This is a genomic window from Arthrobacter sp. 05L417 (assembly GCF_056397865.1).
Window position 1 is genome coordinate 1 of sequence record NZ_JBFTOG010000029.1, and the last position, 56,658, is coordinate 56,658.

General features: G+C 63.3%; 52 protein-coding genes and 2 pseudogenes (1 of these 54 only partly in view). 16 read left to right on the forward strand and 38 right to left on the reverse strand.

The genetic code is table 11. The features are described from left to right. The coding region (locus tag AC1DJW_RS18385; protein WP_476902135.1) for an integrase core domain-containing protein at positions 1-119 on the forward strand (119 nt) is incomplete at its 5' end. 26 nt (positions 120-145) lie between these two features. Here AC1DJW_RS18385 and AC1DJW_RS18390 read toward each other — a convergent pair. The 6 genes from AC1DJW_RS18390 to AC1DJW_RS18415 form a co-directional block, all read right to left on the reverse strand. Beyond that, positions 146-1,678 carry an alpha-N-arabinofuranosidase gene (locus tag AC1DJW_RS18390; RefSeq protein ID WP_476902105.1) on the reverse strand — a complete coding sequence of 511 codons (1,533 nt, stop codon included), beginning with the start codon at positions 1,676-1,678 and terminating at the stop codon, positions 146-148. A 113-nt stretch (positions 1,679-1,791) separates the two neighbouring features. Further along, positions 1,792-2,889, reverse strand: a complete 1,098-nt coding sequence (locus AC1DJW_RS18395; RefSeq protein ID WP_476902106.1) for a Gfo/Idh/MocA family protein — start codon at positions 2,887-2,889, stop codon at positions 1,792-1,794. Then, positions 2,874-3,590, reverse strand: coding sequence for a ThuA domain-containing protein (locus AC1DJW_RS18400; RefSeq protein WP_476902107.1), 717 nt, complete (start codon positions 3,588-3,590; stop codon positions 2,874-2,876). The genes AC1DJW_RS18395 and AC1DJW_RS18400 overlap by 16 nt, the downstream gene beginning before the upstream one ends. A gap of 57 nt (positions 3,591-3,647) precedes the next feature. Further along, the gene (locus AC1DJW_RS18405; protein ID WP_476902108.1) at positions 3,648-4,544 is read right to left on the reverse strand and encodes a carbohydrate ABC transporter permease; all 897 of its coding nucleotides are present in this window, start codon (positions 4,542-4,544) and stop codon (positions 3,648-3,650) included. Continuing rightward, positions 4,541-5,515, reverse strand: a complete 975-nt coding sequence (locus AC1DJW_RS18410) for a carbohydrate ABC transporter permease (RefSeq protein WP_332602298.1) — start codon at positions 5,513-5,515, stop codon at positions 4,541-4,543. Before AC1DJW_RS18410 ends, AC1DJW_RS18405 begins: the two co-directional genes overlap by 4 nt. A 3-nt stretch (positions 5,516-5,518) precedes the next feature. Then, positions 5,519-6,829 (reverse strand): ABC transporter substrate-binding protein, encoded by a 1,311-nt coding sequence (locus AC1DJW_RS18415; RefSeq protein ID WP_459341328.1) that lies wholly within the window; start codon positions 6,827-6,829, stop codon positions 5,519-5,521. A gap of 121 nt (positions 6,830-6,950) precedes the next feature. Here AC1DJW_RS18415 and AC1DJW_RS18420 point away from each other — a divergent pair, with 121 nt between their 5' ends. Continuing rightward, positions 6,951-8,018: a LacI family DNA-binding transcriptional regulator gene (locus tag AC1DJW_RS18420; protein ID WP_390280693.1), complete on the forward strand. Its 1,068-nt coding sequence runs from the start codon at positions 6,951-6,953 to the stop codon at positions 8,016-8,018. Positions 8,019-8,028: 10 nt separating this feature from the next. Here AC1DJW_RS18420 and AC1DJW_RS18425 read toward each other — a convergent pair whose 3' ends face one another. Then, entirely contained in the window at positions 8,029-9,219 is a 1,191-nt protein-coding gene (locus tag AC1DJW_RS18425) for a CopD family protein (protein ID WP_476902109.1), read from the reverse strand. 165 nt (positions 9,220-9,384) lie between these two features. Further along, complete coding sequence (locus AC1DJW_RS18430; protein WP_459341330.1) at positions 9,385-9,738, reverse strand: cupin domain-containing protein; 354 nt, start codon at positions 9,736-9,738, stop codon at positions 9,385-9,387. Positions 9,739-9,994: 256 nt separating this feature from the next. Here AC1DJW_RS18430 and AC1DJW_RS18435 point away from each other — a divergent pair, with 256 nt between their 5' ends. Then, complete coding sequence (locus AC1DJW_RS18435; protein ID WP_476902110.1) at positions 9,995-12,172, forward strand: amylo-alpha-1,6-glucosidase; 2,178 nt, start codon at positions 9,995-9,997, stop codon at positions 12,170-12,172. On the opposite strand, the gene AC1DJW_RS18440 is transcribed toward AC1DJW_RS18435, so the two are convergent. From AC1DJW_RS18440 to AC1DJW_RS18475, 8 genes are all read right to left on the reverse strand, one after another. Beyond that, on the reverse strand, positions 12,169-13,410 hold the full coding sequence (locus AC1DJW_RS18440; RefSeq protein ID WP_390280685.1) for an NAD(P)/FAD-dependent oxidoreductase: 1,242 nt from the start codon (positions 13,408-13,410) through the stop codon (positions 12,169-12,171). The two genes, AC1DJW_RS18435 and AC1DJW_RS18440, sit on opposite strands and share 4 nt — an antisense overlap. Positions 13,411-13,436: 26 nt before the next feature. Beyond that, entirely contained in the window at positions 13,437-14,159 is a 723-nt protein-coding gene (locus tag AC1DJW_RS18445) for a VIT1/CCC1 transporter family protein (RefSeq protein ID WP_390280683.1), read from the reverse strand. 128 nt (positions 14,160-14,287) lie between these two features. Then, positions 14,288-15,340 (reverse strand): ABC transporter ATP-binding protein, encoded by a 1,053-nt coding sequence (locus AC1DJW_RS18450; RefSeq protein ID WP_390280681.1) that lies wholly within the window; start codon positions 15,338-15,340, stop codon positions 14,288-14,290. Beyond that, the gene (locus AC1DJW_RS18455; RefSeq protein ID WP_476902111.1) at positions 15,337-16,332 is read right to left on the reverse strand and encodes an ABC transporter ATP-binding protein; all 996 of its coding nucleotides are present in this window, start codon (positions 16,330-16,332) and stop codon (positions 15,337-15,339) included. Before AC1DJW_RS18455 ends, AC1DJW_RS18450 begins: the two co-directional genes overlap by 4 nt. Then, complete coding sequence (locus AC1DJW_RS18460) at positions 16,325-17,104, reverse strand: GntR family transcriptional regulator (RefSeq protein WP_390280677.1); 780 nt, start codon at positions 17,102-17,104, stop codon at positions 16,325-16,327. Before AC1DJW_RS18460 ends, AC1DJW_RS18455 begins: the two co-directional genes overlap by 8 nt. A gap of 42 nt (positions 17,105-17,146) precedes the next feature. Next, on the reverse strand, positions 17,147-18,085 hold the full coding sequence (locus AC1DJW_RS18465; RefSeq protein ID WP_476902112.1) for an ABC transporter permease: 939 nt from the start codon (positions 18,083-18,085) through the stop codon (positions 17,147-17,149). Continuing rightward, positions 18,072-19,016: an ABC transporter permease gene (locus AC1DJW_RS18470; RefSeq protein WP_476902113.1), complete on the reverse strand. Its 945-nt coding sequence runs from the start codon at positions 19,014-19,016 to the stop codon at positions 18,072-18,074. The genes AC1DJW_RS18465 and AC1DJW_RS18470 overlap by 14 nt, the downstream gene beginning before the upstream one ends. Positions 19,017-19,032: 16 nt before the next feature. Continuing rightward, positions 19,033-20,574 (reverse strand): ABC transporter substrate-binding protein, encoded by a 1,542-nt coding sequence (locus tag AC1DJW_RS18475; RefSeq protein WP_476902114.1) that lies wholly within the window; start codon positions 20,572-20,574, stop codon positions 19,033-19,035. 553 nt (positions 20,575-21,127) lie between these two features. On the opposite strand from AC1DJW_RS18475, the gene AC1DJW_RS18480 reads away from it, so the two are divergent. Beyond that, positions 21,128-21,283, forward strand: coding sequence for a hypothetical protein (locus AC1DJW_RS18480; RefSeq protein WP_284755859.1), 156 nt, complete (start codon positions 21,128-21,130; stop codon positions 21,281-21,283). Between the two features lie 52 nt (positions 21,284-21,335). Beyond that, positions 21,336-21,470 (forward strand): annotated as a pseudogene (locus AC1DJW_RS18485) (PLP-dependent aminotransferase family protein); the annotation flags it as partial. 120 nt (positions 21,471-21,590) lie between these two features. Here the strand turns inward: AC1DJW_RS18485 and AC1DJW_RS18490 are convergent. Genes AC1DJW_RS18490 through AC1DJW_RS18515 form a run of 6 tightly spaced genes read right to left on the reverse strand, consistent with a single transcriptional unit; the run spans position 21,591 to position 28,298 of the window. Further along, complete coding sequence (locus AC1DJW_RS18490; protein WP_284755858.1) at positions 21,591-22,634, reverse strand: NAD(P)-dependent alcohol dehydrogenase; 1,044 nt, start codon at positions 22,632-22,634, stop codon at positions 21,591-21,593. A 27-nt stretch (positions 22,635-22,661) separates the two neighbouring features. Continuing rightward, on the reverse strand, positions 22,662-23,642 hold the full coding sequence (locus tag AC1DJW_RS18495; protein ID WP_476902115.1) for a D-2-hydroxyacid dehydrogenase: 981 nt from the start codon (positions 23,640-23,642) through the stop codon (positions 22,662-22,664). Next, positions 23,639-24,757, reverse strand: a complete 1,119-nt coding sequence (locus AC1DJW_RS18500; protein WP_476902116.1) for a tartrate dehydrogenase — start codon at positions 24,755-24,757, stop codon at positions 23,639-23,641. Before AC1DJW_RS18500 ends, AC1DJW_RS18495 begins: the two co-directional genes overlap by 4 nt. Then, positions 24,754-26,301 carry an aldehyde dehydrogenase family protein gene (locus AC1DJW_RS18505; RefSeq protein ID WP_476902117.1) on the reverse strand — a complete coding sequence of 516 codons (1,548 nt, stop codon included), beginning with the start codon at positions 26,299-26,301 and terminating at the stop codon, positions 24,754-24,756. The genes AC1DJW_RS18500 and AC1DJW_RS18505 overlap by 4 nt, the downstream gene beginning before the upstream one ends. Positions 26,302-26,318: 17 nt before the next feature. Beyond that, positions 26,319-27,596, reverse strand: a complete 1,278-nt coding sequence (locus tag AC1DJW_RS18510; protein ID WP_476902118.1) for an NAD(P)/FAD-dependent oxidoreductase — start codon at positions 27,594-27,596, stop codon at positions 26,319-26,321. 27 nt (positions 27,597-27,623) lie between these two features. Next, positions 27,624-28,298, reverse strand: a complete 675-nt coding sequence (locus tag AC1DJW_RS18515) for a haloacid dehalogenase type II (RefSeq protein ID WP_476902119.1) — start codon at positions 28,296-28,298, stop codon at positions 27,624-27,626. Positions 28,299-28,640: 342 nt separating this feature from the next. Between AC1DJW_RS18515 and AC1DJW_RS18520 the strand changes: the two genes are divergently transcribed. The 7 genes from AC1DJW_RS18520 to AC1DJW_RS18550 all read left to right on the forward strand — a co-directional run bounded on the left by AC1DJW_RS18520 (position 28,641) and on the right by AC1DJW_RS18550 (position 35,960). Next, positions 28,641-29,567, forward strand: a complete 927-nt coding sequence (locus tag AC1DJW_RS18520; RefSeq protein ID WP_476902120.1) for an ABC transporter substrate-binding protein — start codon at positions 28,641-28,643, stop codon at positions 29,565-29,567. Between the two features lie 13 nt (positions 29,568-29,580). Next, complete coding sequence (locus AC1DJW_RS18525; protein ID WP_390280657.1) at positions 29,581-30,513, forward strand: amino acid ABC transporter permease; 933 nt, start codon at positions 29,581-29,583, stop codon at positions 30,511-30,513. Next, positions 30,510-31,277 carry an amino acid ABC transporter ATP-binding protein gene (locus tag AC1DJW_RS18530; RefSeq protein ID WP_390280655.1) on the forward strand — a complete coding sequence of 256 codons (768 nt, stop codon included), beginning with the start codon at positions 30,510-30,512 and terminating at the stop codon, positions 31,275-31,277. Before AC1DJW_RS18525 ends, AC1DJW_RS18530 begins: the two co-directional genes overlap by 4 nt. Positions 31,278-31,280: 3 nt before the next feature. After that, positions 31,281-32,414 (forward strand): FAD-dependent oxidoreductase, encoded by a 1,134-nt coding sequence (locus AC1DJW_RS18535; protein WP_476902121.1) that lies wholly within the window; start codon positions 31,281-31,283, stop codon positions 32,412-32,414. A 79-nt stretch (positions 32,415-32,493) separates the two neighbouring features. Beyond that, positions 32,494-33,747: an aspartate aminotransferase family protein gene (locus AC1DJW_RS18540; RefSeq protein ID WP_390280651.1), complete on the forward strand. Its 1,254-nt coding sequence runs from the start codon at positions 32,494-32,496 to the stop codon at positions 33,745-33,747. A gap of 26 nt (positions 33,748-33,773) precedes the next feature. Further along, positions 33,774-35,228, forward strand: coding sequence for an NAD-dependent succinate-semialdehyde dehydrogenase (locus AC1DJW_RS18545; protein ID WP_390280649.1), 1,455 nt, complete (start codon positions 33,774-33,776; stop codon positions 35,226-35,228). A gap of 39 nt (positions 35,229-35,267) precedes the next feature. Then, positions 35,268-35,960, forward strand: a complete 693-nt coding sequence (locus AC1DJW_RS18550; protein WP_390280648.1) for a GntR family transcriptional regulator — start codon at positions 35,268-35,270, stop codon at positions 35,958-35,960. Between the two features lie 65 nt (positions 35,961-36,025). Here AC1DJW_RS18550 and AC1DJW_RS18555 read toward each other — a convergent pair whose 3' ends face one another. The 3 genes from AC1DJW_RS18555 to AC1DJW_RS18565 form a co-directional block, all read right to left on the reverse strand. Beyond that, entirely contained in the window at positions 36,026-36,334 is a 309-nt protein-coding gene (locus AC1DJW_RS18555) for a hypothetical protein (protein WP_459341340.1), read from the reverse strand. Positions 36,335-36,583: 249 nt separating this feature from the next. Continuing rightward, positions 36,584-36,718 carry a putative quinol monooxygenase gene (locus tag AC1DJW_RS18560; RefSeq protein ID WP_476902122.1) on the reverse strand — a complete coding sequence of 45 codons (135 nt, stop codon included), beginning with the start codon at positions 36,716-36,718 and terminating at the stop codon, positions 36,584-36,586. A gap of 46 nt (positions 36,719-36,764) precedes the next feature. Then, complete coding sequence (locus tag AC1DJW_RS18565) at positions 36,765-37,727, reverse strand: LacI family DNA-binding transcriptional regulator (protein ID WP_476902123.1); 963 nt, start codon at positions 37,725-37,727, stop codon at positions 36,765-36,767. On the opposite strand from AC1DJW_RS18565, the pseudogene AC1DJW_RS18570 reads away from it, so the two are divergent. Next, positions 37,723-38,181, forward strand: a pseudogene (locus AC1DJW_RS18570) (carbohydrate kinase family protein); the annotation flags it as partial. The gene AC1DJW_RS18565 and the pseudogene AC1DJW_RS18570 overlap by 5 nt on opposite strands. 144 nt (positions 38,182-38,325) lie before the next feature. Here AC1DJW_RS18570 and AC1DJW_RS18575 read toward each other — a convergent pair. From AC1DJW_RS18575 to AC1DJW_RS18590, 4 genes are all read right to left on the reverse strand, one after another. After that, positions 38,326-39,579, reverse strand: coding sequence for a metal-dependent hydrolase family protein (locus AC1DJW_RS18575; RefSeq protein ID WP_459341342.1), 1,254 nt, complete (start codon positions 39,577-39,579; stop codon positions 38,326-38,328). 63 nt (positions 39,580-39,642) lie between these two features. Continuing rightward, complete coding sequence (locus AC1DJW_RS18580; protein ID WP_476902124.1) at positions 39,643-40,098, reverse strand: GAF domain-containing protein; 456 nt, start codon at positions 40,096-40,098, stop codon at positions 39,643-39,645. Positions 40,099-40,142: 44 nt separating this feature from the next. Beyond that, the gene (locus tag AC1DJW_RS18585; protein WP_476902125.1) at positions 40,143-41,816 is read right to left on the reverse strand and encodes a hydantoinase B/oxoprolinase family protein; all 1,674 of its coding nucleotides are present in this window, start codon (positions 41,814-41,816) and stop codon (positions 40,143-40,145) included. A gap of 10 nt (positions 41,817-41,826) precedes the next feature. Next, on the reverse strand, positions 41,827-43,878 hold the full coding sequence (locus AC1DJW_RS18590) for a hydantoinase/oxoprolinase family protein (RefSeq protein ID WP_390280633.1): 2,052 nt from the start codon (positions 43,876-43,878) through the stop codon (positions 41,827-41,829). Positions 43,879-44,362: 484 nt separating this feature from the next. Here AC1DJW_RS18590 and AC1DJW_RS18595 point away from each other — a divergent pair, with 484 nt between their 5' ends. Genes AC1DJW_RS18595 through AC1DJW_RS18605 form a run of 3 tightly spaced genes read left to right on the forward strand, consistent with a single transcriptional unit; the run spans position 44,363 to position 47,531 of the window. Further along, on the forward strand, positions 44,363-45,715 hold the full coding sequence (locus AC1DJW_RS18595; protein WP_284755829.1) for an MFS transporter: 1,353 nt from the start codon (positions 44,363-44,365) through the stop codon (positions 45,713-45,715). After that, positions 45,712-46,536 (forward strand): aspartate/glutamate racemase family protein, encoded by an 825-nt coding sequence (locus tag AC1DJW_RS18600; protein ID WP_390280630.1) that lies wholly within the window; start codon positions 45,712-45,714, stop codon positions 46,534-46,536. Before AC1DJW_RS18595 ends, AC1DJW_RS18600 begins: the two co-directional genes overlap by 4 nt. Next, positions 46,533-47,531 carry a zinc-dependent alcohol dehydrogenase family protein gene (locus AC1DJW_RS18605; RefSeq protein WP_476902126.1) on the forward strand — a complete coding sequence of 333 codons (999 nt, stop codon included), beginning with the start codon at positions 46,533-46,535 and terminating at the stop codon, positions 47,529-47,531. Before AC1DJW_RS18600 ends, AC1DJW_RS18605 begins: the two co-directional genes overlap by 4 nt. A gap of 85 nt (positions 47,532-47,616) precedes the next feature. Here AC1DJW_RS18605 and AC1DJW_RS18610 read toward each other — a convergent pair whose 3' ends face one another. The 9 genes from AC1DJW_RS18610 to AC1DJW_RS18650 form a co-directional block, all read right to left on the reverse strand. Beyond that, positions 47,617-49,119, reverse strand: coding sequence for a helix-turn-helix domain-containing protein (locus AC1DJW_RS18610; protein ID WP_476902127.1), 1,503 nt, complete (start codon positions 49,117-49,119; stop codon positions 47,617-47,619). Beyond that, positions 49,112-50,194 carry a DUF917 domain-containing protein gene (locus AC1DJW_RS18615; protein WP_459341345.1) on the reverse strand — a complete coding sequence of 361 codons (1,083 nt, stop codon included), beginning with the start codon at positions 50,192-50,194 and terminating at the stop codon, positions 49,112-49,114. The genes AC1DJW_RS18610 and AC1DJW_RS18615 overlap by 8 nt, the downstream gene beginning before the upstream one ends. Further along, complete coding sequence (locus AC1DJW_RS18620) at positions 50,191-51,387, reverse strand: hydantoinase/oxoprolinase N-terminal domain-containing protein (protein ID WP_476902128.1); 1,197 nt, start codon at positions 51,385-51,387, stop codon at positions 50,191-50,193. Before AC1DJW_RS18620 ends, AC1DJW_RS18615 begins: the two co-directional genes overlap by 4 nt. A 173-nt stretch (positions 51,388-51,560) precedes the next feature. After that, positions 51,561-52,616 carry an SIS domain-containing protein gene (locus tag AC1DJW_RS18625; RefSeq protein WP_390280622.1) on the reverse strand — a complete coding sequence of 352 codons (1,056 nt, stop codon included), beginning with the start codon at positions 52,614-52,616 and terminating at the stop codon, positions 51,561-51,563. Further along, positions 52,613-53,392 carry an ATP-binding cassette domain-containing protein gene (locus tag AC1DJW_RS18630; protein WP_476902129.1) on the reverse strand — a complete coding sequence of 260 codons (780 nt, stop codon included), beginning with the start codon at positions 53,390-53,392 and terminating at the stop codon, positions 52,613-52,615. Before AC1DJW_RS18630 ends, AC1DJW_RS18625 begins: the two co-directional genes overlap by 4 nt. Then, on the reverse strand, positions 53,389-54,615 hold the full coding sequence (locus AC1DJW_RS18635) for an alanine racemase (protein ID WP_476902130.1): 1,227 nt from the start codon (positions 54,613-54,615) through the stop codon (positions 53,389-53,391). Before AC1DJW_RS18635 ends, AC1DJW_RS18630 begins: the two co-directional genes overlap by 4 nt. An 8-nt stretch (positions 54,616-54,623) precedes the next feature. After that, positions 54,624-55,604 carry an ABC transporter permease gene (locus AC1DJW_RS18640; RefSeq protein ID WP_390280620.1) on the reverse strand — a complete coding sequence of 327 codons (981 nt, stop codon included), beginning with the start codon at positions 55,602-55,604 and terminating at the stop codon, positions 54,624-54,626. Next, entirely contained in the window at positions 55,601-56,572 is a 972-nt protein-coding gene (locus tag AC1DJW_RS18645) for an ROK family protein (protein WP_459341347.1), read from the reverse strand. Before AC1DJW_RS18645 ends, AC1DJW_RS18640 begins: the two co-directional genes overlap by 4 nt. Next, on the reverse strand, positions 56,569-56,658 hold the 3' end of the coding sequence (locus AC1DJW_RS18650; protein WP_459341348.1) for a phosphotriesterase family protein. It continues 921 nt past the right edge of the window; 90 of the gene's 1,011 nt are visible here — the last part of the coding sequence; its start codon lies off the right edge, out of view; its stop codon occupies positions 56,569-56,571. Before AC1DJW_RS18650 ends, AC1DJW_RS18645 begins: the two co-directional genes overlap by 4 nt.

Genomic DNA, 56,658 nt, shown 5'->3' on the forward strand with positions numbered 1-56,658 from the left:
TGGCCGAGGAATGGAAAGCTATCTACAATCATGAACGGCCCCACGGATCCCTGAACGGCATGACGCCGAAACGCTACTGGGAAAACTGGACGCAAGAAAACCAATTAGCTATCGCATAGACGCTGGACTGCTAACGGGGGCCCAATCAGGGCATCTGACCGGCCAGTGTGCCGCGAACCGTCGAGAACGAGTGGGCCGCCAGGCGGAGTACCAGCTGGCCGTCGCGTTCCTTCACCTCCAGAGGACGGGGAGCGACGGCGTAGGGGTGCGCCGGCGCGTTGAACGCTGCGACGCTGTCACCGCTGAGCACCAAGGCCTCCACGTGCTCCAGCCGGCCGCCGCGCAGATCCAGGACCACCTCGCTCTCATCCTCCAGCCCAAGATTGGCCACGGAGATGAGCACCTGGCCGTCCTTCGTGCTGGCAGACGCAGTAAATGTCGGGAGCTGGGCACCATCCAGCTCATACGAAGCGCCGGAGTCCACGTACGTGTGCAGCACCGCGGCGTCCTGGTGGCCTGCGTTCATGGCGAAGACGTGGAAGGTGGGGGTCTTGACCAGGGCGCCGCTCTCCGGATCGGTGAGCAGCATGGCCTGCAGGACATTCACGGTTTGGGCGATGTTGGCCATGACCAGGCGGTCCGCGTGGCGGTGGAAGGAATCGAAATGGATGGCCGCCACCAGGGCGTCGCGGACGGTGTTCTGCTGGTACAGGAAGCCGGGGTTGGTGCCGGGCTCCACGTCCCACCAAGTGCCCCACTCATCCAGGACCAGCCCCACCGCTTTGTGCGGGTCGTAGACGTCCATCATGGTGGAGTGGGCGCTCAGCAGGGTCTCGATATGCTGGGCTGCCTTGACGGTCTTCCAGTACTCCTCCTCGCTGAATTCAGTGGCAGAGCCCTTCGCGTCCCAGTGGCCGGACATTGTGTAGTAATGCAGGGAAATGCCTTGGTATGGGAACGCCTTGCGGTCCACGCCACCCTTGTCATGGAGAGCCTCCATCAGGGCTTTGGTCCAGGCCACGTCATCGGCGTTGGCACCGGCCGCGATCCGGTACACCTCGTTGCCATTGTGGGAACGGACGAACGTGCTGTACTGCCGGGCCACATCTGCATAGGCCTCAGCGCGGAAGTGGCCGCCGCACCCCCAGGGCTCGTTGCCGATGCCAAAGAAAGGGACCTTCCAGGGCTCGTCCTGGCCGTTCTGCCGTCGGAGGGCGGCCATGGGTGAATCATCGGCGCGGGTGAGGTATTCGATCCACTCGCTCATTTCCTGGACGGTGCCGGAACCCACATTGCCGTTGACGTAGGCGTCCGCACCGAGCATTTCGCAGAGGTCCATGAACTCATGAGTACCGAAGGAGTTATCCTCGACGACGTCGCCCCAGTGGGAATTGACCATGCGCGGGCGCTGCTCACGGGGTCCGACGCCGTCACGCCAATGGTATTCATCGGCGAAGCAGCCGCCCGGCCAGCGCAGATTGGGGATCCGGAGTTCGCGCAGGGCTTCCACGACGTCATTCCGGATGCCCCGGGTGTTGGGGATACCGCTGTCCTCCCCCACCCAGAAGCCGCCGTAAATGCAACGGCCAAGGTGTTCAGCGAAATGGCCGTAGACGTGACGGCTGATGGTGGGGCCCGCGATGTCCAGGTTGACGACGAGCCGGGGCGAGGATGCCATGGTCGAAATTCTCCAAAGTCTATGAGTAGATTTAGCTAGATTTCCGGACGTTGAGCCGGAAGAGGGCCGGTCCTGACCCCGAGGGCGCGGGGCGCCATGCGCGATCCGCGCGGCTACCAGGTGTCGGGTGCCGCACCAAAGGGCACGACGTCCGGCCTGTCGACCGTGCTGTCCACTTCAATGACCCGACGCTCTTGACTCGCGCGCGTGATGGCATCCATGACCTCGAGGACGTGGAACGCTACCCGTCCGGAGGCCCGATGTGGGCGGTCTGTCTCGATGGCTCTGGCCATGTCTGCGAGGCCGTAACCGCGCCCGGCATCCTCGTAACCAGCGGAGGTTGGCGCCTCACGCCGTTCAAGTTCTTCCCGGGTCATCAGTTCGACGGGGTCGGAGAATCGGTTCGGGTCGGGGACGGCGATGGTGCCATCGGTGCCGTAGATCTCGAAGAGCGGTGTCCGCGTGGCCCAGACTTCGAAGCTGACCGTGATCGTGGTGGTCACCCCGTTCGCGTGCTCGAGGATCGCGCTGACATGGGTGTCGATCTCGACGGGAATCGGCGTGCCGGCCAGGGGGCCGGTCTCGACGGTTCGCGCACGGTCGGACCTTTTGGCTACTCCCGATACGCGGACGACGGGTCCGAAGAACATGACAAGGCTGGTCAGGTAGTAGGGACCCATATCGAATAATGGGCCGCCGCCGGGTTGGTAGTAGAAGAGGGGTGACGGGTGCCAGCGTTCGTGTCCGGGTGCGGACCAGTGAACTTGCGCCGCTACCGGTGCGCCGATGGCACCTGCGTTGAGCAGCTGCAGGGCAGTTTGGACGCCCGTGCCGAGGACCGTATCGGGGGCACTCCCGACTCGAAGTCCCAAAGAGTCGGCAAGCTCCAGCATGGGGAGGGCTTCTTCCGGGGACAGCGCGAGGGGCTTCTCGGCAAAGACGTGCTTGCCGGCGTGGAGCGCCCGCGTCCCGACTTCGACGTGCGCGGCGGGGATGGTCAGGTTGATGATCGAGTCGATTCGGTCGTCGGCAAGGAGTTCATCGACTGTCAGGGCTTCGATGCCCTGCTCGGCCGCCACCTCGTGCGCTCGTTCTTCGTTGATGTCTGCGACAGCGACGAGCTTGAGACCGGGCAACTTCGGGAGGCTTTCGAAGTACTGTTCGCTGATCTTTCCGACGCCGATGACTCCGACGGTTAGCGGGACGCCCACAGCAGTCCCCTTTCGATGATGGTTTTGACGTTCGGGTTCTCGAGGATGTCGACACGGTGACCGGGAGTAGAGACGAAGATGCGGCCCTCGCCCCACTGCCTAGTCCAGATGGCGGGTGAGGTGATTTCGCGGTTCCACGGATCCCAGGGCCGGACGGCTTGGGTGGTGGTCGCGAGCACGTCGTTGTAGTCGTCGTGGAGTACCCAGTACTGCTCAGTGGTCAGCTCGAAGTCGCCGATGCCTTCGGTGATGGGGTGCGAGGCTGCAGCTTCGGTCAAGTTGATGGTGTGAGGGCGATAATTGTCAGCCTGCTCGCCGGTGAGCTCTTCGGGGGCTTTGCCGGGGTGCGCAGCGAACTGGCCTCCGATCAACTGCAGATAGTCGGAGTTGTTGCGATAGGAGTCGGCGATGCCGCCATGCCAGCCTGCGAGTCCCGTTCCCGCTTCGACGGCTGATCGGAGGCCTTCGAACTCTTCCTTCTCGATCGAGGTCATCGTGTTCGACTGGACGATGAGGTCGACCGAGGGCATGTAGGAGCTGTCAGCATAGACTGCGGGTGATTCCTCCACGCGGACCGTGTAGCCGCGCGCCTCGAGGAACGGGATGAAGAGGTTTGTGGCCTCGACGGGTTGGTGCCCGTCCCAACCGCCGCGCACGACGAGTGCGGTTTTGGTCGTGAATCCTGGATCAGGGGTACTCATGTTTTCCTTGCTGCCGCCATGCGACATAGTTCGTTGATGCGTTCTTGCGGGCGTCGCTCAGCGGCTGGAAAGCGACCCGCCGATTCCGCCGACCGAGAAGTGCTTGTTGAGAAACGCGAACAGGATAATCGGCGGGAGCATCATCACGACGGCGACCGCCATGACGAGGCCCCAGTTGGTGGCGTTCTGCTGGAAGAAGGATTCCAAACCGACCGGAAGGGTGTAATTCGGGTCGGACCGGAGGAACACGACGGCGATGAGGTAGTCGTTCCAGGCCAGGAGGAACGAGAAGATCGCGGTTGAGAGGACGCCCGGCAGGGAGTTCCGGAGGACGATGCGGGTGAACGAACCGAAGATCGAGGCACCGTCTATCCAGGCGGCTTCTTCGAGAGCGATGGGGATGGAGTCGTAGTAGGCGGCCATCATCCAGATGGCGACCGACATCGTGGCACCGACGTAGATGATCACGACGCCAAAGAGGCTGTCGACCAACCCAAGGTTCGCGAACAAGATGAAGAGCGGGATCGCCGACGTGACGACAGGCAGGGATTGCACGACGAACAGGATGAGCGAATATCCCGACACGAGCCGGTTGCGGGCCCTGGACAGAACGTAACCGGCGGGAGCCGCGACCGCGACGGCGACAACGACCGTGAAGGCGGTGATGACAAGGCTGTTGCCGAGCCAGGTCAGGACGGCCGTCTGCGTGAAGATGTTCCCGAAGTTCTCGAAGGTGAGACCTTCTGCGTTGGAGCCGAGTGACGGTGTCAGCGACAGTCCGAAGACGGCGACAATCGGGACCAGCACGACGGCGGTCATGAGAAGGATCAAGATGAAGCGGGGCCACTTGCCTCTCTGGCGGATGTCCTGTGAGGTCTGGCGGCCGGCCGGAGTCCCGCTCCTGTCCTGGGGTCCCGTCCGGACGTCTTCTTGGGGAGCACTGGTCGTTATCATTCGACGTTGACCTTTCGGATCTGGCGGTAAAGAACAACCGAGATCACCACGAGGACGAACGTCATCAGGAACGCGATGGCGACGCCCGGCCCGGTCTGGAAGTTCTGGAAGACGGTGAGGTAGGCGAGGAGGACGAGCGACGTCGTCGCATGTGCCGGACCCCCGCCGGTGAGCAGGAAGATCGTCGGGAAGTCGTTGACGCAGAAGATCGTCATCAGAATCCACGACACAAACGTCGTACGCGCAATCAGCGGGAGTGTTATCAGCCGGAACGACTGCCACCCTGTCGCCCCGTCGACCTTCGCCGCTTCGTAGACGTTCGTGTCGACTGAGGCGAGAGCCGAGGACATCATCATCATCATGAACGGGAACGAAATCCACACTTTGAAGAGGCAGACGACCACCTGCGCAAGCACCGGGTCTGCCAGGAAGAGCACGTTTCCGAAGCCTAGACGCTCAGCGATCACCGGAAGCGGGCTCTGGGGTGTTGCAACCAGCCAGTTCCACGACGTGGCGGAGACCACCGTGGGAACGATCCACGGCAGGAGAAGCAGTACCTTGAACAGCCCGCCGGCAGGGATGTGGGTGCGAAGCAGCAGGCTCAGCGCGAGTCCGACGAGCCAGGAGCCGAACACGCCAACAATCGTGAAGACGACGGTGAAGGACGTCGCCGACCAGAACGAGGGCTGGGCGAGGACGTCGCCGAAATTCTTCAATCCGACGAAGGGCCCGGTGTCGAGAAGGGTGCCGTCATGGAGTGCTTGAATCAAGGCATAGACGAGCGGGTAGACGTTGAGGAGCAGGAGGAGGATGAGCGATGGTGCTGCGAATGCTATGAGAGTCCAGGTACGCGGTGTAAACCGTTTCCTGGCCCGACCGGCGGGCGCCGGACCGGGCTTGCGTCCCGCCCCGGCCGGTCCGACCCCACGGCGTGCACGTTTGACGCTCTCGGCGATGCTCGTGGATGTCATGGATCAGTCCTTGATGAGCGACGTCAACGTGGCCTGGAATGTGGTCAGGGCGTCCTTCGGAGCCTTGCCTGAGAGAACGTTCTGGCCGAAGTCGGAGATGGCGGGCGTGCTGTCGACGTAAGAAATGTTCGAGAAAAGGGCGGTTCCGCCGGGCGCTGCCCAGGTCTTGGCGATGGGCTGCCACATCTTGACGATCTTGACTGCGTTTGGGTCCGACTGGAATTCCGGGGTCGCCGCGATTGATTTCAGAACCGGAAGGCCGATACCGGTGTTCTGGGTCCACAGGGCCTTCATGTTCTGGTAGTAGTAGGTCATGAACGCCTCCGAACCCTTCTGGCTGGGCGTGTTCTTGTACATCATGATGTTGTTCGGGAAATACAGCGCGCCCTTTTTGCCGCTGGCGCCAGTGAGCGGATCGCTGACAAGCAACTTGGATGCTGCTGCTCCCCCGACGTTTGCCGCGAGGTTGGGGACGTCGAAGCCCATGCCGAACTTCTCGGCCTTCCATTGCGAGTTCGCGTTCGTGGCCGTGTAGCTGATGGCTGCCGGGTCCATGTAGCCCTTGCTGATGTTCTCGCGCACGAACTCGAGAGCTTCGATGTTCGCGGCGGTCACCAGGTTCGGCTTGTGCTCTTCGTCGAAGATGCCGCCACCGTTGTTGATCATCAGGCCCACGATCATCTGGAAGGCGTTACCGCCGCTGGCGTTGCCGTTGGCCGCGAACCCGTACACGTCGATCTTCTTGAGAGCGGCTGCGGCGTCGAGGTAGGACTGCCAGTCGGTGGGAGGAGTCGCGCCCGCCTTTTCGAGTAGCTCCTTGTTGTACCAATTCACCCGCATGTCAAGGTTGTACGGAACGGCGACGTATCCGGCGTCGGTCTTCATCGTGTCGAGGACTCCGGGGAGGAAGTCATCGTAGATGCCATTGGATTTCCAGCTCTCGATGAGGCCGTCCGCGGGAGCGATGAAGCCTTGTTTGGCGAACTGGAAAGCCTGGGTTCCGCCGCCCGAGGAGATGGCCGGCCCGGTCTTCGATGCGAGGGCAGACGAGAAGGTCTGGTTGAAGTTTGCCCACTGGATCGCCTGATATGTCGCCGCAGGAAGCCCCGACTCCGGTTTGTAGCCAAGGGTGATCTTGCTGTCGAGCGTGTTGAACGCCGGAGTTCCCCAGGGCATGTTCCAGAACTTCAAGCTGGCGCTTGCCCCACCGCCACCGCCCCCGGTCGAGCAAGCCGCAAGAGCGGCGACGGCCGCGCCGCCTCCGACAAGGCCCAAGAAGCCCCGCCTTGATGTAGTAAGACGTGAAGTCTCCATCGACTTTCCTCCTTGACCCGACACCGGGTCATCGAATATTGAAAAGTTGCGCAATTTTCGATTATCGTTTTGCGCAGAGTGAGTATACATATCGCCATTCGGAGATCAAAGGATAATTTTTTTGCGCAAAAACAACAGTCCAGCGGCGGATGGCAAGAACCCGACCTTGGCCGACGTGGCAGCCGCGGCCGGCGTCAGCACACCGACAGTGTCAAAGGTTCTCCGCGGAGCAACAGACGTGTCCTTCGCAACGCGCGAGCGCGTGGTCCGGATCGCACAGGAGATGGGTTACGCGAAGACCAAGCGATCACAAGCTGTGGGCCGGCTGCCCGCGAACGCGCCTCGCCTTGTCGACCTTGTGGTGAGCAACATCGGTGGTTCCTGGCCAAATAGCATCCTCACCGGCGTCGAAGAAGCCGCGGCGGTCGCGGACTGCGACGTGGTCCTCACCATCGCCCGCCCGGACCGCGACTGGGTGGGCCGCCTCCTGCGCCGCCCCTCAACCGGAGCCATCGTCGTCCTGGTCGATCCGACGTCGACGCAGCTGAGCGCACTCGACGCGGCTGGCATACCGGTCGTCCTCATCGACCCGATGAGCCCTGCCCCTCGCAGTGCCGCGAGCGTGGGCGTGGCGAACTGGGAAGGTGGACGGATTGCGGCGGAGCACCTTCTAAGCCTGGGGCACAAGCATTTCGGCCTCATCGGAGGGGTGAAGAATCACCTCTATAGTCGGGCGCGCCTCGACGGTTTTCGTTCTGCCCTGTCGGCCACGGACCTGCACGTCGAGCCTCGGTTAATCGGTGCTGCTGATTGGAACCGCGACGAGGCACGCGATTTCGCCGTCGACATCCTGGGCCGGGAGGACAGGCCGACCGCCATCTTCGCGGCATCGGACATGATGGCCCTCGGCGTCTACGACGCGGTGCGCTACCTCGGCCTCGACATCCCCGGGGACGTCAGCGTGGTCGGATTCGATGACGTGCCAGAAGCGACTTGGGCGACACCGCAACTGACGACGGTCAGGCAGCCCATTCAGGAAATGGGAGCCACCGCCTTTCGCATGCTCCTGCGCTTGACGAATCAGCGAGAAGGCATCGACCCAAACACGGACGGGCCAAGGATTGAGCTCGCGACCCGGCTCATCACACGGGGTTCGACCAGCATCCCCCGCACTCAGGCAGACACATGACTGACGGGTCCTAGCCGCGGGCCGTGGCGGTAGCCGCATGGGCGGTGACCTGGCGTCTGGCCAGGGCATCCGAGGCCTTCGCCGAGGCGTAGAGGGAAGCCGCCAGCGTGAGGGAGAGGACAACGCCTGCTGTGATGAGGCTGGGGTCAACGGGCGGGGCACCTTGGCCCATCGCCTCGGCGCGGGCCGACCCGTTGAAGAAGGTGATGGCGGTCAGTACGCTTACACCGAGGGCGACCTCGGTCCAGACGACCTGCGGGAAGTGACGCAGGGTCAAGTGTACGAGGGAGGCGGCCGGGTCGGCCTCACGGGCCAGGGCGATGCGTGGCATCAGCCAGAACGAGTTCACGGCGCCGGCGGCGATCATTCCAAATACCAGAACGATCTTGACCAGCAGGATCAGTCCGTTGGTCGTGGTCCACAGCTGCTGGATGCTGCCGATGTGCTGCCAGGTCAGCCACAGGCCGGAGATCAGTACCGCTCCGACGCTTGTCAATGCGACAAAGCCGAACCGCCGCCACATGTCCGCCCACAGCAGGCCGGCGCGTTCGCTCAGACTGCGACGGGTGCCAGCAAGCACGACGAGCAAGGCCAGACCGCCGAGCCACGTGCAGCCGCTGACAATGTGAGTTTGCAAGAAGACCTTGTTGAGAAGGGCGTCCGTGGTTGCGAAGGGGGCCGGTGGTACGAGCCTGATCAGCGCCGCCGCCAGGGCAAGGGGCAACGCGGGCAGCGCGAGCCTGTCCAAGCGGCGCCGTGCGTGTGGGCTGAAGAGGGCGATCAGCAGGGCGGAGGTCAGGACGACGATGAGGCTCTGCACCAGGAAGAGCGTGCCCCCCGAAACCCAGTTTCCCGGCTTCGCGGGCGCACTCATGAAGGCCCATATCAGTCCGGGTTGCAGGGCATCGCCATACGGCGTGCCATTGCCTGACTGGGCCACGAACGCTGCGAGCTGGAAGTAGGCGGTGACGGCCAGCAGGACCCCGGCCCACGCCAGCGAGGTCGCGGTCCGGCGACGCAGCGTCTCGACATCGCCACCCTCGTTGCCTGGTATTCGCAGTGCCGGGCGTACCACCGTCGCGTACGTCACTGTGGTGCCGATGGCCCCGGACAGGCCGACGAAGTAGCCAAATAGGGACAGCATTTGCCAAAGCGGAGGGATGGTATAGGCGATCGCGGAGGCAGTGAGGTGATAGTTCATGACGTTCATCCTGTTGTCTACAGTTGACGATTTAGCGAACAAATGGCGATGAAACCAAGTCATGTTGGCAAAGGATTTGATGGGATGGGGCGCCGCCCGCCGGCGCCCCCGGAACAGTTGCTCCTGTCCCGGGGGCGCTTTTCCGTTCGACCAGGCCGCGGCTACTTAGGCGGGAAGGTCAATCACAACCCACATCTTCCGGAGGGTCTCGTGGATCTCCCAGGTACCCCGCCACCCTGCAGGCGTGACGAACAGGGAACCCGGACCGACTTCGAAATTGCTTCCGTCTTCTTCCGTGATGGTCGCTGTGCCGCTCAGGATCTGGCAGATCTCGTCATAGCCCGGCCGGGTGCTCGCGAACGTTCCCGGAGTGACCTCCCAGATGCCCGTCTTCAGCCCTTCGCGGGCCCAAAGACGCAACGACACCTCCGTCTGCCCCGGGGTGCTGGACGTTGCCTTGGGGCTGTGCTCGCCCGGGTTCGTTGTGTTTGCATCGCTCATGACAGTGGCCTTGACCATTGTTACTCCTTCTGGGACTGCGCCCTTCGAAAGTGCCTCCCGTCTTCGGAAGAGCACAAACTTAACCTTAGCAATTGTCAACAATCGACGATAGGGCTGAGATGGAAAATGTCCCGGTCAGGCGCGGCGCCTGCCCCGACCTCTCTGGCCCGCATCCGCGCGCAGGAGTAGCGTCGGTGTGAGGATGCAGGAGGGACGGTCAGCGCCAGGCGAAAGGCCGGGGCTGCCTGACACGGGGTTCTTGAAGGAGCCAACAATGGCTGGATGGAATGCTGACACGGCCGCCGGCCCGCTCGGCGCCGGGACGGTAACCCTCGTGGAAGGTACGTCGTTCTGCATCTCGTTGCCCAACGGGGACATCCATCCGGATTCACCGCACGGGGTGTTCGTCCAGGACACCCGCATCCTGTCGCGTTGGTACCTGACCATCAACGGCCAACCATTGGAGCCCCTGGCAGCCCAGACCAAGGAGCCTTACCGGGCCGTTTTTGCAGGCCGTATTGTCCAGTCGGAAGGATATGGGGACAGTCCGCTCATCGTGGAGCGCATTCGTGAAGTCGGCGTTGGAATCCTGGAGCATGTCACGGTGCACAACCACTCCATGGAGCCAGCAGAATGCTCGATCTCGTTCAGCGTAGGTTCCGATTTCGCGGACGTGTTCGAGGTGAAGGAAGCCCGGATCCAGCGCCAATGGAGCGAATCACGCGAGCTGGGCGAACATGAACTCACCATCCGTGCAAGTTGGCAGGACATCCGCAAGGCCGTCGTCATCAAGTCCGAAGGTGCGGATGTCGCCCCGGATGCGCTGACGTATCGCACCACGATTCCGCCACGTGGCCAATGGAAAACGGTGCTCACCGTCGCGCCAGTGCATGACGGAATGGTGCCGGCGGCAACTGTGGTTCATCCCGCCGTCGGCGAACTCTCACGCAGCGACCGCCGCAGACAGGAATGGGTGGCCAAGATCCCCGTTCTCCATATGGGCAACCACTCCATCGAACGGACGCTGCGGCGAAGCTACGACGATCTTGGCGCCCTTCGCATCGAGGACCCCACCCACCCGGAGAGGATCGTCGTGGCAGCCGGTGCTCCATGGTTCATGACGCTGTTCGGCCGGGACTCGCTCTGGGCCTCGGAAATGGCCATGTCCGTTGATCCATCTTTGGCTCTTGGCACGCTGCAGACATTGGCGGACCGGCAGGGGGCGGTGGTCGACCCGGTGACAGAGGAGGAACCCGGCAAGATCCTGCATGAGGTGAGGCTGGACGTCTCCAGCAGCCTGGCCCTGGGAGGCAAGTCCATCTACTACGGCAGCATCGATGCGACACCGCTGTTCGTGACGGTCTTGGGCTCGGTCAGCCGTTGGGGCTTTGCCAAGGACACCATCGCCGCCCTGCTCCCCCACGCGGACAGGGCTTTGGATTGGATCCGGGACTACGGAGACAGGGACGGCGACGGCTTCGTCGAGTACGAGCGCCTCAACGACCGGGGTTTGATCAACCAGGGCTGGAAGGACTCCTGGGACGGGATCAACTTCGCCGACGGAACCCTCGCAGAACCGCCGATCGCGCTCTGCGAAGTTCAGGCTTACGTCTATGACGCGTACATGGCACGAGCTTGGATTGCCTACGACGACGGAGACGCAGCTTTGGCGACCGAACTCGCCGATCTGGCTGCCCGGTTGAAGGCACGGTTCAATGAGCAGTTCTGGATGCCCGATCGCGGGTACTACGCCATAGCTTTGGACGGCAACAAACGGCAAGTGGATGCCTGCGCCTCGAACATGGGGCACTGCCTTTGGGTGGGCCTCGTAGACGAGGACAAAGCGCCGCTGGTCGCCGAACGGTTGATGTCCCCTGAGATGTTCAGCGGCTGGGGCGTGCGAACCCTGGCCAGCGACATGGGCGCCTACAATCCTGCCAGCTACCACAACGGCTCCGTCTGGCCGCACGATAACGCCGTCATTGCCGCCGGCCTGATGCGCTACGGATTCGTCGAAGAGGCTCAACGGATTGCGTCCGCCCTGTTTGAAGCCGCTGACTACTCGGAAGGCCGCCTTCCGGAGCTTTTTTGCGGATTCAGCCGGGACCAGTACAGCCAACCCGTGCCCTATCCGACTGCATGCTCGCCCCAGGCGTGGGCAGCGACTTCACCCATCCAACTAGTGACGAGCCTGATGAGATACGACACCCATGTTTCCCGCGGCGGGTTCTGGATGGACCCGAAGCTGCCGCCTTCCTACGGCGACCTGCATATCACCAACGCGCCTATGGCGGGCGGCCGGGTAACCATCGACATTGCAGATTCGGTTCCCACCGTGCAGGGACTTCCACCTGGGATGGTCTTTCATCGAGGGCATCGCCCATGGCTGGCCGAACTGGTGGCCCAGGCCGGCCTGCGGATTTCTGAAGGCGGGCTGCGCGACGGAGCCTAGCGGTGAACCTTGCCGACGGCGGCCGCGGTAAGCAGGCTGCTGAGCGGAATCCGGTCCCGGATGGCCTCGACAAGCGAGTCCTCCAGCTGCTCGACGCCAACTGCGACGGCCCCCCGGAGGCATTCCCGCTCGTCGGTGAACACCGTCAGCGGAACCGGGGTATCCCCGGGGATAGGGGTCTGGTGCAGGGCGGCGCCGGTCTCCCCCAGCATGGTCAGCTTTGTCCCGTAGATCTTGCTTGTGTAGACCGGCAGGTCCGAGAACGGCCCGAGCGCCTCGCCCAGGCCGAGGTCGTGGAGGACCGAGCGACCCGCGTGCCGGCCTTGGGCGAGAGCGCTGGCCCAGTTCTCGGTGCGTCGGGCTCGCGCAGTTGTCGCGACCCTGGCCACATCCCCCGCCGCGTAGACCCCTTCGGCCCCGAGCGCCCGCAGCGAAGGGTCGACGGCCACCCCGTCCTCCACGTCAAGCCCGCTGCCCTGGAGCCATTCGGTGTTCGGGAGGCTGCCCACCGCCAACAGGAGCAGGTCGCCCGTCAGTCGGTGTCCGTCATCCAGGCGGACCATGACCCCGTCCTCACCGACGCTGCAGCCGGTGACCGTGCGCCCCATGTGCGTGTGCACGTGCTCGTTGTGGCGGTCCAGGAGCCACGCGGCCGCATTGCGGCCGAGCCGGTCCGACATGGGTACCGGCTGCCTCGCGACCAGGTCCACTTCCGCTCCGGCGCCACTGAGCAGGCTAGCCGTTTCCCCTCCGGTCAGCCCTGCACCCAGGATGATCACGCGCCCAGAGCGCCGAAGGTGATTGCCGGCCCAGCCGAGCAGCGACCTCATGCGTGCTGCGTCCTCCGAGGTGCGCAGGGTCACCACTCGGTCCGGCATCGAACAGGCGCTCCGCGGCCAGGACCGCGCGCGCAAGCCGGTGGCTATCACGAGGGAGCGGTATCGAAGCACCTTGCCGCTGGCAAGCCCCACCTCCCGGCGCACGGGGTCCAATGCCGCAGCCTCGTCCGGCGAGAGCCATTCGACGTCGGGTGTCCGCGCCTCCGGCAGGGTCAACTCAAGGTGGGAGACTGCCGTGGACAACATCTTCGTGTTCACGGCCGTGCGGTTATACGGCAGGGCGTCCTCGCCGCGCACGACTGTGACTTCGCCGTCGTACCCTCCTTCCCGCAGCGTCGCGGCGCATGCCGCACCGGCTATCCCGGACCCAACCACGACGACCCGATCTTCCTGCTTCATGCGCGCTCCTCTTGATTGTTCGATGTTTAGGCAATACCCGTGGTGCCCAGGAGGCTTCCGATCGCGAACGTCGCGGCCAGTGCGAGGGCGCCTCCCACGACGACGCGGCTCGAGGCCCTGAGCCTGGAGCCGCCGCCGATCCACGCGCCGACCCATCCGGTAAGGAAGAGGGCGATGAGGACCGTCGCGAATGTCAGCGGGACACGGACCGCTGCGGGGGCCAGGAGGATCGAGAGTATCGGGAGGATCGAGCCAAGCAGGAACGAGACCGCCGACGCGATGGCGGCATGCCACGGACTCACGATCTCGTCAGGGTCGATTCCAAGTTCGATGTCGAGGTGTGCGCGCAGCGGATCCGTCTCCGTAAGCTCCCGGGCGACCCTCGATGCTGTCTCCTGGGACAGCCCCTTCGACAGGTACATCCCCACGAGCTCAGCGAATTCCTCCTCCGGCTGCTCACGCAGCTCCCGGGTCTCCTTCTCGATGAGTTGCTTCTGGCTGTCGCTCTGACTGCTGACCGAGACGTACTCACCGAGGGCCATCGAAATGGCGCCGCCCACGACGGCGGCCATACCCGCAGCGAGGATGGGACCAGTCTCCGTTGTAAGGCCTGCGACGCCGACGACGACCGCGGCAACTGAGACGATGCCGTCATTGGCACCGAGTATGCCGGCCCGGAGCCAGTTCAGTTTTGCCGCAAGGCCTGTTCCCTGAGGCTCGTGATGCAAGATGACAGTTTCAATGCTCATGTTCTTAGTTCTCCGTTCTCGGATGAATATCGTGATGGTCGCGATCCGACTCTTCGCATTTGGCTATTGCCGTTCCTCTCGGGGGCCGGCTGTCGGGGATGGGGTCTAGCGGAAGGCGGGACGGTGAGTCACATCGTGGGCTCCTGGGTCTGGATCAGCAGTGCGCGCGACTCGGTCCATCGATGGCACCTGACCTCGTGGCCAGGGGCGACTTCGAGCAGCGCCGGCATCTCTGTGCGGCACTGCTCGGTGGCGAGCGGGCACCGGGAGTTGAACCGGCATCCTGCCGGTGGGTTGATCGGCGATGGAGGCTCCCCGGCCGCCACTAGCTGCTCCGGATGTTTCTCGTCGGTAGCCAGTGCCGCGGAGAGCAGTGCGATGGTGTAGGGGTGCAGCGATCCTTGGAACAGGTCCTCCCTGTCCGCCGTCTCCACGATCTGGCCGAGGTACATCACCGCGACGCGATCGCTGACGTACTGGACCACCCGCAAGTCGTGGGAGATCACGACCATCGTCAACCGGTGGTCCTTGCGCAGCCGAGCGAGGAGGTTGAGCACCTTGGCCTGGACGGACGCGTCCAGGGCCGACGTCGGCTCATCGCAGATCAGGAGCTTGGGGTTCGTGAGGAGCGCACGCGCGATGACAACGCGCTGGAGCTGGCCGCCGGAGCAACCGCCCGGGTACCGGTCCAGGTAAGAAGCATCGAGCCCGACCTCCGCGAGCGCCGCCACGACCCGCGCCCGCCGGTCGGCCCTCGTGCCTATCCCGTGGGTACGCAGGACCGCAGCGAGGCCCACGCCTATGGTCATGCACGGATCCATCGCGGCGTGGGGATCCTGGAAGACCAGCTGTGCCTTGGCTCGAAGGCTTTTGAGAAGGGCCCTGCCCCCTCGGGAGACGTCCTGGCCATCGATGCTCACGGTTCCCGAGTCAGGTGGGAGCAATCGAAGAATCACCCGTGCCAGGGTGCTCTTGCCCGAACCCGATTCCCCGACCAGGCCAAGCACCTCGCCGGCGCGCACCCGCAGGCTGATCCCGTCGACCGAACGGACGGACTCGGGGCTGCCGACCAGTTTTTTCCGGGCGAGACGGAAGTGCTTGACCACGTTGTCCAGCGCCACCATGTCGACGGCGAGTGGCTGAGCCGTGTCCTTGACCGGTGCGGTGCGGAGCATGCTCATCTCGCCTTCCTCGTCTCGATCGTCGCCCAGCAACGTGAGCTGTGCTCGGCCCTGCCGCACCCTGCGAGCTCGGGCTCCTCGCTCTCGCACTTCTGCTCAAGGTGCTCGGCCGTGCAGACGAGGCACCGCGCTCGGAACCTGCATCCGTGCGATACCGCCCGGGCAGCGTTCGCGTCGCCCGGGATCGTGTACAAGGACCCGTCTGCCTCCGGCTTGAGCATCGCGCACTTGACGAGTGCCTTGGTGTACGGGTGCTGCGGGGAATGGAGGATCTCCCGGGTCGTACCCTCCTCGACGATGCGGCCGGCATACATCACCGCGATGCGGTCCGCGATGGAGGAGACGACTCCGAGGTCGTGGGAGACGAAGAGCGCCGACATGCCCAGCTTCGCCCGCTTCGCCGCGATGAGCTGCAGGATCTGGACCTCCACGGTGACGTCCAGCGCCGTCGTTGGCTCGTCGGCGATCAGGACGTCGGGCTGTCCCGCGAGGGCCATGGCGATCATGACGCGCTGCGCGATGCCGCCGGAAAGCTGGTGGGCGTACGAGTGCGCGCGCCGCTCCGGCTCGGCGATGCCGACGTCGGCGAGGAGCTCGATGACTCGGGCGTGCGCCTGCGACCGGCTCAGACCAAGGCACAGGCGTAGCGGTTCGGCGACCTGGGCGCCCACGGTGGCGGTGGGGTCGAGCATCCGCTTGGGCTGCTGGAACAGCATGCTGATCCGGGCGCCCCGGATGTGGTTCATCTCGTGCTCGCTGGCGTGGAGCACGTCGATGTCCCCCAGACTGATGGCGTCGGCGCGCATGCGCGCCCCGGGTGGCAGCAAGCGCATCAATGACATCGCGGTCATGCTCTTCCCGGATCCGGATTCGCCCACGAGGGCCACGATCTCGCCCGGGCCTACCGTGAGCGAGACCCGGTCCAGGATCGGCGGCGAGCCGGGCGGGCCGAGCTCGACCGTGAGCCCGCTGATTGTAAGGGTGTCAGTCATTGCTTCCTCCTGGAGCTTTCGGTGCGCCCCCGGCAGCAGGCACACTCAATTCGGCGTCGGCGCCGAACGGGCTTTGCAGGGGTTCCGCGGCCTCCGCATAGTGTCTGTGCAGCGTGTTCAGGGCTGTTCCTAGGTGAGACTCGAGTTCCTCGACCAACCGGGTCCGGTCTCCTGCGACCAAGTAGTCAAAGATCCGCTGGTGCTCCTCGAGGTAGTCGGCCCGCCCCTCGAAGCTGCCGACGAGCATGTTCAGGCCGAGCCGGGACTCCCCCAAGAGCGACGCGTACATGCGCGACAGGCGGGGACTTCGGGCGGCGCCCACGATGAGTTCGTGGAAGCGCAGGTCGGCCGCGACCACGTCCCGCCATTCCTGTTGCCGGGTAGCGACTGCCATCTGGCCAAGCGAATGTTCCAGGGCCGCGATATCGGCGGCGGCCAGGCCCCGCTCGGTGATCCTCACCATCGATGCCCGCTCGATGGCCGCGCGGGAGAAGTAGATGTCGTCGAGGTCCTCGTAGGTCAGCTGCGGCACGAAGACGCCGCGGTGCGGCTCGCTCACCAGCAGCCCCTCCTGGACGAGTCGCTGGATTCCTTCCCGCACCGGAGCGCGGCTCGTCGCAAAGTACGCCGCGAGCTCCTGCTCGTTCAGCTGCATGCCCGGCGGGTAGGTCCCGTCGACGATCCGACGTCGCATTTGGGAGGCGACCACTGACGAGAGGGTCCGCTTGGGTACCTCGGATTTTCCATTTTGACGCCCGTAGCTCGCTGTCATCGTCGTTCCTGCCCTTCGCGTGTTTTTGAAAGCGGATTCATGTCAGCCTCGCCCCTGTCGCCTCGGTCGGACATTGATGCCCCTGCCCGTCAGCGTCACTGCGAGAGCGGTGAGGAAAATCGCCAGGCCAGGGTAGATGACCAGCCCCGCGGCGCGTGACATGTAGGGCAGCCCATCGGCCAGCATCGAGCCCCAGTCGGAGTCCGGCGGCGCGACGCCAAGACCGAGGAAGGACAGCGCACCCACCGTGATGAGCGTGTGCCCGAAGCGCACCGAGGCATGGGCCAGGAGAGGGCTGAACGCGTTCGGGAGGAGATGGCGCAGGATGATGAAGGTCCGCGAGAAGCCTAGGCTCTCGGCCGCCTCAATGAAGTCGCGCGAGTTGATCTCCAGCGCCAGGGCGCGTGCGAGGCGGGCGAACGGGGTCCACCCGGCGACGGCCAGCGCCAGGATCAGCGTGCCGTACCCGGCGCCGAGGATCGACACCAGGAACATCGCGACGATCATCTCGGGGAAGGCCAGCAGGACGTCCGAAACGCGCATGACAAATTCGTCGAGCGCTCCCTTGCTCCGGGCGCACACGATTCCCAAGAGGGTGCCGAACACGGCGGAGATGGTCAGGGTGATGGCCGCTATGGTGACTGAGAACCGGCCGCCCCACATGAGCCGGCTCATGACATCGCGCCCGAGCTGGTCAGTGCCGAGCCAGTGGGCGCCGCTGGGCGGCGCCAGCCTATTGGACAGGTCCTGGAGTGCGGGGTCGAACGGGGCGCTCCACGGCGTGGCGAGGAGCACGAGGACCACGGCCAGGACGCCGAACAGGCCCACGCGAAGGCTCCACGGCCAGGCCCGAAGGCGCCGCAAGCCGCGGATGCGCGGGGCGCCAGGCGATGGCGCGGGGTCAAGAACGCCATCCAGTGCCCCGGATGCAGTGTTATCAACTGCAGGGTTATCAACTGCAGGGTTATCAACGCGAGACATTCGAGGACCTCACAGCCGGGTTAATGAGCGCGTAGAGCAGATCGGTCAGCGTGGTGATCAGGACCGTGAGTGCGACGACGCAGACGATTCCAGCCTGGATGACCGGGACGTCGCCGTCGGTCACGGCCTGGTACAGGAGCCTCCCCATTCCGGGGACCGCGAAGATGACCTCGATGACGACCGAGCCGCCCAGCAGTCCGGCAAGCCAGATGGAGAACAGCGTCACCACTGGCAGGAGGCCGTTGCGCAGCCCGTGCCTGAGCATCGCTTGGGCGAAGCTCAGTCCCCGGCTACGCGCGGCTGTGAGGTGGGGTGACTCCAGGACGTCCACCATCGATGCCCGGGTCACCTGGGTGAAGTAGCTCAGCGGGCGGAGCGAGAGGGTCACAGCGGGGAGGATCATCGACGCCGGTCCGGTCCATCCGGCGGAGGGCAGGATCCCGAGCTTGAGGGCGAACACCAGGACAAGCACCGGGGCCACCCAGTACTCGGGGAGCGCGACGAAGCCCTGGGTGACCGTCGTGATGGCGATGTCGGAGGCCTTTCCGCGCCTGATCGCGGCCAGTGACCCGAGGGGAAGGGCCGCCACCAAGGCGATGAACAGTGCCGCGACGGCCAGGGAGGTCGTCACCGCAAGGGCGCTGCCCACCAGGCCGGAGACCTGGGTGCGGCTCGTGTACGACAGACCCAAGTCGCCATGGAGGGCATTCTGCACCCAGTTCCAGTACTGCTCGATCACGGGCTTGTCGAGGCCATAGCGGACTCGGGCGGCCTCCACCGCCGAGGGGTCCAGGTTCAGCTCCCCCGTCCGGGCCTGGAGGATCTTCCGGGCCGGGTCCCCGGGGGTCAAGTAGGGGATCAGGAACACGAGGAACGACACCGAGGCCAGCGTGCAGAGGAGGACGACGAAGCGTCTCAGCAAGAAGATCACCTTGCTCTCCTTTCGTTCAGCCGCCGACTGTGAGCGTCGGGGTGATGGCGTCCCTGGCCAACGGGTCAATGTGGAAGTTCTTCACATTGGCGCGCGCCACAGCGGTGCTCTGCTCGTGCACGAGGAAGACCGTGACCGCGTCGTCCTGAAGCTTCTGGGCGATCTGGGCGTAGATGGCGTCCCGGTCCTGTACCTCTGGTTTGCTGCCGGCGTCGGCGATGAGCTTGTCCAGCTCCGGGCTGCAGTAGTGGCTGATGTTGAAGGAGCCCTTGCAGGTGTAATCGGATGAGAGGAACCCGAGCGGGTCGGGGATGTCGATGAGGTGGTTCCGCGACAGCAGCGCCATGTCGTACTTCCCCGAGAGGAGGCTGGGCTCAATGGCAGCGTAGTCGGCGATCCGCACCTTTACGGTCACGCCGATCTTGGCCAGGTCGGACTGGATCACCGTCGCGAGGTCGGGGAACTCGGGGTGCTCGGTATAGCCGAGCAGTTCGAGGCTGAGCTTGCCGGGGTCGACCCCGGCGGACTTCAGCAGGGCCTTGGCCTGGTCCAGGTTCTGCTTCGCCGCTCGGTCCTTGGGCGACCACGGCTCGTTCGGAGCGAAGGGACCGATGGCGGGCTGTGCGGTGCCGTCGTACACCTGGGAAGCGATTGCCGAGGTGTCGATGGCGAGCTGGATGGCGCGGCGGACGTCTGGGTTATTGAATGGCGCCTTGGATGTGTTGAGATACAGCCCGTTGGTTTTGGGGGCGCCTGTCTGGGTCACGACGACGTTCTTGTCGCCTTTGAGGTCCGCCAGGCTCGAGGCCGGAATGCCCAGGGCGATGTCGGCCTCGCCGGTCCTCACCTGGGTAGCCCGCGTCGCTCCGTCCGGCACGAACTTTGCCTCAACGCTGCCCAGGGCTGGCTTCGCGCCCCAATATTGGTCGTTGCGGACGAGCTTCATCGACTGCCCCGGGGTGTAGGCCGTCGCCTTGAACGGGCCGGTGCAGGCGCCGATCGGGTCGACGCTGTTGGCCTTGAATGCCTCCGGTGCAAGAATGCCGGTGTTCACGCTGGCCAGATTGAACGGGATCAGGGCGTTGGGTTTCGGCGAAGTCACGCGCACGGTGCTGGAGTCGAGTGCTTTGACGTCGCTGACGACGCTGGGCTTGAATGACCGAGCAGGGGTCTCGACGTGGAGTGCACGCGAGAGCGCGCCCGCGACGTTCGCCGCCGTCAGTTTCGTGCCGTTCTGGAAGGTGACGCCGTCCCTGATAGTGAAGTCCCACGTCGTCGGCGTCGTCTGTTTCCACGCCGTGGCGAGTGAGGGCTGCAGCTTGCCGGTGCCCTCGTCGTAGCGCACGAGGGTCTCAAGGCAGCCGATCTGGCTGAGGATGAAGGCGTCGTCGGTCTCCAGGGCGAAGTTCGCCCTTGGTGTGAACTGCATGTCGATGATGGCGTTCCCGCTTCCGGTGGCGGCGCCGTTGCCGCTTCCACCGGAGAACGAGCATGCGCTGATGGTGAGCGCAAGGGTGGCGCCTGCTGCGCCGAGGAGGACTGCTTTGCTTCTTCGCATGATGCAAACTGCCTTTAGTCAGGGGATGCGGTGGAGTTGGTCCAAGAAGTGATGCGAAACACACATTGAAGTGGTGCGGAACACATTTCCATCGAAATAGTCGATTGTCAACGATTTTTTGCTCTTGGATTGTCGACAACTCCGGGGCGGGCAACTTCCCCACTCGCCCCATCCCGCTACTAGGCGGCACTGGCATCCTTCGGGGAGATCCCGAAATCCCTCTACAATTAGCGGAAATCGAAGCCTCGACCTAGTTTTTGCCCCGCCTGGACGTTGTCGCGAAGAGCGCCGGCAGCGCTTGTCGACAATGCCCCGCCTCCGTCGAAACTGCCGGCTCCACGGGTCTAGCAATTGTCAACAATCGACGATAGACTGCTAAAGTTCCTTATCTCGCGCCGGACCAGAAAGGCAGATAAAGATGCGACAAAGCGGTCGTGCGTCCAGTCAGGTGTCTCTGTGGACATCCCTCCAGCGCGGAGACATCGTCACGCTTCTCCGGCGCGGTATGCAGTGCCACAGGGGCACTATTGACGAACGAACCGAAGATGGCCGAATGATCTGGGTGACCGATGCCATCGGTGACCGTCGACTCTTCCACATAGAGGACGACTACGAGTTGCTCATCATGGCGTTGTCCACACCTGCCCAGGAGGCAGTGGCCGCAGCGGGACATGACGGCCATCCCGGATCCTTCAACTGGGAGGTCTGATGGGCAGCCTCGTCATACAGTGCTAAAGACCCCTTGCCTGGAAGGGGAACTCATCGTGTCAGCACCATCCGTTGAGCCAGCAAGCCTTCCGTGGGCGGCCCGCGCCAAAAGCCTTGTCGGCTCCATCATCGATTCAAGTACGTCACTGCTGCAGGAGCAGACCCACGATATTGTCAGCTTCGCCATGCGGCGTTTTCCGTGACAGGACAGTTTGGCAACGCATTGCGTCTATGCTTTGCCTCGCAAACCCCTGAGCGGACGGAACTCGGCGTTACCCGACTCGCCAAAACACTCGAAATGCGGAAGATCAGAACGTCGCGGCGTCAATGACAAAGCGGTACCGCACCGCACTGTCAATGACTCGGTCAAAAGCCTCGGCTATTTTGCCGGCCGGAATCACCTCCACCTCGGCGCCGAGCCCATGGGCGGCGCAGAAGTCCAGCATTTCCTGCGTCTGCCTGATGCCGCCCATCTTTGAACCGGCCAGATTGCGTCTGAAACTGGCCAGTGACCAGGCCCGTTGTGTTAGGGGTTTCGAGGGCAGCCCCACGATGACCAGGGTGCCGTCCAAGGCGAGCAAGGAAAGGTACTGATCGATGTCGATGTCCGCGGAGACGGTATTGATGATTAGATCGAAATAGCCTTGGTGGCGCGCGAAAGTGGCGGGATCCGACGTCGCGTGGCAGGCCGCCGCCCCGAAACGGAGCGCGTCCTCCTGCTTCCTGAGCGATTGGCTGAGCACCGTCACCTGCGCCCCGAGCGCTGTTGCGATCTTGACGCCCATGTGGCCGAGCCCGCCCATGCCGACAATGGCCACCCGCGTTCCCGGGCCTGCACCCCAATTGCGGAGGGGCGAGTACATGGTTATCCCGGCGCATAGTAGTGGTGCGGCTGTTTCGAGTGAAATGCCCTCGGGAATCCGCAGAACGTAATTCTCGTCCACAACAATGCTGTTGCTGTAGCCGCCTGCGGTGGGCCGGCCGTCCCGGCCCACCGAGTTGTAGGTACTCGTCGATCCCGACAGGCAGTGCTGCTCCTCGCCTGCGAGGCAGTTGACGCAGTTCCGGCATGAATCCACGAAACAGCCCACACCTACCCGGTCGCCCACGGCATGGCGCGTCACTTTGGCTCCGACAGCTTCAACAATTCCCGAGATCTCGTGTCCTACAACGATCGGGAAGTTGACGCTTGCCCAGTCGCCTCGCGCAGTGTGGATGTCGGAATGACAGATGCCGCTGAACTTGATGGCAATTTTGATGTCGAACTCACCTGGATCGCGGCGTTCAATGATGCCGGGCTGCAGTGCGGACGTAGCCGAATTGGCGATATACGCGTTGGCAATAGTGGGCATGTTGCGGCTCCTTAGACGCCTTCTGGATCAGGAAACAGGGACAAATCCGAGGGTCTTGTCCACCACGTTCAACAACGGTTCGCTTTTGACGAACCGTCCCAGATTCTCCAAGAACAGCTTGCTGAGGTCATCGAGATAGTTTTCAGCGTCACCGCTCATGTGAGGGGTGATGATGACGTTCTCCATGCTCCAAAGTGCGTGTCCCCCAGGTAACGGCTCCGGGTGCACGACGTCGAGGGCGGCACCGGCGATCGAGCCCGATGCCAGTACTTCAGTCAGGGCGCCGGTGTGAACAAGTTCGGCGCGGCCCACATTTATCAGGTGCGCCGACTTTTTCATGGACGCAAGCACGTCGACGTTCATCAGTCCCCTGGTCTCCGCGGTCAGCGGAGCGGCGAGCACAACATAGTCGTAGTCATGGACGATGCCGGGCAGGTCTTGGGAAGAGTAGATCCAGTCGAAATCATCGTCCCCGGGACGACTTGTGCGTCCGGCACCGCTGACCTCCATGCCCACGGCACGGAACAGGCGCGCGATTTCACGTCCGATCGATCCGATGCCCACCACCAGCGCATTTTTGCCATGGATCTTTTGCGTGGTTCTGTGCTGCCAGCGTTGTTGCTGCTGGAGCCGGAACGAACCCTGCGCATCCTTGGCCAAATCCAAAACGAACCCGAGCGCAAATTCGGCAATGGCCCTGCTGAGCACACCCCGGGAGTTCGTGTAGACAACGCCGCTTTGGACCAACTCCTCGAAAAGCAGCTGGCTGACGCCTGCCGCCGAGGCATGAACCCACTTCAGCGACGAGGCTGCGGCCCAGTTCTCCTTCAAGGCAGGTGAGAACGAGTGCCACTGGTACAACACGTCCGCGCCGTCCAACGCCTTAGCAAGCCCATCGGCCTTGCTAAGGCGGACATCCGCCAGCTCCTCGATCTCCTGTAGCCGGGGCGGCAAAGCCTCCCGGTACAGGACCGCGACGACGGGCCGCTTGCGTTCCGTAGCTGTCATGACGACGCCGTTACTGCGGGCGGCGTGTTTCCCGTCGTGGCGTCCACCGCCCCAACGGCGTCGATGACGTCAATGGCGGCCAGGACGGCGGCGGTGAATTCGGAGGTCGAGGACGGTCCTCCGACATCGCGGGTACCCAGGCCGTCCCGTAGGACGGACTCGAAGGCCAATTGGAGGTGCTCGGCAGCTTCCGGGTACCCGAGGTGTTGGAGCATCATTGCTCCGGACCACATCTGGCCTACCGGATTGGCCAGGCCTTTGCCTGCAATGTCCGGCGCTGATCCGTGGACAGGTTCGAAGAGGGACGGGAAGTCACCTTCGGGATTGAGGTTGGCACTCGGGGCTACACCGATGGAGCCGGTGACGGAACTGCCAAGGTCCGAGAGAATGTCGCCAAGCAGGTTGGAGGCAACAATGACATCGAAGGTCCAGGGTTTCAGGACCAGATGCGCGGACAACGCGTCGACAAGTTCGCTGGTGAGCGTCACGTCGGGGTAGAGGCGGGTTGTCTCTTCCACCACTTCGTCCCAGAACGGCATGGTGTGGATGATGCCGTTGCTCTTGGTTGCCGAGGTCAGTCGGCCCTTCCGGGAGGATGCGAGCGATGCGGCGTAGTGCGCTGCCCGCGACACTCCCAGCCGGGTGAAAATGGTTTCCTGGACCGCGGTTTCATGCGGCAGCCCGCGATAGGCGCGGCCGCCGACCTCCGAGTACTCCCCCTCGTTGTTTTCACGCACGATGAGGATATCGATCGGTTCCTTGGACGCGAGGGGCGACTTCACGCCGTCGAGCGTTTTCACTGGACGGAGGTTGATGTATTGCTGGAATTCGCGGCGGATGGGGATCAACAGCCCCCAGAGGGATTCAGCGTCCGGGACGGACGGCGAGCCCACAGCGCCCAGGAAGATCGCTTCGTGCGCTGACAGCTGTTCGAGCCCGTCAAGCGGCATCATGCGCCCGTGCTCGGCGTAGTAGTCCGATCCCCAGTCGAAATAGGTGAACTCAAGGTGCAACGAGTGGAGTCCGGCGATGCGTTCAAGGCATTCGATGGCCGCCGGGACAACTTCCTTGCCGATGCCGTCGCCCGCGATCACCGCGATTTTGTGGGTGGTCATGATGCATTCCGTTCTGCGGTCGTCAACTGCTGCCACCCGGTGGCCGGCTCGGCCAGTTTGATGATGATGCTTTTGGGTTCGGTCATTTCACGGACGGCGTGCTTGACGCCTTCACGCCCAACACCGGATTTCTTGAACCCGCCGAAGGGCATGGAATCGATCCGGACGTCGCTGGTCTCATTGATCACCACTGCCCCCACATCCAGCTTCTCGGCAATCGCCAAAGCCAGATCGATGGATTCCGTGAAAACTCCAGCCTGGAGCCCGTACTCGGAATCGTTGGCCGCGCGGATGGCGTCGGAGGCTTGGATAAACGGCATGATGCTGACCACCGGGCCGAACACTTCCTCGCGGATGACCCGGCAGTCCGCCGGCACGTCGGTGAGAACAGTTGGCTCGTAGAAGGCGTTGCTGCGCTGCCCGCCCACCTGGACGGTGGCGCCCGCAGCTTTGGCCTCGTCCACCCATTCCTCCACCCGGCGTGCCTCCGTTTCGGTGATGAGGGGGCCGATGTCCGTGCTGCGATCGAACTTCGCCCCGAAGCGGAGCGCCTTGGTCCCGGTGATCACGTGTTCGAGGACCTCGTCGAACAGCGAAATGTGGACGTAGACGCGCTGGACCGAAAGGCAGTTCTGGCCGGCCACTCCGAACGCGCCGGCAACGATTGCCTCAGCGGCTTTCGCTGGTTCAGCGTCGGCGCAGACGATCGTGGCGTTGTTGCCGCCCAGTTCCGAGAGGATCTTCTTGGCACCTGCGGCGGCAGCGATGCGGTCCGCCGTCTTTGGGCCGCCGGTGAAGGAAATGAGGTCTACCTGCGGGTCCGTCACGATCGCCTCGGAGACTCCGGGTCCGGCGACAATCGCAGCGATGCGTCCGGTAGGGACACCGGCTTCCAGCAGCAACTGGACGAAGGCCAGCCCGGTCAACGGCGTTCGGCCTGAGGGCTTGAGCACGACGCCGTTGCCTCCGATGAGCGCCGGCCCCAGCTTGTGTGCCACGAGATTGAGCGGATCGTTAAAGGGCGTGATGGCGGCGACGATTCCCACCGGTTTGCGGTTGTACCATCCGATCTTGTTTGCTCTGGCCATGCTGTCCTCAAAAGCGAGGGTTTCTCCATTGAGTTCGCTGGACGCAGCAGCGGAGAGCCGCAACGTTTCGGTGCAGCGGCGCACCTCACGTTCGGCCTCGTTGATGGTCTTGCTGCTCTCTGCGGCAATGAGCTCCGCGAAGCGAACGGACTGCTCCGCCAGAAGCACGGCCGCACGTTCCAAAGCCTCGCGGCGGGCCCGGAGGGGCCATTCACTGTCCTGCAGGTGCCGATGAATGTAGGCTACGGCCCGCCGCACATCCTGTGGGGTCGAGGAACACACATTTCCCAAGAGGACACCGTCTTCGGGATCCCGGACCTCCAGGATCATCTCGGCTCTCTCCCAACGGCCTTCCAGGAATGCACCACCCGGTAGCGCGGCTATGCTTGCCCGCCTGTAGGCCGTTTCTTCTGCTGTTTTTGGGCGCGCTTCAGCGACGGTTGTTGACGAACTCATAGGAAACCTTCTCTTGCCTAACTGAATCGGTCGATAATCTTCGCGGCTCCGCCAATGAAGGGCAGGAACCACGGCGGGCCGAAGTGGCCGGGCACCGGCGGGTTCTTAAGGTCTTCCCACACGTTCGCCTGCTTGTCTCCGGCCATGTAATGGGCCATCTTCTTGCCCATGTGGGCGGCCATTTGCACGCCGTGGCCGCTGTAGCAGAGCGAATAGAACAGGCCATCGTGCACGCCGGCATGGACCATCTGGTCCATGGAGAGGTCCACCAAGCCGCCCCAGGTGTAGTCCACCTTCACGTTGGCAAGATACGGGAAGAGCTCAGTCATCGCCTTGTGCAGGATCTCGCCGCTCTTGACATCTGAATCCGGGCTGGAGAGTGCAAATCGAGCACGTCCGCCGAAAAGGAGCCTGTTGTCCGGGGTGATCCGGAAGTAGTAAGTCAGCATCTTGCTGTCCGAGGCTTGGCGCCTGTGCGGAAGGATGCGGTTCACCACGTCCTCCGGCAAGGGTTCGGTGACAATGATGAAGCTGCCCACCGGAATCACGCGGCGCTGCAGCCACGGTGTGACATTGCCTGTGTATCCGCTTGTGGCGACCAGAACCTGCTTGGCCCGTGTGATGCCACGGGTGGTGTGTACGTCATGGACCGTGCCGGAGACTTTCTTCAGCTCGGTGACGCCGGCGTTCTCGCAAATGTGGGCACCGGCAGCAGCGGCTGCACCGGCCAAGCCGTGCACGAACTTGCCTACGTGGAGGCCGGCCCCGAGCGGATCAAGCATTGCACCGTGATAGAAATCCGTACCGATTTCGCTGTGGATCTCCGACTCGGGAATGACCTTCACGTAGTAGTCGGCAAGTTTCGCCAATTGCTCCTGGGACTTCAGCATCCCCTCGTAGTGGGACTTGTGGAAGGCCAGCGAAAGCTTGCCGAAGCGCTTGTAGTCGCAGTCGATGCCGTTGTCGTGGACAAGCTTCTCGATGCTGTCGATCGCGTCGTTGTATTCGCGGAACATCTCCACGGCACGGGTACTCCCGTACCGCTTGACGGCTGTGTTGAAACTGATGGCCAAGCCGGTGGTTGCCATGCCCCCGTTACGTCCGGAGGCGCCCCAACCAACTGTGTGGCGCTCGAAGACAGCGACGCTGGCGCCTTGCTGGGCAAATTCAAGGGCTGCGGAGAGCCCGGTAAATCCGGCCCCGATGATCGCCGCATCAACATTTTCCGGCACGGATGTTTGCCGGTAGTCGCCGGAAGGCTCGGCTGTGTCCAGCCAGTAAGGAACAAGTTTCACGGTGTGACCTTTCGCCTCGAAGTCGGTTTAGAGACCGAGGTGCTTGTTGAGCTCGTCCAGGGACTTAACAGTGAAGAGGTCGTAGCCCGTGGTGACGGGGTCATAACCACGGTCCAGCAGGAGGAGGTTCCGGAAGCCCAAGTCGTGCATTGGGTGCATGTCGTAGCGTGTGTGCGAGGAGACGTGCAGGAAGTCCTCCGGCTTGGCGTTCAGGGTGTCCAGCATGTACTCGAACGCCTGGTAGCGCGGCTTGTAGGCCTGGGCCTGCTCAGCGGTGTACACGGCGTGGAAGTCTGCACCGAGCTTCGGAATGCTGATGTCCAGGAAGCTGGTGTCCGCGTTGGAGAGGGCCACCAGCTTGTAGTTGTCGCCCATGAGCTTCAGCGGGGCGGGCACGTCCTCGTGGGCTACCCAGCCGCGTACGGCCTCAGCGAACTCTGCGCCGGCACCTTCGGTCGGCCCGATACCCCACCGCTTGCACACGCGGTCAAAGGAATCCTGCAGGATCTGCTCGTAAGGCTTGTAGTCGCCCAGGACCTCGTCGAACCGGTACCCGCGGAACTGCTTCTTGAACGCCGGCCACTGCTCTTCAGGCAAGCGGCCATCCAGCAGGCGACGAGTGGTCGGATCGATGTCGAAGTTGATGAGCGTGCCGTAGACATCAAAGGAGATGTACTTCGGCCGGAAATTGGTCTCTGCCATGTTCGGTTCCGTTCTTTGTCAGGAAATGGAAGCGGTTGCCGTCCCTGCGTATTGGAGGTTTCGGGAAGCGCGTGGTGGGCCGGGAACGGGTCCCCGCCAGGCTGGAAGATCCTGCCCGATGACTCGACTCTAGGCTTGCAAATTGTAAATTGTCAACAGTTTGAACGCGACCGGCCGGAACGATTCAGAACCGATCCGGCCTCCGAAAAAGTTTCTGTAAATTGTTGACAATCTACTGTTGAGGGGGTTGCATTGCATTAGATGGCGGAGAGATTCGGATCACACTTCTCTCCCCTCCCCGGTGACAACCACCAGCTGACTACCCCTTCGAAGGGAAGCATTATGAAGACTCGAACCAAAGCCCAAACTGCAGCCGCAGCACTGGCGGTGCTGCTTGCACTGACCGCCTGCGGGGGCACCGCCACAAGCACCTCGACACCGGACAGCTCCAAGGCGTCAAGCACCGCTGATATTTCCCAGGGCGTCCAGCCCGACGCTACCGCTGTCAAGCTGCTGCCGCAGTCCTATAAGGACAAAGGTGAGCTGACGGTGGCGATGGACCTTCACTACCCGCCAACCACCTTCCTCTCCGATGACAACAAGACCCCGATCGGCCTGAACCCGGATATTGCCCGCCTGGTGGCCAAGAAGCTTGGGCTGAACCTGAAGTTCGAGAACACCGTGTTTGACACCATCATTCCCGGTATCGACGGTGGCCGCTACGACTTCACCGTCACTACCATGTCCCCCACAGCCGAGCGGTTGAAGGTCCTGGATATGATCAACTACTTCAAGGCCGGCAACTCAGTGGCCGTGAGTGCGGGCAATCCGCTGAAGCTCACGAATGAGAGCCTGTGCGGTAAGAACATTGCCGTCACGGCCGGTTCGACGGGCCAGCTCAAGCGCCTCCCCGCCCTCTCGGATCAAACTTGTACTTCCAAAGGACAGCCGGCCATTAACGCCGTCACGCTTCCCAACGTCCAGGAGGCGCTGACCCAGTTGGCGTCAAAGCGCATCGACGGCATCCTCTACGACACCACCTCCCTCGCGTGGGCCGCGAAGCAACAGCCTGGCGCTTTCACTGTCCTCACCCCCCAGATCAACGTCGGCTCGAGCGACGTTACAGCCATCGGCCTCAAGAAAGGTTCGGCGTTGACCCCCGCTCTCCAGGCTGCCGTCCAGTCGGTCCTGAACAGCCCGGAGTACAAACAGTCACTCTCGAACTGGGGCCTCGAATCGGGTGCCATCACGGATGCCAAGCTCAACTAGGAGGCGCGCTCCCATGGTGCAAATCATCAGTCGCGGAAGCGGGAACAAGATAGATGGGACCGACCCGGCGCTCAAGCCAAGGCTGCGGCGGCGGAGCGTCTTCGAATACGTGGCCTGGGTGGTGTGCAGCCTGATTGGCCTGGGCATCCTCGTTTCCGTGTCGACCAACCCCAACTTCAAGTGGGACGTGGTCGCCAAGTACTTCACTTATCAAACAATCATCAGTGGGCTAATGCTCACGATCTTCCTCACCGTCGCCAGCATGCTCCTGGGCACCCTTCTGGGCCTGGCGCTGGCGATCATGAGATCCTCCCGGATCAAGCCGATCGCGGCTACGGCAGGCGTCTACATCACGCTTTTCCGGGGTACGCCGGTCCTGGTCCAGCTGATCTTCTGGTTCAACATCGCCGCCCTCTATCCGAACCTGACCGTCGGCATTCCGTTCACTAACATCAGCACGGCGGTCGACATCAACGCCTTAATGGCACCGATCACGGCAGCCCTGATTGGCTTGAGCCTCAATCAAGCCGCGTACATGGCAGAAATCATTCGCGGCGGCTTCTCCGCCGTCGGCAAGGGCCAGATTGAAGCTGCCGACTCATTGGGAATGAGCGGCGCAACGAAAATGCGCAAGGTCATCATTCCCCAAGCCATGCCATCGATCATCCCTGCCACCGGCAACCAATTCATCGGCATGTTCAAGGAAACCTCACTGGTCAGCGTGCTCGGCGTCGCAGAGCTTTTGCAAAGCGCCCAACTCATCTACGCCCGCACGTACGAGACCATCCCGCTGCTGATCGTTGCCAGCCTGTGGTACCTCGTCATGACCCTCCTTCTGAGCTACCCGCAATCCCTGCTCGAGAAAAAATACTCCCGTACATCTTCCAGGCTTCCCCGGAACGCGAAGAAGGTTGTGCTGACAGAACCGGAAGGTGTTGCCCGATGAGTAACGACGGCACCATACACGCCCGCAGGATCCGAAAATCGTTCGGCTACAAAACAGTCCTGCAGAACATCGACCTGGACATCGCCTGCGGTGAGGTCTGTTGCATCATCGGCCCGTCGGGCTCCGGCAAATCAACGCTCCTGCGCTGCATCAACGGACTCGAGACCGTCGACTCCGGGGTCCTGAAGGTCAACGGTGAGGACTTTGGCTACTTCGAGACAGACACCGCCTACCACGCACTCAGTCCGAAGAAACTCGCCGAGCAGCGCACGAGGGTGGGCATGGTTTTCCAGCAGTTCAATCTCTTCCCCAACATGACGGCAAGGGAGAACGTCATGGCCGGCCCCGTGCTGGTCAAACACGGTGACAAGAAGCAGGCGGCCAAACGGGCCAACGAGCTGCTGGCCAGCGTCGGCCTGGGCGATTTCGGCGACCACTACCCGGCCCAGCTTTCCGGCGGACAGCAGCAGCGCGTCGCCATCGCACGGTCCCTGGCGATGGATCCGGAGATCATGCTCTTCGACGAACCCACCAGCGCCTTGGACCCCGAAAAAGTCGGCGAAGTCCTCACGGTCATGCAGGACCTCGCCAAAAAGGGCATGACCATGGTGGTCGTCACCCATGAAATGGGGTTCGCCCGCGAAGTCGCGGACTCGCTGATCTTCATGGACGAGGGCTTCGTCGTCGAACGCGGCGACGCCCGGGAGGTCCTTGCCAACCCCAAAGAACCCCGCACCCAGGCCTTCCTGAAGCAGGTGCTCTGAACGATGGACGGAAAACTGGCCGTGATCGGCCTGGGCAGCATCGGAAGCATGGCCTTGTGGCAGGCCTCCCGTTTGACCGATTCCGTCGTCGGATTCGAGGCGCAGGCGCCGGGTCATGCCCGTAGCGCCGTTGGGGGCGACACCCGTCTCTTCCGCATGCTATATCGAGGACGACCCGACTATTACCCCATCCTGCAGCGTTCCCGCGGCCTCTGGGCCGAACTCGAGGCGGAATCGGGCCAGGACATCCTGACGCGCTGCGGCGGGCTATCGATCGGGACGGTTGACGGCCCCTATATCACCGCCCTGCTCGACACGACCCAGGTCAACGGGGCTGAGCACGAGATCTTGAGCCGCGACGCCATGGCGGAACGGTATCCGCAGCACAACCTTCGGCCTGATGACTGCGCCGTGTTCGATCCGCATGCCGGCGCCCTGCGCACTGACCGCGCAGTGACGGCGGCAGTTGCCGCCGCACAGGCAAACGGGGCAACAGTGGTCACCGACACGCCGATCGACAGCATCCAGGAAACTGACGACGGCGTGGTCGTCACCTCGGGCGACGAGTCGTGGACCTTCGAAAACGTGATCGTCGCGTCCGGCGGCTGGTCCCAAAAGCTCATGCCCGACTATCTGAAAGCGGCAACCGAGACGCGGCGGATATTCCTGTCCTGGTTCGTGGCCAGAGACGCGGCGGAATTCTCCCCGGAGAGATTCCCCGTCTTCATCAGGATTTCCGGAGACCGCTCCATGTACGGTGCACCGAGCGTTGACGGAGCGACGGTAAAGGCCACCTTGGATGGTCGCGGGGCGCCAACCCCAGCGGCTGACTCAGTGCCAAGGGACCTCACCGCAGCGGAGATCGCCGAAACCACCGAGACGGTACGTGAGTTCTTCCCCGGCCTTTTCCCCAGCATCGTTCGCTCGGACGCGTTCCCGGACCTCTACACCACGGACTCCCAGCCTTTGCTGGGCTTCCTCGACAATTCCAGCAGGATCTACGCCGCAACTGGATTCTCAGGCGCCGGATTCAAAATGGCTTCCGGCTACGGCGAGATCGCAGCCAGCGAAGCCCTCGGTAAGCGCTGGTTCGACGGGCTGGACTTCGTTCGGCCCCACAGGTTCGAAAAGATTTAGCGACTTCTTATGGGTTCCCTGGGTGAACCCAAAATCGCGTATTGTTGACAATCTACAGTTACTAAGAAAGTATGAAGTCATGGCAGCACTTAGCCCCATCCTCAAGCAGGCAACTCCCGTAGTCGTCGACTACGCACTCGGGAGCTGGATCCACGCGACCGACGGCAAGAAGTACCTCGATTTCACCACCGGGATTGGTGTCACCAGCACTGGCCATTGCCACCCTGACGTGGTGGCCGCAGCCCGCGATCAGGTGGGCAAGATTGTCCACGCCCAGTACACGACTGTGATGCACAAGCCCCTTCTGGAATTGACGGAACTCCTTGGCAGCGTCCTGCCCGAAGGATTGGACAGTGTCTTCTACGCGACTTCCGGATCAGAAGCCGTGGAAGCATCCATCCGCTTGGCCCGCATGGCAACCGGCCGCCCCAACATCATCTCCTTCCAGGGAGGCTTTCACGGGCGGACGGTGGCTGCGGCGTCCTTGACCACCGCCGGAACCAAGTTCCGCTCAGGATTCTCCCCCCTGATGGGCGGCGTGCACGTAGCTCCCTTCCCGCATTGGTACCGGTACGGATGGGATGAAGCCACGGCTGTCGAGTTTGCCTTGAAGGAACTGGACCACCTCCTTCTGACCGTCAGCACCCCGGCCGATACGGCAGGCTTCATCATCGAACCCGTCCTCGGCGACGGCGGATACATCCCCACGCCTGTTGCCTTCCTCCAAGGACTTCGGGAACGGGCAGACCGGCACGGCATCGTACTCATCCTCGATGAAGTCCAGGCCGGCGTCGGCCGGACGGGGAAGTTCTGGGGGCACGACTGGGCCGGGATACGGCCCGACGTGGTCATCACCGCAAAGGGCCTCGCAAGCGGCTTCCCGATTTCGGCTATTGCCGCATCGGCGGATTTGATGGGCAAGGCCTGGCCTGGTTCCCAAGGTGGTACCTATGGTGGAAACGCGGTCGCAGCAGCAGCCGGTGTCGCCACCTTGGGTGTCATTCAGAGGGAGAACCTGGTGGAAAATGCCTTGCTGCGCGGCGACGAACTGAGGGCAGGGCTGGACGCGCTCCAGGCAGAATTCCCGGGAATCGGCAACGTGCGCGGACGCGGCCTCATGCAGGGCGTCGAATTCACCTCCGAAGGCAACACTCCAGATGCGGCAACCGCACTCGCGGTCCAGCAGGCTGCCATCAAGGAAGAGCTCCTGCTGCTCACCTGCGGCCCGCATGGCAACGTCATTCGTCTCATCCCCGCGCTGAACGTCAGCAGCGATGAAATCCAGGCAGGCCTGTCCAAGTTCACGCAGGCGCTCAAGTCGGCCACTTCCTAGTTCCCCTGATCACTGAAAGAGCGAACATGAACCCCCCATTTGATCCCACCACTCTCCAAACAGACTTGTTTATTGACGGAAAATGGCAAAGCGCTGCTGACGGAGCCACCTTCCCGGTAGAGAACCCGGCCACGAACGAAGTCATTGCCCACGTCGCAGACGGCAGTGCTGAAGACGCCGCCCTGGCCATCGAGGCCGCAGGTCGCGCGCAGGCGGAGTGGAGCAAATCCACGCCGCGTCGGCGGGCCGACATCCTGCGGCGTGCCTTCGATCTGGTCATTGCCAACACCGACCGGCTCGCGGCGATCATGACCGCCGAAATGGGAAAGCCCCTGGCCGAAGCAAGGGGAGAAGTAGCCTATGGCGCCGAGTTCCTTCGCTGGTTCTCGGAAGAGGCCGTAAGGATCGGCGGCGACAGCACCACCTCCGTGGACGGAAATACGCGCATCCTCATCACCAAGGAACCAGTCGGACCGTCGGTATTGGTCACGCCCTGGAACTTCCCGCTCGCCATGGGAGCGCGCAAGATCGCCCCCGCAGTCGCCGCAGGGTGCACCATGGTGTTCAAGCCGGCCGAGCTGACGCCGCTGACCTCTTTGGCTTTGGTTGCCATCTTCCAGGAAGCCGGACTTCCCGACGGCGTTCTGAACGTCGTGACGACGTCGAGCGCTTCCGGCGTGGTGCGGACCTGGACGGACAGCGGCATCGCCCGCAAGATCAGCTTCACCGGCTCCACCGAGGTGGGCAAAATCCTCTTGCGGCAAGCCGCTGACAACGTCATGCGCTCTTCCATGGAGCTCGGCGGGAACGCACCGTTCATCGTGCTCGCCGATGCCGACGTCGAGAAGGCAGTGGATGGAGCCATGAAGGCAAAGATGCGGAACATGGGCGAAGCCTGCACGGCCGCAAACCGCTTCTTCGTCCACCGCTCCGTTGCAGAGGAGTTTGGCGAGAAGTTCTCCAAAAAGATGTCAGAATTGCAGGTGGGCAACGGCGCTTTGGCAGGCACAGAAGTGGGTCCGCTCATCGAACAGGCAGGGTTGGACAAAGTGGAGTCTCTTGTTGCCGACGCCGTTTCCAAGGGTGCACGGGTGCTGACTGGCGGAAGCCGCCCGGAAGGTCCCGGCTACTTCTACTCCCCCACTGTCCTGACGGATGTGGCGCTGGAATCCGAGCTGATGACCACGGAGATATTCGGACCGGTAGCAGCCATCACTCCCTTCGACAGTGAGGACGAAGTACTCCGTATGGCCAATGACACCGCATGGGGCTTGGTGGGCTACGTGTTCACCGAAAGCGTGGACAAGGCCATGCGGTTCTCAGCGGAACTGGAGGTCGGAATGGTCGGTGTCAACACCGGCATCGTGTCCAATCCCGCCGCTCCTTTCGGGGGCGTCAAACAGTCGGGCCTGGGACGTGAAGGCGGAAAGATCGGCATCGAAGAATTCCTGGAATACAAGTACACCGCGATAGCGGTCTAATAGATTCAATTTGGCGAAGTATGAAATGAGGGGATGTCAATGGCGGCACCGGAGGGAATGTTCGTATTGGAGGGCCGGCCCACGGCGCAGCTGATCGCTGACCAACTCCGTGAGCTCATCGTCCAAGGGGCTTTCAGGCCCGGTCAGCAGGTGAACGAATCTGCCCTGGCTAGCCAGCTCAACACGTCAAGGGGGCCACTCAGGGAAGCTCTGCAACGGTTATGCCAGGAAGGCATCCTAGTCAGCAAGCGTAACCGCGGCGTTTTCGTGCTGGAGCTTTCAACCGTAGACATCAAAGAGATCTACGCCGTGCGCGAGGCAGTGGAACTGGCCGCCGCCAACACTCTCCTCGACTCTGCTCCCGACCAGATCACGGATACCTGCCGAGAGCTCAAGGGCATCATCAAGAACATGGCAAAGCAGGTGGCGGCGTCGGACTGGCAGGCGATCGCCAGGCTCGACATGCAATTCCACACCGCTTTCGTTTCAGGCACCGGGAACACTCGACTGATCCGGATTTACGAGACACTTGCCGCGGAATCCCGCATGTGTATCCTCAGCCTGGAAGTCTCATATCCCCGCATAGATGTGCTGGTACAGGAACACCAAGACATCCTGGACCTTCTTGAGGCGCGCGACCAGAGCGGACTTCAACAAGCCATAAAGCGACACATGCAGAAGGCCGTCGAGGACCTCACATCGACGCGGCAGCCAAGTGGCGTTACCGCGTAAATTTTGCACACAAACTACGGGCCCGGTTCAAGCGAACTGGGCCCGTAGTTTTTCTGCCAGGCTGCCTATTCGTTCCGGGCGGGCACGGGCAGCTCGACGACGGGTTGCAGCCAGGCCTTGTGGTTGCGGACGTGACGGTCTGAGGGACGGATGTACCGGTCGCTTCCGTTGTCCGGGGCCAGTCGCAGGCCTTCATCGGCCAGCGCGCCTTCGATGGCCAGGATGCTGCCGGCACCGATGCCGGCGACGTCTTCCCTCAGGTTCTTGGCTGAGAGGGCGATCAGCTGCCCCACCGTCTGCACGCCTGACCTCAGCAGTGCGTTCACCGTCATCCTGGGCAGCTTGATTTCCCTCAGGGGTAGGTTTCTTTTCATCTACCCACCGGTCCTTTCTCCGGCAAAGCGTGCACGTCCGCGGGGAGCGGTGAATGTGCAGGACGCAGGCTCCCAGGATCGTGCCGGCGGCTATTGGATCGCCCGGAGCCAGGTCAGTTCCGAGCCGTCGCCCTCGATGGGGCCTGCGAGTTCTTCGTTGAACTTCCGTCCGTAGTCGGCGCCGATGTGCTCCTCGAAGGCGGCCTGGTCGCGGTAGACCTCGAAGACGAAGTACTCGTTGGGCCGGGATTACCTGGTGTAGGGCCAGAAGACCACGTTTCCCGGCTCGGCGCGGACGTGTTCGGTGAGCTCGCGCATCATTTCCGCGACGCTGGCTTCGCAGCCGGGCTTGACAGTGAATTCTGCACACAGCGTTTTGGTCATGGTGGGTTCCTTCTTTCAGGCGAAATTGTTGGAGTGGTTGGTTGGGTCAGTCAGATGGTGGGAGTTCGCCCGAGCCGCGCACGATCAGCTCCGAGGGGACAACCCAGGTGCTGGGCTGGCTTTGGTCGCCGTCGATCCTGGCCAGGATCCTTTCGGCGGCGAGTTTGCCAATGCGTTCAGGGTGCTGCACGATGACCGTGATGCCCGGTTCCATCATGTCCGCGAGGGCGAAGTCGTCGAAACCGACCAGGGCCACTTTGTGGCTCGCGCCCGCTTCCTTCAGTGCCCTCATGGCGCCGAAGGTGACCAGGTTCTGGCTGGAGAATATCGCGGTAGGGGGATTCCGGGAGGCGAGCAGTTCGTCTGTCGCGCGACGTGCTGCCTCTTCGTCGTGAAGGTTCTCAATGGCGGGAACGTCGGACACGGCGATGCCGGAGCGGGCGAGTTCCTCCAGGAACCCCCGGCGGCGTTCCCGTGCGGTCTGGATGTCGGTCCGGTCTCCAAGGTATGCCAGCCTGGTGTGGCCGTGGCTGAGCAGGTGGGCGGCCGCCCGCGCTCCGCCGGTGGCGTTGTCGCTCACGACGGCGTCGGCGTCGATCCCGTTGGGTTCGCGGTCGATGAAAACGACCGGCAAGTCCTGGGAGTGTTCCGGGATGACGTGGGCCTGGCTCTTGGCAATGGGTGTGAGGATAAGCCCGTCGACCCGGCGCCTGAGAAACGCGGCGACGAGGGCTTTCTCCCGCTCGGGATCGTCGTCCAGGCTCGCGGCAAACATGGCAATGCCGCGCGCCGCCAGGGCATCTTCAATGGCGCGGTGGATTTCCCCGCTGAACGGGTTGGCCACGCTGGGCAGAAGCAAGCCGATGGACAGGGTCCGGCGCCCGGTGCGGCGGAGACTGCCCGCGGCCATGTCCAACTGGTAGTTCAGCTGTTCCACGGCCCGGAGCACCCGCACCGTTTTGGCTTCCGAGACGCCGGGCTCTTCATTGACGACCCGGGATACAGCCAAGACAATCTTCGAAGAACTCGTGCCGTTGACCGACGTCGTCAAACTCAGCGACGACGACGCACACTGGCTGTACCCCGGAACACCGCTGGAGGACATCGCAGCCCGGGTCCTCGCCCTGGGCGCCGAACTGGCCGTCATCACCGCTGGTTCTTCCGGCTCCCTGCTCTCCACCGCCGCAACGCAACTGACCATCCCCGCGGTGGCAACACAGGTAGCCGATACCATCGGCGCCGGAGACTCCTACATGTCCGCACTGATCCACGGGCTCCTGAACCGCACCGGCGAAGGCCTCACCCCGTCCGTGCTCGAAACGATAGGCCGCAGCGCCTCCATGGCAGCGGCCATCACCGTGAGCCGTCCCGGCGCCAACCCGCCAACCTGGGCGGAGCTCGACGCAGAGCTCACCCAACCGCGGTTCGGTGATCCATTCAAGGCCGCCGCCCAACCTGCCTGAGCACCTTCTCCTCCCGGAGATCCTGGGCAGGCTGCTGTGTCGATATGTTTGGCGCCGTATCCAAAGCAGCCAGGACCCGTTTGGGGTACGTCCAGCATGACCGGGTCGGCGCCCGGGCGCGCACAAGTCCGTCTTCCGGCTTTCTCAGGCAACCGGAACGTTTAAGGTTAAGTCCGCCGCGCCCCGAAGGGCACCGGTGGAGATGATCTGCCCGTCCTTGATGACGGTACGCGTCTTGCTTTCGTCCCAGAGGATCGAGGGCTCACAGAAGGGATTCCCGTCTAGCACCACCAAGTCTGCGCAGAACCCTACGGCGATGCGTCCAAGGTCACCGCGCCGAAGCAGGGCGGCGTTGGTTGACGTTGCCGACCGGAGGGCGCCGTACACGCCAAGCACTTCACACTGCAGGCGAAGTCCGGCCAGTTGCTCATCCTCTAGTTCACCCATGAGGTCTGTTCCGAACCCAATCCGGACCCCCGCATCTCGGGCCAGTGCCACGGCGTTCCTCCCTGCCTCTAGCACTTCCCGGTTCTTGGCCGCTCCCACTTCGGTGAGGCCGACTTCCTTGCCGCGCCGTTCCATGGCTTCGTAGGTCACCAAGGTGGGGACCAGATAGACGTCATTGTTGGCCATTAGCTGGGCGGTTTCGGCATCCAGCAGGTTGCCGTGTTCGATGCAGCGAACCCCGTTGAGTACTGAATGGCGAATGGCCTCGGGCGAATATGCGTGAGCCGTGGCGTAGCTGCCCCGGCGGGAAGCCTCCTCGGTTACGACTCGGATTTCCGCCGCGCTGTACTGCGGAACCCGAATCGGATCGACCGGTGAAACGACGCCTCCGGAGGTCATGAGCTTGATAGCGGAGGCGCCTGTGCGAAAGCGGTGACGCACCGCCCGCAGCAGGTCTTCGGCGCCGTCCACCACTTCGCACATGTGCCCGCCATGGAAGCATCCTCCGTCGTTCGCGGGACGGATATCGCCGTGTCCGCCTGTCTGGCTTAGCGCCGGGCCTGTGAAGAAGTAGCGCGGACCAGGGTACAGACCCTCCTCGATGGCGCTGGCAAGGCCAACGTCACCACCGGCTACGTCACGAACCGAAGTGAACCCGCGGAGCAGTGTAGCCGCGAGGCGCCTTGCTCCGACCAGTGCAGAATAGCTCAGCGGCCCCGTCTCGTTTCTGGCGGACGTCAGGCTGAGCGCGTAAGCATGAAAATGCGCATCGATAAGTCCTGGAATCACGGTTCGGCCGCCGGCGTCAAGGACAGCACCGGTCTCTTCCACCTCCCGCCCTACGGCGATGATCCGGCCATCCCGGATGCTGATTGAGCCCTCAATCAGCTCAGGTGATTCACCGTCGAAGATTAGGGCGTTCCGTATTGTCAGGCGTTCCGGAGTGGTCACGTACGGTTCCTTCCTGTTGTCCAGCACGGGCGGGCCCCCAATTGGTGCCCGCCCGTGAAGGAACTAGCTGGCGGCGGTAAGGGATTCTTCGAGCAGATGGACTGACCGCCGTGCAACGTCCACGGCTGCGTCCACCGAACTCTGGTCGTAGCTGCCCTCAGGGCCGAGGAAGTTCATGGATCCGATAGTCTGGCCGTTGCTCACGACCGGAACGTTGACGATGGCCCCGCAGCCCAATGACTCGATGGTTGCCGAATCAAAGAAGAATGCGCGGACCGCTTCCTTATCCGCCCCCAAGAACGGCTGCTGTCCATTGAGCACCTGCTCCAGCCACACTTGGTTCGTGTCCCCGGCGAGAGTCTTCTTCCCGCCCACCGGATAGACATCGGGATGCGTGGTGTAGACGCGGGCCATGCTGGCGCCATTCTCAGCAATCACGGAGGCGGTAAAGAGCGTGACACCGACTGCCTCCTGGGCGTGAGCGTACACGTCGTCAAAGGATTCAAACTGGGAACTCATAAGGTCCTTTCCTTTCTAGATGGGAACCCATCAGCTGGCGGTGCTTAGTAGCCGTAGTGCGCCTTGGCGAAGTCCTCGGTGATAAAACCGTTGACGATGTCATAGGTGATGTCCTCGCGGGAGCGCTTGGAGACGTCTCCGAAGCCGCCGCCCCCTCCCACGGCGAGGCGGACGACATCGCCGGCCTTGACCTTGCGGGCGTTCGCCTTCAGCGTGCGGACCTCATCAGTGCGGCCGGGGTTAATCACAACCTCCGGGCCCTGGGCGTCTGATCCGCCGAAGAGCCCCCAGGCGGGGGTCTTCGACCGTTCGAACCAGAGCCCGACCACGCAGTCGGCCAGGAATTCGTACTCGCGCACCACGCCGTTGCCGCCGCGGTACTGCCCGGGACCTCCGGAGTTGGGGCGGATGGAGTACTCGTTGATCCGGAATGGGTAGCGGGTTTCCAGCATCTCGATGGGCAGGTCCTTGAGAGAGCCGTTGACGTTATTGATCATGGCTGATTCACCATCCGTGCCCTGCCAGGCACCCCAGCCGCCCAGGGTTGCTTCCATGGTGACGAAGTTCCGGCCGAAGCGGGTGTCGAAACCGGCGGCGGTGATGATCATTGAGTCACCGTGGCTGGCGCTGGCGACGCGTTCCGGCATGGCAGGAGCCATCGCTTTAGAGACGAGGTCGATCAGCAGCCCAAGGTGGGAGAAGTACCACTGGCACGGGGCCGGCGTTACGGCCCCGAGCACTGAGCCGGACCGCACCTGCGTGGTCATTGGCCGGAAGGAACCGCCGTTGGAGTTGGACTCAGGGCTGACAAGGAGTTTGTAGCCAACGCGCAGTGCCGAGACGGCCTGGGCAGCACCACAGTTGACCGGACCCAGGGTCTGGTCCGCCGATCCGGTGACGTCGAAGTCAACGGTGTCGCCGGCTACAGTGATCCGCAGCTTGATCGGAATGGGAGTGTCCAAATTGATGCCGTCGTTGTCCAGGAAGCCCTCGGCTTCGTAGACCCCGTCCGGGATGTTGCTGACGGTCGCACGCTCAATTTCCTCCGTTTGGCGGAAGATCTCATCCCGGGCGGCATCCAGCTGCTCCATCCCGTACCTGCCCACGAGCTCCTTCATCCGGGTGGTCCCCATCCGGAGGGCTGCGATCATCGCATGCATGTCACCAATGGTCTGGTAGGGGAAGCGCACGTTGGTCCGGATCAGGTCCACAACCGAAGTCTCGACTCCGGCTTCGACCAGCTTGACCGGCCCCATTCTGAAGCCTTCCTGGAAGATATCTGTCGAGTCCATCGAGCCGCCCACATCTTTGGACCCCATGTCCATCCAGTGCGCACGGGTGGCGGCGAATCCGACCACCGCGCCTTCGTCGAAGATCGGAGCAAAAAGGGTCACATCATTCAGGTGGGTGCCGCCCAGGTATGAGTCGTTGAGGATCCAAATGTCCCCTTCCTGCCAGACCGCGCGGCCGTACATCTCCTCCACAGCGATGGAACAGGTTTCGAGGTTGCCGAGGAAGAGCGGCAGGCCGGCGGACTGCCCGAGCACGCGGTGTTCGGTGTCCAGCAGGGCCACAACGCAGTCCCCGCCCTCGTAGAGGATGGGTGAGTAAGCGGAACGGATCAGTGTGGCGTTCATGTCATCCGCGGCGCTGGTGAGCGCGTTGCGGATGATTTCCACGGTGACGGGATCCAGGGTTTTGACTGCTGCAATTGTCATTTTTGGTACCTCAGTTTCCTTCGACGTCTTCAGAGCGGATAACCAGTGAGCCGAACTCGTCGACCTTGACACTGAACCCGGGGGGAACCACGGTGGTGGCGGTCTGCTCCACGATGATGGCTGGTCCTTCGAATGTGTGCCCGGCACCGAGGTCGTCCCGGCGGACCACGATGGTGTCCTGCTCGACGTGGTCAAAGACCACCCGGCGTATTTCGTGCTTGAACTCCGGGCCCCGTGCGGTTACGTAACTGGGAGCTTCCAGCCGTCCCAGGTCGCCGACGGCCTGCGTGCGCAGCGTGACGATTTCGATCGGGGCGCCGAGGTTGGAGTGGCCGTAGCGCTCGTGGTACATCGCGGAGAAGCGGACAGCGAGGTTCGCGACGAAGTCCGGAGATTCGGGTTCGTCAGCGGAGGTCAGGGGAACGTTCAGGGAGAACTCCTGCGATTGATAGCGGACGTCCACGGACGCCGTCGTGGCGCGGCTTTCCTCCGGGACCCCTTCCGAGACCAGCGACGACAGGCCTTCTACTTCCATCGAGCGCAGGATGCCGGCCATATCTGCCACATCGATGTCTTCGTCGAGGTAGAAGTACGGTTCGGAAAAGTCCTTGCGGATGTTGGTCTGCAGCATGCCCCAGGCCGAGAAAGCGCCGGGGAAGCGGGGAACGACCGTTTCCGGGATGCCAAGTTCCTTCGCGAGGAAGACGGCGTGCATGGGTCCGGCTCCGCCGAAGGCCACGAGGGCGAAGTCGCGGGGTTCGATGCCGCGGGAGATGGTGATGGTCCGGATGGCCTGGGCCATCTGCGAGTTGGCGACGTCGCAGATGCCTTCGGCCATGGCGATGGGGTCAAGGCCGAGCTGGTCACCGACTGTCTTCAGGGCTGTGATCGCGGCCTCGCGGTTCAAGGCCACCTGTCCGCCGGCGAACCAGTCGGGGTCGACTCGGCCGAGCACCAGGTTGGCGTCGGTAACGGTGGGTTCCGTCCCGCCGCGGCCGTAGCAGGCCGGTCCAGGGTTGGCTCCTGCGGAACGCGGTCCCACCCGGAGGCCGCCGGCTTCGAGCCAAGCGACGGAGCCGCCGCCAGCGCCGACGGTGTGGATGTTCACGACGCTCATGAGCATCGGCAGACCTTCAAGGTGGGCTTCCGTGGAGACATCCGGCTTGCCGTCGACCACCAAGGAAACGTCAAAGGATGTGCCGCCCATGTCCACACCGATGAGGTTGCGGTTTCCCGAGACACCTGCCAGTTCGACATCGCCCATGGCACCGCCGACGGGGCCGGAAAGCAGTGTCTGCAGCGGGCGCTTACGGGCGGACTCTGCGGTAAGAACGCCGCCGGAGGACTGCATAATGTGCAGCGGGGCTTCCACTCCCCGGTCAGCGAGTTTCTCTTCCAAGTCCAAGAGGTAGTTGCGTACGACCGGACCCGTGTAGGCCTCGACGACGGCGGAGGACGTGCGCTCGTATTCGCGCCATTCCTTCGCTGCTTCGTGCGAGAGGGAGACCGTGAACTCTTCGCCGAGTTCCTCGATCAAGATTTCGCGGGCCCGGAGCTCGTGCGAGGGGTTCTTGTAGCTGAACAAGAACGCAACGGCGACGGCGCCGTAGCCCTCCTCCACTGCCCGGCGCGCTGCTTGGCGGACTGCCAGTTCGTCCAAAGGCCGGAGTTCCTGGCCTTGACTGTCCAGCCTGCCACCGACGCCGATGACGTCCTTGCGATCGACCAGCGGGGCAGGCTTGCGGTATTGAGCATTGTAGAGCTCAAGACGCGGGCCGCGGGCGATGTGATAGGTATCTTCGATGCCGGCCGTTGCCAGCAGTAGCACGGGAACCCCACGACGTTCCAGGAACGCATTCAGGCCCTGGGTGGTGCCGTGGACCAGGAAATCGATGTCCGATAGATCATTAACTATCGATTCGAGGCCTGCGATGACTCCGGCACTCAGGTTCCCCGGCGTGGTGGACGCTTTCGTAGCCGCGTAGGTTCCGGCGTCCTGATCGTACGCCACAATGTCGGTAAAGGTTCCGCCGATATCCATCGACACCCTGTAGTTCGGCACGTATATCTCCTCATGGTCTTGGGATGGAACTTTGTGTGTGGGACATCACGGTACATACGGGGCCGAGCAAGATGGTGGGCATACTGCATGATTGGGCTACGGCTGGACGGGCAGAGTGCATAACAGGGTTGTGCGGGCACCAGAGCTGACGAGGCCGGTGGCCTGAAGCGGCACGAGCCATTCCGGCCGGGGCAGGCGCAAGTGCTGGAACGAACGGTGACCGGCGCCCCAGAGGGTGCGCGTTTAGAGGGGCAGTGCTTTACGCCCAAACGCTCGAATCAAAAAAGTGCAAAGTGAACACTTTCTGAGCACTCCCCGCTTGTAGTGTGAGTGCAATCACTCGGCGGGAGGCCAGGAAGAGCTACCCCGAGTGGAGGCTTTGGTGAGCTGCTCCGAGGTGAATTCCCTAATATCCGGACTGTTCTCCGTGCCCAGAAACACTGCGTGTACTTCTTATCCTGTCCAAAATATCGGAGGTCAAGACATGTCCAGCATCGACCCACTCATTTCAGGGCAAGCGCCCGGGACGGCGAGCCCGCCTCGCTCCATGGCCGTCGGGCACGCGTTCCGCGACATGCCTTTCGGGTCCATCCACTTTAAAATCTGCGCCGTTCTATTCTTCGCTTTCGCAATCGAAGCCTGGGAAATGCTCATGCTCACCTACGTTGCTGGTGATCTGGCTACCAGCCTGCAGGTCGGCACGACGCAGGTAGGAATCGCCATCTCGGCGCTCTTCCTGGGCATGATCCCCGGGTCACTAGTTTGGGGGCCCATCTCTGACCGGATCGGTAGGAAGGCCACGTGTGCATGGAGCTTCGCCGGTTATGGCGTCTTCACGCTCCTGAGTTGCTTCGCACCGAACTTTGAGACCCTCTCGGTGGCTCGTTTCCTCTCCGGGCTGTTGTTCTCCGGCGTCTTCACTGTGACTTTCCCCTATTTTGAAGAACTGCTCCCGGTCAAGGCCCGCGGAAAGGCAACGGTCTATCTGGCCGCAGGGTGGCCGATTGGTATCCTGGCCGCCCTCGGCACCGCTGCTCTGATCGGAGGGCACGGCTGGCGCTGGGTCATTGCTGTTAGCGCACTTGCCAGCCTCTGGGGCATCGTTCTGTACAAGATCGTTCCGGAATCCCCGTACTGGCTCGCGAGGCGGGGGCGGAACGAAGAGGCGCACGATGTCCTCGACCATCTGGGAGCCCGCGGCATCTCCCGTGGCACCATTTTCACCGTCTCGGAGGGCAAGAAGCAGTCCATCTGGGGCCTTTTCAAGGGGAGGATGGGCCGGGTCACGGTCATTCAAGTCCTCATAAACTTCACCTTCTCTTGGGGCTACTGGGGACTTCAATCGTGGATGCCAACATTGCTTGAAGGGCGGGGACTGAGCGCCTCATCAAGCTTTGCCTTCATTGCCCTGAGCGCGGTCCTCATGATCCCCGGATACATGACGGCCTCCTACCTGACCGGACGCTTTGGCCGCAAATGGATATTCACGATCTACGTCCTCGCCGCGGCTGGCGGCGGCTTCTTCTTCGCGACAGCCTCAACCGAGACCGAAATGTATCTCGGCATGTTCTCCCTGGCCTTCTTCGCTCTGGGAGCCTGGGGTGTCTGGGACACGTGGATGGGCGAGCTCTATCCCTCAGCCCTTCGTGGCTCAGGCTACGGGTTCGGGATTTTCGGTCAGCGCGTCGCGAATACGGTCGCACCGAGTCTTGTCGGGTTCCTCCTAGCCTCCGCCACCGGAGCCACCTCGACAATTCTGTTCATCAACATGTTCTTGTTTGTCACAGTCATCCTTGGCCTGTTCTTGCCCGAAACCGAAGGAAGTGAATTGGAATGATCACCCCCACCGACAATCTCCACGATCTCTCGGAGAACGCCCGAATCCTGTGGATCAACCCGCTCTACACCGATGCGTACAACCGAGCGATGGCGGATTCCTTCCGCCAGATAGTCCGTCCCGGCACCGAAGTTGATGTCGTTTCCCTTGACGGAGAGGGCCCCTCACACGTCGAGTACAACGCTTTCGAGGCACTCATGCTTCCATCGCTGTTGCGAACGGTGCGGTGGGCGGAAGAAGAAGGCTATGACGCCGCCGTCATCGGCTGTTTTTACGACCCCGCGCTGCGGGCGGCACGCGAAATCACCGATCGCATGGTGGTTGTGGGCCCGGCGCACTCGGCGCTGAGCATCGCCGGAAGTCTGGGCGAGCGATTCTCCATCCTCGTCGGACGGAAAAAGTGGATTCCGGAGATGGCCGAGAACGTCCATCGTTGCGGCGCGTCAGACCGTCTTGCCTCATGGCGCGTGCTCGAGATGGGCGTCGATGACTTCCAGGAGGACCCGGCACTCACGGAACAGCGGATCATGACCGAAGCCCGCAAAGCCGTGGAGCAGGACGGCGCCGACGTCGTCATCCTCGGCTGCACGGCCGAATTCGGATTCTTCCGAACGGTTCAAGAGGAAATCGGCGTACCCGTGATCGACGCGACTGTGGCCCCGCTCAAACACGCCGAGCAGCTCGTCGACTCGGTTCGTCGGTTCGGTTGGACGCACAGCAAGCGCCTGGGCTACGACGGGCCCACGGCCCAAGAACGCCAGCGGTTCTTCCCGGCCCTCGAGCCAAAGCACATGGTGTCAATGACCACGGTGTCCTCGTGAACAGGCCGGAATCCGCGGTTGTCTTCCGCAAATTAGGCGGCCCCGATGTGCTGGCCGTCGAAGCTGCTTCTCCACGTCCAGTCGCCGAAAACGATGTCCGGATCAACGTCGCAGCATTCGCACTCAACCGGGCAGATCTAATGTTCATCCACGGAGAGCACTACACCATCCCGGTGTTCCCCTCGCGCATTGGTTCCGAGGCAGTTGGCACCGTCACCGAGATCGGCGCGAACGTCACCGCCTTCAGCATCGGCGACCGCGTTACGAGCATTCCATTCTTCACCACAACCGACGGCGTGCAGGCAACAACAGCCGTCCTCCCGGCAGACTACCTAACCCTTGCTCCACCGGAACTTTCGGACGCCCAAGCCTGCTCTGTGTGGATGCAATATCTCACTTCTTACTTCGCTTTCGCAGAAGTAGCCAACCTCGGATCCGAAGACACAGTGCTCGTGACGGCCGCCGCCAGTTCAGCCGGGTTTGGGGCCATCGAGATCGCACGCGCACTTGGGGCGAAGGTGGTCGCGACGACACGGTCGGAGAAGAAGCGATCGCTCCTCCTTGAGGCCGGCGCAAACGAAGTGGCCCTCCTAGGAGTCGACGACCTGGGCGAAGTCATCGACCGCACCACCGATGGCAAAGGCGTGCGGGTCGCTTTCGATCCTGTCGGAGGAGAGTCCCTCGGCACCTACGTCGATCACCTCGCACCCAACGCCGTCATCTTCGGCTACGGAACGCTGAGCGATTTGCAGCCCGTCATCCCTATGGCCGCAATGTGCAGGACTCAATCGGTTTTCCACCCGTACTCAATGTTCAACCACGTCGGACGGGCCGATGAGCGGCGGCGAGGTGTCGACTTCATCCTCGAGCGGATTAGCTCCGGGGCCCTGCGGCCCAGAGTCGACCGGGTCTTTGCTTTCGACCAAGTGCTTGATGCTTACCGCTACATGGAGTCGAACGAACAGTCAGGGAAGATTGTCGTCGAAATAAGTTAGCCCGGACGCGCCTGGCTCCGTGTCCGTGTCCGTGGAACAGTCCGCGGGCACGGACCGGGGTCGAGCTCAGGCATGGACCGCGCCGTCACGTACTGCTGACGGATGAAGACGCGCGCTGCAGCACTTTGGCGATGAGGTGGACGGACAGCAGCTCAGAGGGAATATCAAGCGGGACACCGAGTTCCCTCGCCCGGTTAAGCCGGGCCTGCAGGGTGTTCCGGTGCAGGTTGAGGGTTTTCGCAGCGAGGCTGACTGAGCCGCGGTGATCGAGGAAGACGGCCACTGCGGTAATGATTACGTCGCGGTCAGGGGAGGTCATCAGCCGCGGCAGTGATAGTTCTGCCACGAGCGCGACGGCGGCCATGTCGACGAAGGTCGTGGCCGCGACCACCCCGAGGCTGGCGAAGCCTAGAACCGTGCCGGGTCCCGTTGACCGGGCGGATTCAGCGGACAGCCGCGCCTCACGCACGATCAACGCCAGCGCTGGGACATCCTCCTGCCATCGGGACAGTCCCGCCACCAGGCCAAGCTCGGCAAGAGCCGGCCCCAGACGTGTCCTGATCCGGGTTTCGAGCTGGGTGGAGGCGTCCTCCTCCCCGGCCGGTACGAGCGTCAGCCAACCGCCTTGAACCTCCGCCAAGGGGCTGCGTACTGTGACCTTGCGCCAGAGCAGGCGCAACACGGCCGTCAGCTCGGGCCGATGGTCTTGCACCTGCCCGCTGCGGAACCACACGGCCACGTACGGCTCCACTTCGCGCCAGCCCAACTGCTTCAGCAGATGTCGGTGCTTTTCCTCGAACTCCGCGCCTGACGCGGCAGGGTCCTGATCCAACCCGGCGATAGCTGCTGTGGGAACGGCCCGGGCAGTGCTGAGTAGGTCCTCCAACAGCCAGGCAGCCTTCACAGAGGGGGTGGCTACTTCAAGGATTGAGCGGACCAGCCGCAGGTTGTGAACGCCGGAAGTGGGCACGCGGGCCGTGAGGGTGAAGCGGACGGCACTATTGGCCTCGCCGACTTCCACGGTGATGACTTCGTCAGTCTCCCGTGGAGGCATTCCGGCGGAGGCCAGAACAACGCCGTCGTGTTCCAGCGAAACTCCGGATCCGTCCAGTTCCCTGGAAATGGTCTTGAGGACATCACCGAGTGTGGTGTCCTTTGCGACTGTCCGGGCAACCCTGGCCAGTTCCGCATCGACCACTGACAGGGCCGCTCCGATCTCGGCCGCCAGCGCCAAGGCGAGCGCTGCAGGTTCCCCATCAGTGGCCAGCAGCGTGATGCCCAACCGCTCTGCCAGTCCGACCGCCGCGCTTGCATAGGCGCTGCCGGCCACGACGACGGCGCTGGCCCGCCGCTCCCAGGCGTGTCGCAGCGCCGCTGACACAAGCCAACCCCCTGATCCCATCTCTGAGGTGAGGACCACCACGGTATTGGGCCGCACCTGCCGGATTGCTTCAAGCTGGGAGACGAGAACAACACTTTCTATCAGCCCGCTGGATGGAGTGAGATATAGCGGAGTGGTGCCACGGAGGGAACCGTGCGCCAATAGCCCGGCGACATCGAGGCGGGTTTCATTTTTCGATCTACGCATGTCTCCGCCTTGGGTGCACGATCGGAATGCCGAAGGCCTTTGGCTCGGTGAGATCCAACCCCGCCTCCGTGTACCACTGCGCCGCTGCCGTGATCTTCATTATGTCGATGACGTCGCCCACCTGGACGTCGTCGATGTTGACCACCGTGCCGTGCTCGGAATTGAGTAGCGTCACCATGTCCGGGACGGCTGCTGTCACCGCACCATCCACGAGGACCAGCAGGATCTCATTCTGGATTTCAAGACGGACGATGCGTCCGGTGGTTTCGTCTTCGAGCGTTACGCTGGACGGCTGCGCCGGCAGGCCGAGGTCGGTGGGCCGGGAGAGGCTTTCGATGTGGCTCACGCGGGCCCGGGCGATGCGTGTCGCGCCGAGGAGATCGGCGAGCAGCAACAGCTTTCTCTCAACCGATGTGCTCGCGTCGAGGATTTGCCCGATCCGGATCATCCGGCTGATGGAGCCATGGACGCCATGCTCCTTCAGCTGTTGCGCGGAACACGGATACATGGCTGTGGCTGCCCAGCCGCCGAGTTCGGTCACCAGTGCACGCACCAGCGTTTCGGCCCGCTGCGGGCTTTCGACCTCAACCACCGCCCGTTCCCCGGTTACCCCCATGAGCGCGATAGGGCCGATTGCCACGTTTCCAATGTTCAGAGTTGTCTGGCTGATCAAGGGGAAAACACGGCCCATGGGGTCGGAATCGATGACAGGCAGCGAGGACTGCAGCCCAACCATAAGGGGGACGATTCCGTTGATGTTGGCGGCGGCGAGCGAATAGATCGCCCGCACCGACCGGCCGAGACTCGCCTCGATGGCACGGATGCAGCCAAGGAACTCATCGCCCACGGGAGGCATGTCGGCGATGAAAAGGCCTTGCGTTACCATTCCGACCGCCACCACCAGATCGTCGGGAGCAAGCTCATCGACGGTGATGAGCTCCAACGACCGGTCCTCCATCGCCCGTTGAATCATCTCGGCGTAGATGTAGATGGCCGTCGGGTCGATGGTGCAGGTCAGGAAGTGGGCCCCGGTGCGGAGGTTACGGATGTCCTCGGTAGTGAGTATGGTGCTCATGGGTTGGTTCCCCGCACGGCAGCGGGCAGCACGTGTTCCTCGTTGGCGGACGTTTCTCCTGCCGCTTGGACCCGGATTCTAACGATTCCGGGATTGCCGTAGGGCATGGCGTAGACGTTCGATTCAAGGATGCGGGTTTGCCCGGGGCTGGCGCCTAACTGGACCGCCGCTGAGTGGGCGTCCTCTTCGGCGAGGTTCTGTACGCGTTTCAGGTCAACCCGGCCGCTGACGGTCTCGAGTCTGTCGATCCACGCCGTCAGCGGCGCCGCTGCAGACCCTACCAGTGCGGCGTCCTGCACCGCTGGCAGAGTGGGCACCAGCCCGAAGGGCAGCGCACTCTCCGGCCGCTCGCGGAGGTCGGCAATCACGGACGGGATGTCGGGGCGAACCGGGTGGTGGACGGTGTACGGCTCGAGAATGGCGGCGTTGCTGGCGAGGCTTGCGTCGAATCCTTGGCGAATGAGGCTTCTGGAGACAGGCAGCCCTCCGCGGGTGTGGCCCACGGTGGCCCCAGCCTCCATGCAGAGAATGACTTCCCCGTTGGGGATTCCCGCCAGTGTGGCCGCGCCAAGGATTGCCATCGCGGGCTCGGCGTGCAACCCGTGCACAGGAGCCAACGCCAACCGTGATAGAGGCGCGCGGCCGCCGTCGTTCTTTGCAAACGACAATTGGGTGGCCGGGAACTGCCGCCGGCCTGCCTCCGTAAGCATTGCAGCCAGCTCTTCCCCCGTCTCCATCAGGGCGCTGTTTAGGATGGCCGTGTAGTCGCGGTCCCGGAAAACACTGGAATAGAAATCACTGGAAATACTGATCCGCATATCTCTATCGTTGCTTAGGATGGCATCGGCTATACGCGTTTCATGGTTCCTTGACGCGGTCGAACCGACGGAAGTGATCGCCACGTTCCGTGCGTCACCGGCAAGGATGCCGGGGAGATCGGCCAGGAACGCCTCCAGGTCCAACCGTGCCAGAGGCCGTCCCCGCAGGTCGTGACCCCCGCGGACATGCACGGTCCGGGTCACTGCAGGCTCAACAAGGGGTGGCGGCACGGTCATGTGGAAGGCGTCCGCGGGCGGACGGGGCGAAATGCGGATGGCGACAACGTCGGCCAGTTTCCGCTCCACCAAGACCCGTCCGACGTCGGCTGTGATCTCCGTGATGCCTGGCCCGAACTCCCGACGGAGCCCTGACATGGACAATTCCAAGGCTTCCGACAAACTGCCCGCGTGCACCTCCCGAATGGCTGAAACTACAGTCCGCCCGTTCAGCACAACGGTCCGGCAGCTGGTTCCCTGCAGCCGCAGTCCTACTCTCATTGTTCAGCTTCCTGCCTTCCCTGGACATCGCGGCCGTCATCCCGGAACCGTTAGTGGGTCTTGGTGACTTTGGCGAGACCGACTGGACTGTCTGGGTCGAGTCCGCGGCGTAGTGCCAGTTCCAGGGCCAGTCTCTGCAGCGGGAGAATGTCGACGAGCGGCGACAGTTCGGTCGACACCGTGGCGCTCGGCACCTGGACCTGGGCGGCCGCGATTGTCCGGCCGCCCAGCTCAGCAACGAGCCCGCCAAGGCGGGTGGCCGCTTCGGCGAAGGAGATGACGGAGTCGCGGCCTGCGTCGCCGCGCGTCAACGCGATGATGCCCGCACCAGGCACGACTTGCCCGAGCGGGCCGTGGGTCGCATCGGCGGCGCTCCAGCCCGAGGCTGCGATCGCATTCGTCTCCATGAGCTTGAGGGCACCCTCCTTCGCGGTGGCCATCCCGTAGCCTCGGCCGACGATGAGGATGCGTTCGCGGCCCTCGAACGCATCGACCAGCTCGTCGAGCGGCTGACCGAGGACTGCGATCGCCTCCTCCGCTGTCGCACGGACGCGAGTTCCGATGTCGTCCCAATCGAGGCCGGCGACGCGGAACACCACGAGTGCGATGGCCAAGAGCTCCGCGGTGTATGTCTTGGTCGCGGCAACCGAGAGTTCCGGCCCTGCCGCGAGCGGAATATGAACGCGCCCGAGTGCGGCGAGGGCGCTCCGGGAATCGTTGGTGATCGCGACGATGGGCACGCCCGCTTCGGCAATGGATTCGGCGGTCGCGAGGAGGTCCGGGGACTGGCCCGATTGGGATACGGCGATGGCGACAGTCGAGGGGTAGCGGAGGCTCGTGTCGAACGCGGTCACCGTTGCCGGGGTCGCCAGCATGGCCGGGATGTGAAGAAGGTTGTGGACGAGGTATTGGCCGTACATCGCGGCATGGTCGCTTGACCCTCGTGCCACGAAGACGAGCAATTCTGGTTGGGTTTCACGGATCAGGTCGGCGGCGGCGTCGATGGCGGCCCGCTGGTCATCAAGCAGGTCGATCCAGCGGCTGGGCTGCTCGGCGATTTCCGCCCGCATTAGTGCCCCGGGCCCGTCGATGATCGCCGCGCTCACGAGGCGAGCCCCGTGATCATCGAGATCAGCTCATTGTGGGACGTGTCGGCGACGCGCCGGGTTCCCACCTGTGTCCCACGTCGGAGGACGGTAACCCGGTCGGCGATGCGGAAGACCTGCTCCATGTTGTGGCTGACGACGAGTACGGCGGCGCCGCGCTCCTTGAGTTTGAGGATGGTCTCCTCGACCTTCGCGGTCTCGGCCACCCCCAAGGCCGCCGTCGGTTCATCCATGAGCACAAGGCTGCTGGCCCAATGGGTGGCGCGAGCGATGGCTATACCCTGTCGTTGGCCGCCCGAAAGGTCGCTGAGCGTCGATTTCGCAGAGGGGATGCGCACATCCAGCTCGTCGACGAGCGCCTGCGTGCGCGTTGCCATCCCCTTGCGATCGAGCGTGCCGAACGGCGGCTTGCGCAGTTCGCGGCCGAGGAACAGGTTCATGTACACCGGCTGGAGGTCGACGAGTGCGAGATCCTGGTAGACGACCTCGACCCCCTTCGTGCGCGCATCGGAGGCGTCGCGAAAGATGGTTCGTTCCCCGTTCAACCAGATCTCCCCGTCGGTGGGCTGGTAGAGGCCGGAGATGATCTTGACGAGCGTCGATTTGCCGGCGCCGTTGTCGCCGACAAGCGCGACGATCTCGCCTGGCTCGATCTCGAGGTCGAACCGCTTGATGGCGACGATGCCGCCGAAGTGCTTGCTGATGCCGTCGAGCCGTAGCGGCTTGACCGTTCCGTCGTCGGGTTTCGGCGTGGATGTGGGGTCTGCGATGATCATGCTGTCCTCCTGGGTGCAGCGAGTGTGTCGGAGATGGTGAGGGGTGCTGAGCCGTCGGAAGACCAGATACCGGCGACCGTCGGCGTTCCGGTGGAGAGGCCCGCAATGCCGGCGGTGAGGGCGCGGGTGACGAACACTTGGGGGCGGAACCCGAACAGCACGGTGTCGCCTGGTTGTGCGCGGTGGTCGCCGAGAGGAACGGTGGCGTAATAGTCGATCGCGTCGGCTGCCGGCATGTCCACCCGCAGCTCAGGCGCGGTGACCGCGTTGGTATCCGGCGCCACAAGGAGCGCTGTTGTCGTCGAGCCACCGAGCACCGGATCGACGTAGAGGCCACCGCCGAAGACGTAGGCGTCGCCGTTCCAGAGGTGGGAGACCTCGGAGACATAGGCGATGGCGGGTTCCTCCACGAGATCCTGCACCGCGTGGGTCGGAGTGGTGCCCGTTAGGCCGTGGCCCGGTTCCACCTGGGTGGCTCCGGCCTCGGCGAGCGTTGCCAGGATGGAAACGGAGGTCGTTCCTGGCGCGTTCACCTGCACATCCCGGCGGCCCGCTCGTTCCAGTTCCCGCAACGCCGTGGTGAGCGTGGCGAGGTTCGGAGTGGAACGTGCGGCACCCGTTGTGGCGTCAAAGAGCGTTGCGGGGAAAGTGGTGATGCCAGCGAACCGAACGCCCCCAATGGCGTCGATCCGGTCGGCAGCGCCCACGACGTCTGTGGCGTCGAACCCGCCCTCGTGTCCGCGATAGAACCGATCGCCCGGGGCCTGGATACGCAACAGTACGTCTTGGACCCGGCCGTGCGCCATAGCGGCAGCGCCGGCCTCAGCCGCCTTCGTTTCCGAGAAAACCGTCCAGTAGAGCGGTTCGAGCGCGGCCGCCTCGGCGGCGCGATGCTTGGGAATCTGGACGAGGTGCCCCAGATGACCGGTCCGGAGGCCGCCGGTCGCAGCGGCGATCGCGCACTCGAGGTCCACCCCGACCGCCTTGTCGATGCCGCCGGCGGCGATTGCCCGGGAGGCGTCCGGGTTGCGCCCGATCTGTTTCGTCATAGCGAACGGGGTCAGGGAGAGTCGGCTGGCTTCGGCCGAGATGGCTGCCGCGTTTCGGGTCACTGCGTCGAGGTCGATCACATAGGTGTTGGCCGGGATCTGACCGTTCTGGTGGAACCGGGCGGCCGCTTGCAGGAGCGCCGGGTTGCGGCGGCGAAGGAGGTCTAAGAACATCGGTGGGCCTAACTGTTCTTCTTGGCGCGGAGCGAGAGGGAGACGGCGGCGAGGATGATGATGCCGCGCACGATTAACTGCTGTGCCACGTTGAGGCCGCCCAGGAGCAGACCGTAGTTGATCATGCTCATGAACAGGCTGCCGACAAGTGCTCCGATGATGGAGCCCTTGCCTCCGGTGAGGGAGGTGCCACCGACAATGACCGCGGCGAGCACGCTCATCAGGTCGGAGCTGCCGAGCGTGTACGTCGCGCCGGCAAGACGACCCGCGTAGAGGATGCCGGCCAGGGCCGCCGCCATGCCGCTCACGATGAAGACAATCATTTTCACGCGATTCACTCGGATGCCGCTTACCGCAGCCGCCGACGATTTGTTGCCCACTGCGAGCACGTGTGCGCCGAACGAGCGCTGACGGAGCACGTGCCAGCCGATCGCGACGATCACGGCTGTCCACCAGATCAGAATGGGGATCCCGAGAAGCGTCCCGCCGCCGAACAGCCAACCGAAGGCGCTGTTCGTGACCGGAACCGATTGCAGGTTGGTCGCCTGCTGGGCAAGTCCGGCCACCAGGCCCATCGTGGCCAGAGTGACCAGGAAGGATGGCAGACGCACCATAGTGATAAAGATCCCGTTGATCGCGCCGACCCCAGCGCCGATGGCGAGTCCGGCCAACGCGGCCAACCACCATTGGTGGGTCGCCTGCAGCGTCACGGCCGACCCAAGGGACGCGAGTGCGACGGTGGAACCAATGGAGAGGTCGATTTCACCAACGCTCAAGACGAACACCGCCCCGACCGCCATCACTGTGATGGGGGCGGCCTGGGTGATGATGTTGACCAGGGTCGTGGTGTTGAGGAAGTTGCCGGCCTGGGTGATGGCGAAGTAGGCGAAGACGACTACGAAGCCGATGTAGACGACATACTGCCGCCAATCGATGTGCCGGAGGACGTCGCTGACCGTCCCTGTCTTGACGTGGGTCGTGATGGTCATGATGCTTCTCTTTCCTGTGGCTGGAGGGCCTTGTCGATGGCCAGGCGCACGGCGCCGGCGATGGGGGCGCGGGGGCCGAGCTGGCTGATGACGACCTCGAGGTCGCCCCGGCCGAGGCGCGTCATCCACGCACGGATGGGCGCAAGGAGTTCGACGCGGGTGCCGATTCCCCCGCCGAGGACGAAGAGTCCCGGGTTCACGACGGCGTCGACCGCGACGAGGGCATGGGCGATCCACTTCGCCTCCTCGTCGAGCGAGGCGGCCGCAAAGGGGTCCCCGCGCCCGGCCCGGTCGAAGACCTCGACGGCATCGGGAGTGGCTTCGGGGGCGGCTGAGTCGGAGGACGCCGAGTAGCGACGGCCGATGGCGTCGCCCGCGACCGCCTCTTCGAGCGGACCGCGACGGTGGCTGGCGGGGTTGATCGGGTCGGCCCCGAACGGCAGGTATCCGATCTCCCCGGCACCGCCGCTCGCTCCGGCCCACAGCCGACGGTCGAGGATGAGACCGACGCCGATGCCGGTGCCGACCGATACGAACGCGAAGCTGTCGTACTCGAAGCCGACGCCGTCATGCAGTTCGCCGAGGGCGGCGATGTTGACATCGTTCTCCAGCACCACCGGATGCCCCAGCGCCTCCTCCAAGTCGGCTGCCAGGCTGAATCCGTCGAGCTCGCCGAGATTCGGCGCGCGCTCGAATCGGCCCGAGTCGCCGTCGGGAACGCCCGCTCCTCCGATCGCCGTGGCGACGACTGCCGATACATCGGACCCGACAGCCGAGGCCAGTGCGGCCACCAGTGCGGACAACTGTGGAACGAGATCGGGCCCAGCGTCTGGAGCGGTGGGTTCGGTCATCTGGAACAGCACCCGACCGTCGAGTCCGGCGATGCCGGCACGCACCTTGGTTCCGCCAAGGTCGACACCGACGACGAACCGCGAAACCGGAACGGAGGAGTGCTGGAGAACGTTCACCGCACCTCCAGCACGCTGGCGGGGTTGGCAGTGAGGAGCCGTTCGCAGTCCACGTCCGAGACCCCGCGTGCGCGGAGCTCGGGAAC

What these genes read in the sequence shown, in the direction of transcription:
- AC1DJW_RS18390 (WP_476902105.1), bottom strand. Translation starts at nt 1,678, where the DNA reads ATGGCATCCTCGCCCCGGCTCGTCGTCAACCTGGACATCGCGGGCCCC.
- AC1DJW_RS18400 (WP_476902107.1), bottom strand. Translation starts at nt 3,590, where the DNA reads ATGAGTACCCCTGATCCAGGATTCACGACCAAAACCGCACTCGTCGTG.
- AC1DJW_RS18405 (WP_476902108.1), bottom strand. Translation starts at nt 4,544, where the DNA reads ATGATAACGACCAGTGCTCCCCAAGAAGACGTCCGGACGGGACCCCAG.
- AC1DJW_RS18410 (WP_332602298.1), bottom strand. Translation starts at nt 5,515, where the DNA reads ATGACATCCACGAGCATCGCCGAGAGCGTCAAACGTGCACGCCGTGGG.
- AC1DJW_RS18415 (WP_459341328.1), bottom strand. Translation starts at nt 6,829, where the DNA reads ATGGAGACTTCACGTCTTACTACATCAAGGCGGGGCTTCTTGGGCCTT.
- AC1DJW_RS18425 (WP_476902109.1), bottom strand. Translation starts at nt 9,219, where the DNA reads ATGAACTATCACCTCACTGCCTCCGCGATCGCCTATACCATCCCTCCG.
- AC1DJW_RS18430 (WP_459341330.1), bottom strand. Translation starts at nt 9,738, where the DNA reads ATGGTCAAGGCCACTGTCATGAGCGATGCAAACACAACGAACCCGGGC.
- AC1DJW_RS18435 (WP_476902110.1), top strand. Translation starts at nt 9,995, where the DNA reads ATGGCTGGATGGAATGCTGACACGGCCGCCGGCCCGCTCGGCGCCGGG.
- AC1DJW_RS18440 (WP_390280685.1), bottom strand. Translation starts at nt 13,410, where the DNA reads ATGAAGCAGGAAGATCGGGTCGTCGTGGTTGGGTCCGGGATAGCCGGT.
- AC1DJW_RS18445 (WP_390280683.1), bottom strand. Translation starts at nt 14,159, where the DNA reads ATGAGCATTGAAACTGTCATCTTGCATCACGAGCCTCAGGGAACAGGC.
- AC1DJW_RS18450 (WP_390280681.1), bottom strand. Translation starts at nt 15,340, where the DNA reads ATGAGCATGCTCCGCACCGCACCGGTCAAGGACACGGCTCAGCCACTC.
- AC1DJW_RS18455 (WP_476902111.1), bottom strand. Translation starts at nt 16,332, where the DNA reads ATGACTGACACCCTTACAATCAGCGGGCTCACGGTCGAGCTCGGCCCG.
- AC1DJW_RS18460 (WP_390280677.1), bottom strand. Translation starts at nt 17,104, where the DNA reads ATGACAGCGAGCTACGGGCGTCAAAATGGAAAATCCGAGGTACCCAAG.
- AC1DJW_RS18465 (WP_476902112.1), bottom strand. Translation starts at nt 18,085, where the DNA reads ATGTCTCGCGTTGATAACCCTGCAGTTGATAACCCTGCAGTTGATAAC.
- AC1DJW_RS18475 (WP_476902114.1), bottom strand. Translation starts at nt 20,574, where the DNA reads ATGCGAAGAAGCAAAGCAGTCCTCCTCGGCGCAGCAGGCGCCACCCTT.
- AC1DJW_RS18480 (WP_284755859.1), top strand. Translation starts at nt 21,128, where the DNA reads ATGATCTGGGTGACCGATGCCATCGGTGACCGTCGACTCTTCCACATA.
- AC1DJW_RS18490 (WP_284755858.1), bottom strand. Translation starts at nt 22,634, where the DNA reads ATGCCCACTATTGCCAACGCGTATATCGCCAATTCGGCTACGTCCGCA.
- AC1DJW_RS18495 (WP_476902115.1), bottom strand. Translation starts at nt 23,642, where the DNA reads ATGACAGCTACGGAACGCAAGCGGCCCGTCGTCGCGGTCCTGTACCGG.
- AC1DJW_RS18500 (WP_476902116.1), bottom strand. Translation starts at nt 24,757, where the DNA reads ATGACCACCCACAAAATCGCGGTGATCGCGGGCGACGGCATCGGCAAG.
- AC1DJW_RS18505 (WP_476902117.1), bottom strand. Translation starts at nt 26,301, where the DNA reads ATGAGTTCGTCAACAACCGTCGCTGAAGCGCGCCCAAAAACAGCAGAA.
- AC1DJW_RS18515 (WP_476902119.1), bottom strand. Translation starts at nt 28,298, where the DNA reads ATGGCAGAGACCAATTTCCGGCCGAAGTACATCTCCTTTGATGTCTAC.
- AC1DJW_RS18520 (WP_476902120.1), top strand. Translation starts at nt 28,641, where the DNA reads ATGAAGACTCGAACCAAAGCCCAAACTGCAGCCGCAGCACTGGCGGTG.
- AC1DJW_RS18525 (WP_390280657.1), top strand. Translation starts at nt 29,581, where the DNA reads ATGGTGCAAATCATCAGTCGCGGAAGCGGGAACAAGATAGATGGGACC.
- AC1DJW_RS18530 (WP_390280655.1), top strand. Translation starts at nt 30,510, where the DNA reads ATGAGTAACGACGGCACCATACACGCCCGCAGGATCCGAAAATCGTTC.
- AC1DJW_RS18535 (WP_476902121.1), top strand. Translation starts at nt 31,281, where the DNA reads ATGGACGGAAAACTGGCCGTGATCGGCCTGGGCAGCATCGGAAGCATG.
- AC1DJW_RS18540 (WP_390280651.1), top strand. Translation starts at nt 32,494, where the DNA reads ATGGCAGCACTTAGCCCCATCCTCAAGCAGGCAACTCCCGTAGTCGTC.
- AC1DJW_RS18545 (WP_390280649.1), top strand. Translation starts at nt 33,774, where the DNA reads ATGAACCCCCCATTTGATCCCACCACTCTCCAAACAGACTTGTTTATT.
- AC1DJW_RS18550 (WP_390280648.1), top strand. Translation starts at nt 35,268, where the DNA reads ATGGCGGCACCGGAGGGAATGTTCGTATTGGAGGGCCGGCCCACGGCG.
- AC1DJW_RS18555 (WP_459341340.1), bottom strand. Translation starts at nt 36,334, where the DNA reads ATGAAAAGAAACCTACCCCTGAGGGAAATCAAGCTGCCCAGGATGACG.
- AC1DJW_RS18560 (WP_476902122.1), bottom strand. Translation starts at nt 36,718, where the DNA reads ATGACCAAAACGCTGTGTGCAGAATTCACTGTCAAGCCCGGCTGCGAA.
- AC1DJW_RS18580 (WP_476902124.1), bottom strand. Translation starts at nt 40,098, where the DNA reads ATGAGTTCCCAGTTTGAATCCTTTGACGACGTGTACGCTCACGCCCAG.
- AC1DJW_RS18585 (WP_476902125.1), bottom strand. Translation starts at nt 41,816, where the DNA reads ATGACAATTGCAGCAGTCAAAACCCTGGATCCCGTCACCGTGGAAATC.
- AC1DJW_RS18595 (WP_284755829.1), top strand. Translation starts at nt 44,363, where the DNA reads ATGTCCAGCATCGACCCACTCATTTCAGGGCAAGCGCCCGGGACGGCG.
- AC1DJW_RS18600 (WP_390280630.1), top strand. Translation starts at nt 45,712, where the DNA reads ATGATCACCCCCACCGACAATCTCCACGATCTCTCGGAGAACGCCCGA.
- AC1DJW_RS18610 (WP_476902127.1), bottom strand. Translation starts at nt 49,119, where the DNA reads ATGCGTAGATCGAAAAATGAAACCCGCCTCGATGTCGCCGGGCTATTG.
- AC1DJW_RS18615 (WP_459341345.1), bottom strand. Translation starts at nt 50,194, where the DNA reads ATGAGCACCATACTCACTACCGAGGACATCCGTAACCTCCGCACCGGG.
- AC1DJW_RS18620 (WP_476902128.1), bottom strand. Translation starts at nt 51,387, where the DNA reads ATGTCAGGGCTCCGTCGGGAGTTCGGGCCAGGCATCACGGAGATCACA.
- AC1DJW_RS18630 (WP_476902129.1), bottom strand. Translation starts at nt 53,392, where the DNA reads ATGATCATCGCAGACCCCACATCCACGCCGAAACCCGACGACGGAACG.
- AC1DJW_RS18635 (WP_476902130.1), bottom strand. Translation starts at nt 54,615, where the DNA reads ATGTTCTTAGACCTCCTTCGCCGCCGCAACCCGGCGCTCCTGCAAGCG.
- AC1DJW_RS18640 (WP_390280620.1), bottom strand. Translation starts at nt 55,604, where the DNA reads ATGACCATCACGACCCACGTCAAGACAGGGACGGTCAGCGACGTCCTC.